General features: G+C 43.7%; 44 protein-coding genes and 1 pseudogene (2 of these 45 only partly in view). 32 read left to right on the forward strand and 13 right to left on the reverse strand.

From position 1 onward, the window contains the following. The 10 genes from R7H07_RS05205 to R7H07_RS05250 form a co-directional block, all read left to right on the forward strand. Positions 1–4,373, forward strand: the 3' end of a protein-coding gene (locus tag R7H07_RS05205) for an Ig-like domain-containing protein (RefSeq protein ID WP_318128760.1). The gene continues 7,768 nt to the left of window position 1, outside the view; 4,373 of the gene's 12,141 nt are visible here — the last part of the coding sequence; the start codon falls outside the window, past its left edge; its stop codon occupies positions 4,371–4,373. Beyond that, positions 4,370–6,541: a type I secretion system permease/ATPase gene (locus R7H07_RS05210; RefSeq protein WP_065274489.1), complete on the forward strand. Its 2,172-nt coding sequence runs from the start codon at positions 4,370–4,372 to the stop codon at positions 6,539–6,541. The genes R7H07_RS05205 and R7H07_RS05210 overlap by 4 nt, the downstream gene beginning before the upstream one ends. After that, positions 6,538–7,851: an HlyD family type I secretion periplasmic adaptor subunit gene (locus R7H07_RS05215; protein ID WP_047102180.1), complete on the forward strand. Its 1,314-nt coding sequence runs from the start codon at positions 6,538–6,540 to the stop codon at positions 7,849–7,851. Before R7H07_RS05210 ends, R7H07_RS05215 begins: the two co-directional genes overlap by 4 nt. 15 nt (positions 7,852–7,866) lie before the next feature. After that, positions 7,867–9,180 (forward strand): TolC family outer membrane protein, encoded by a 1,314-nt coding sequence (locus R7H07_RS05220; RefSeq protein WP_065274491.1) that lies wholly within the window; start codon positions 7,867–7,869, stop codon positions 9,178–9,180. Then, a complete protein-coding gene (locus R7H07_RS05225; RefSeq protein WP_053303115.1) occupies positions 9,173–9,793 on the forward strand; it encodes an OmpA family protein in 621 nt (206 codons plus the stop codon). The genes R7H07_RS05220 and R7H07_RS05225 overlap by 8 nt, the downstream gene beginning before the upstream one ends. Further along, positions 9,783–10,625 (forward strand): phosphate ABC transporter substrate-binding protein, encoded by an 843-nt coding sequence (locus R7H07_RS05230; protein WP_065274492.1) that lies wholly within the window; start codon positions 9,783–9,785, stop codon positions 10,623–10,625. The genes R7H07_RS05225 and R7H07_RS05230 overlap by 11 nt, the downstream gene beginning before the upstream one ends. Positions 10,626–10,803: 178 nt before the next feature. Further along, entirely contained in the window at positions 10,804–11,577 is a 774-nt protein-coding gene (locus R7H07_RS05235; RefSeq protein ID WP_065274493.1) for a DeoR/GlpR family DNA-binding transcription regulator, read from the forward strand. A gap of 11 nt (positions 11,578–11,588) precedes the next feature. Beyond that, positions 11,589–12,629: an oxidoreductase gene (locus R7H07_RS05240; RefSeq protein ID WP_054579456.1), complete on the forward strand. Its 1,041-nt coding sequence runs from the start codon at positions 11,589–11,591 to the stop codon at positions 12,627–12,629. Continuing rightward, positions 12,626–13,096: a heme-degrading domain-containing protein gene (locus tag R7H07_RS05245; RefSeq protein ID WP_053306491.1), complete on the forward strand. Its 471-nt coding sequence runs from the start codon at positions 12,626–12,628 to the stop codon at positions 13,094–13,096. Before R7H07_RS05240 ends, R7H07_RS05245 begins: the two co-directional genes overlap by 4 nt. Positions 13,097–13,280: 184 nt before the next feature. Beyond that, a complete protein-coding gene (locus R7H07_RS05250) occupies positions 13,281–14,858 on the forward strand; it encodes a sensor domain-containing diguanylate cyclase (RefSeq protein WP_005389121.1) in 1,578 nt (525 codons plus the stop codon). Positions 14,859–14,909: 51 nt separating this feature from the next. Here R7H07_RS05250 and R7H07_RS05255 read toward each other — a convergent pair whose 3' ends face one another. Next, positions 14,910–15,467, reverse strand: coding sequence for a DUF3750 domain-containing protein (locus tag R7H07_RS05255; protein ID WP_054579458.1), 558 nt, complete (start codon positions 15,465–15,467; stop codon positions 14,910–14,912). A gap of 479 nt (positions 15,468–15,946) precedes the next feature. Between R7H07_RS05255 and R7H07_RS05260 the strand changes: the two genes are divergently transcribed. From R7H07_RS05260 to R7H07_RS05280, 5 genes are all read left to right on the forward strand, one after another. Continuing rightward, a complete protein-coding gene (locus R7H07_RS05260; protein ID WP_005377748.1) occupies positions 15,947–16,309 on the forward strand; it encodes a hypothetical protein in 363 nt (120 codons plus the stop codon). A gap of 35 nt (positions 16,310–16,344) precedes the next feature. Beyond that, positions 16,345–16,809 carry a GNAT family N-acetyltransferase gene (locus tag R7H07_RS05265; RefSeq protein WP_005377747.1) on the forward strand — a complete coding sequence of 155 codons (465 nt, stop codon included), beginning with the start codon at positions 16,345–16,347 and terminating at the stop codon, positions 16,807–16,809. 248 nt (positions 16,810–17,057) lie between these two features. Beyond that, entirely contained in the window at positions 17,058–18,476 is a 1,419-nt protein-coding gene (locus R7H07_RS05270) for an SLC13 family permease (RefSeq protein WP_065274494.1), read from the forward strand. Between the two features lie 3 nt (positions 18,477–18,479). After that, on the forward strand, positions 18,480–19,817 hold the full coding sequence (locus R7H07_RS05275; protein WP_017820621.1) for a sensor histidine kinase: 1,338 nt from the start codon (positions 18,480–18,482) through the stop codon (positions 19,815–19,817). Continuing rightward, complete coding sequence (locus R7H07_RS05280) at positions 19,804–20,277, forward strand: response regulator (RefSeq protein ID WP_206959196.1); 474 nt, start codon at positions 19,804–19,806, stop codon at positions 20,275–20,277. The genes R7H07_RS05275 and R7H07_RS05280 overlap by 14 nt, the downstream gene beginning before the upstream one ends. 107 nt (positions 20,278–20,384) lie before the next feature. Here R7H07_RS05280 and R7H07_RS05285 read toward each other — a convergent pair whose 3' ends face one another. Next, entirely contained in the window at positions 20,385–22,088 is a 1,704-nt protein-coding gene (locus R7H07_RS05285) for a putative bifunctional diguanylate cyclase/phosphodiesterase (RefSeq protein WP_005377743.1), read from the reverse strand. A gap of 487 nt (positions 22,089–22,575) precedes the next feature. Between R7H07_RS05285 and R7H07_RS05290 the strand changes: the two are divergent. The 4 genes and pseudogenes from R7H07_RS05290 to R7H07_RS05305 all read left to right on the forward strand — a co-directional run bounded on the left by R7H07_RS05290 (position 22,576) and on the right by R7H07_RS05305 (position 27,277). Further along, positions 22,576–23,793 (forward strand): annotated as a pseudogene (locus R7H07_RS05290) (HD-GYP domain-containing protein). A 202-nt stretch (positions 23,794–23,995) separates the two neighbouring features. Beyond that, positions 23,996–24,619: a LysE family translocator gene (locus R7H07_RS05295; protein ID WP_005377741.1), complete on the forward strand. Its 624-nt coding sequence runs from the start codon at positions 23,996–23,998 to the stop codon at positions 24,617–24,619. A gap of 212 nt (positions 24,620–24,831) precedes the next feature. After that, complete coding sequence (locus tag R7H07_RS05300) at positions 24,832–26,373, forward strand: YjjI family glycine radical enzyme (RefSeq protein ID WP_206959197.1); 1,542 nt, start codon at positions 24,832–24,834, stop codon at positions 26,371–26,373. A gap of 22 nt (positions 26,374–26,395) precedes the next feature. Continuing rightward, positions 26,396–27,277 carry a YjjW family glycine radical enzyme activase gene (locus R7H07_RS05305; RefSeq protein WP_025998565.1) on the forward strand — a complete coding sequence of 294 codons (882 nt, stop codon included), beginning with the start codon at positions 26,396–26,398 and terminating at the stop codon, positions 27,275–27,277. A gap of 19 nt (positions 27,278–27,296) precedes the next feature. Here R7H07_RS05305 and R7H07_RS05310 read toward each other — a convergent pair whose 3' ends face one another. After that, positions 27,297–28,235, reverse strand: a complete 939-nt coding sequence (locus R7H07_RS05310) for a LysR family transcriptional regulator (RefSeq protein WP_206959199.1) — start codon at positions 28,233–28,235, stop codon at positions 27,297–27,299. Between the two features lie 411 nt (positions 28,236–28,646). On the opposite strand from R7H07_RS05310, the gene R7H07_RS05315 reads away from it, so the two are divergent. Together R7H07_RS05315 and R7H07_RS05320 are read left to right on the forward strand one after the other, a co-directional pair. Further along, positions 28,647–29,417 carry a TerC family protein gene (locus R7H07_RS05315; RefSeq protein WP_042522881.1) on the forward strand — a complete coding sequence of 257 codons (771 nt, stop codon included), beginning with the start codon at positions 28,647–28,649 and terminating at the stop codon, positions 29,415–29,417. 160 nt (positions 29,418–29,577) lie between these two features. Next, the gene (locus R7H07_RS05320; RefSeq protein ID WP_005377733.1) at positions 29,578–30,180 is read left to right on the forward strand and encodes a 2OG-Fe(II) oxygenase; all 603 of its coding nucleotides are present in this window, start codon (positions 29,578–29,580) and stop codon (positions 30,178–30,180) included. Positions 30,181–30,234: 54 nt separating this feature from the next. Here the strand turns inward: R7H07_RS05320 and R7H07_RS05325 are convergent, their stop codons facing one another. Next, on the reverse strand, positions 30,235–31,500 hold the full coding sequence (locus R7H07_RS05325; RefSeq protein WP_025766702.1) for an HD domain-containing phosphohydrolase: 1,266 nt from the start codon (positions 31,498–31,500) through the stop codon (positions 30,235–30,237). 629 nt (positions 31,501–32,129) lie between these two features. Between R7H07_RS05325 and R7H07_RS05330 the strand changes: the two genes are divergently transcribed. The 8 genes from R7H07_RS05330 (at position 32,130) to R7H07_RS05365 (ending at position 42,775) form a co-directional block, all read left to right on the forward strand. Then, positions 32,130–33,323, forward strand: a complete 1,194-nt coding sequence (locus R7H07_RS05330; RefSeq protein WP_206959201.1) for an iron-containing alcohol dehydrogenase — start codon at positions 32,130–32,132, stop codon at positions 33,321–33,323. A 161-nt stretch (positions 33,324–33,484) separates the two neighbouring features. Next, positions 33,485–34,690 carry an aromatic amino acid transport family protein gene (locus R7H07_RS05335; protein ID WP_033905238.1) on the forward strand — a complete coding sequence of 402 codons (1,206 nt, stop codon included), beginning with the start codon at positions 33,485–33,487 and terminating at the stop codon, positions 34,688–34,690. 274 nt (positions 34,691–34,964) lie between these two features. Further along, on the forward strand, positions 34,965–36,089 hold the full coding sequence (locus tag R7H07_RS05340; RefSeq protein ID WP_206959203.1) for an HD-GYP domain-containing protein: 1,125 nt from the start codon (positions 34,965–34,967) through the stop codon (positions 36,087–36,089). A gap of 87 nt (positions 36,090–36,176) precedes the next feature. Continuing rightward, positions 36,177–36,395, forward strand: a complete 219-nt coding sequence (locus tag R7H07_RS05345; protein WP_005377723.1) for a hypothetical protein — start codon at positions 36,177–36,179, stop codon at positions 36,393–36,395. 324 nt (positions 36,396–36,719) lie between these two features. Beyond that, positions 36,720–37,484, forward strand: coding sequence for an ABC transporter ATP-binding protein (locus R7H07_RS05350; protein WP_005377721.1), 765 nt, complete (start codon positions 36,720–36,722; stop codon positions 37,482–37,484). A gap of 11 nt (positions 37,485–37,495) precedes the next feature. Beyond that, the gene (locus R7H07_RS05355) at positions 37,496–38,380 is read left to right on the forward strand and encodes an iron-siderophore ABC transporter substrate-binding protein (RefSeq protein WP_005377718.1); all 885 of its coding nucleotides are present in this window, start codon (positions 37,496–37,498) and stop codon (positions 38,378–38,380) included. Continuing rightward, positions 38,377–40,353 carry a Fe(3+)-hydroxamate ABC transporter permease FhuB gene (fhuB, locus tag R7H07_RS05360; protein ID WP_065274502.1) on the forward strand — a complete coding sequence of 659 codons (1,977 nt, stop codon included), beginning with the start codon at positions 38,377–38,379 and terminating at the stop codon, positions 40,351–40,353. Before R7H07_RS05355 ends, fhuB begins: the two co-directional genes overlap by 4 nt. Positions 40,354–40,552: 199 nt before the next feature. Then, on the forward strand, positions 40,553–42,775 hold the full coding sequence (locus R7H07_RS05365; RefSeq protein ID WP_206959205.1) for a TonB-dependent siderophore receptor: 2,223 nt from the start codon (positions 40,553–40,555) through the stop codon (positions 42,773–42,775). 42 nt (positions 42,776–42,817) lie between these two features. On the opposite strand, the gene R7H07_RS05370 is transcribed toward R7H07_RS05365, so the two are convergent. The 6 genes from R7H07_RS05370 to R7H07_RS05395 all read right to left on the reverse strand — a co-directional run bounded on the left by R7H07_RS05370 (position 42,818) and on the right by R7H07_RS05395 (position 50,752). Continuing rightward, positions 42,818–43,366, reverse strand: a complete 549-nt coding sequence (locus R7H07_RS05370; protein ID WP_005377712.1) for a hypothetical protein — start codon at positions 43,364–43,366, stop codon at positions 42,818–42,820. 251 nt (positions 43,367–43,617) lie between these two features. Further along, on the reverse strand, positions 43,618–45,393 hold the full coding sequence (locus R7H07_RS05375; RefSeq protein WP_065274504.1) for an ABC transporter transmembrane domain-containing protein: 1,776 nt from the start codon (positions 45,391–45,393) through the stop codon (positions 43,618–43,620). Positions 45,394–45,396: 3 nt separating this feature from the next. Further along, positions 45,397–47,136, reverse strand: coding sequence for an ABC transporter transmembrane domain-containing protein (locus R7H07_RS05380; protein ID WP_065274505.1), 1,740 nt, complete (start codon positions 47,134–47,136; stop codon positions 45,397–45,399). Between the two features lie 271 nt (positions 47,137–47,407). Further along, positions 47,408–47,899 carry a prepilin-type N-terminal cleavage/methylation domain-containing protein gene (locus R7H07_RS05385; protein ID WP_065274506.1) on the reverse strand — a complete coding sequence of 164 codons (492 nt, stop codon included), beginning with the start codon at positions 47,897–47,899 and terminating at the stop codon, positions 47,408–47,410. A gap of 204 nt (positions 47,900–48,103) precedes the next feature. Continuing rightward, the gene (locus R7H07_RS05390) at positions 48,104–49,447 is read right to left on the reverse strand and encodes a sodium/glutamate symporter (RefSeq protein ID WP_065274507.1); all 1,344 of its coding nucleotides are present in this window, start codon (positions 49,445–49,447) and stop codon (positions 48,104–48,106) included. A 426-nt stretch (positions 49,448–49,873) separates the two neighbouring features. Further along, complete coding sequence (locus R7H07_RS05395) at positions 49,874–50,752, reverse strand: LysR family transcriptional regulator (RefSeq protein ID WP_053350570.1); 879 nt, start codon at positions 50,750–50,752, stop codon at positions 49,874–49,876. Positions 50,753–50,855: 103 nt separating this feature from the next. Here R7H07_RS05395 and R7H07_RS05400 point away from each other — a divergent pair, with 103 nt between their 5' ends. Beyond that, positions 50,856–51,143: a putative quinol monooxygenase gene (locus tag R7H07_RS05400; RefSeq protein WP_005389066.1), complete on the forward strand. Its 288-nt coding sequence runs from the start codon at positions 50,856–50,858 to the stop codon at positions 51,141–51,143. Positions 51,144–51,154: 11 nt separating this feature from the next. Continuing rightward, a complete protein-coding gene (locus tag R7H07_RS05405) occupies positions 51,155–52,132 on the forward strand; it encodes a Gfo/Idh/MocA family protein (protein ID WP_053350569.1) in 978 nt (325 codons plus the stop codon). A gap of 84 nt (positions 52,133–52,216) precedes the next feature. Here the strand turns inward: R7H07_RS05405 and R7H07_RS05410 are convergent, their stop codons facing one another. After that, positions 52,217–52,903, reverse strand: a complete 687-nt coding sequence (locus R7H07_RS05410) for a DNA-3-methyladenine glycosylase I (protein ID WP_005377694.1) — start codon at positions 52,901–52,903, stop codon at positions 52,217–52,219. 86 nt (positions 52,904–52,989) lie between these two features. Here R7H07_RS05410 and R7H07_RS05415 point away from each other — a divergent pair, with 86 nt between their 5' ends. After that, positions 52,990–53,184 (forward strand): hypothetical protein, encoded by a 195-nt coding sequence (locus R7H07_RS05415; protein ID WP_005377692.1) that lies wholly within the window; start codon positions 52,990–52,992, stop codon positions 53,182–53,184. 85 nt (positions 53,185–53,269) lie between these two features. Here R7H07_RS05415 and R7H07_RS05420 read toward each other — a convergent pair whose 3' ends face one another. Together R7H07_RS05420 and R7H07_RS05425 are read right to left on the reverse strand one after the other, a co-directional pair. Beyond that, positions 53,270–56,080: an Hsp70 family protein gene (locus R7H07_RS05420; protein WP_206959208.1), complete on the reverse strand. Its 2,811-nt coding sequence runs from the start codon at positions 56,078–56,080 to the stop codon at positions 53,270–53,272. A 61-nt stretch (positions 56,081–56,141) separates the two neighbouring features. Further along, on the reverse strand, positions 56,142–57,671 hold the 3' portion of the coding sequence (locus R7H07_RS05425) for an Hsp70 family protein (protein WP_172563276.1). The gene runs 435 nt beyond the window's last position; the window shows 1,530 of its 1,965 coding nt (coding positions 436–1,965); its start codon lies beyond the right edge, outside the window — the gene reads right to left on this strand; its stop codon occupies positions 56,142–56,144.

The raw sequence follows: 57,671 nt of genomic DNA on the forward strand, positions 1-57,671 counted from the left end.
CGTTAAATGTTAACGTTTTACCGGTTGCAGATTTGCCAGAGTGGTCTAATGATTCGGACTTTTCTTATCAAAGTGTTGAAGATTCCGCTGAATCACTTTCACTCAATATTGTTGCTGAAAAGTTTGACCAAGACGGTTCTGAAACGCTCCACTACCAAATTTCGAATATTCCAGATGGACTTATATTAACACTTAACGGAAGTGCTATTGAGGAAGGGAAAGCGTATAGCCAATCCGAGTTAGATCAAATTGAAATCACATCTAACGAAAACTTAGCCGGAAGATTTACTTTTGATGTGACGGCAGTAACGACTGAGTCGGGTAGTGTGTTTGCCGATGAGCAAGATAAAACAGCGGAGATCACTGAGCAAGTTGTTATCGATATATCTCCAGATGCCGATGTGCCTACGCTGACCGTTAAAAACATTCAGGGGCTTGAAGACCAAGCGATTGACTTAAAAGAGTACATCCTAGGGCGGCTCACTGACACAGATGGCTCGGAGTCTCTGTCTTATCGCATAGAAGTTCAAGATGGTTGGACATTGCCTGTCGGAGCTGGGATTACGCTTATCGGTATTAATACCTACCTAGTGACCTCCAATGCTCTAGCCAATTCAGAGGCGTTACTTCAACCAAAATCGGATATCAGCTCATTTACTGAATCTCTATCCCTTCAAGTAACCGCCATTTCAACAGAGTCGACTATTGATGGCTTAGCACCTCTTAATGAAACCGCCGAGAGCCAATCTGCAACCATTGACATTAAGCTAAAAGGCGTGGTCGATGAACCAATGGTCCTAGATGGTGGACAGGGGAATTGGCAATATGATCAAGCGACTAAAGTAATTAGTAATCTCTCTACGTTAGACGAAGATAACCTGATACAACTGGATTTTATCATCCAGACATCAGACGACGATCTATCAGAAGAAATTAATATTTTGCTTCAGAACATCCCTTTGGGAACACAACTGACAGATGTAAATGGTGACCCTATTGTTCTTCCAATTGCTTACGTGGACCCAATAACTGGGCCAGTTTATCAGGTCTCGAATGCTGTTCTTGAAAACACTTACCTCAAAACAGAGCAAGATTTTAGTGGAACACTGAGCATGGATGTTATCGTCGTTTCAACTGAGCCGGATGGTGATTCTGCTGAAACCCCTCTTAAAGTGGAAATGGAAATCTCACCTATTGTTGATCAAACTGACGGTCAAGAATTACAAAGCAATGGTATTGAGGACAATTTCATCACACTAAATCTTGAGCCTGTCGTTAATCAAGATATAGATTCTAGTGAGTCCTTGACAGGATACACCATTGTATCCATTCCAGATGGCTTAACACTTTACTTTGATGGTAATGCAGTAGAGGAAAGTAATTTACCGTTAGAACTCAATGAACTACTCGATGGTAGCTCGGCAACATTATCTGAGTTGTTAAACAGTGGACGAATCACTGTAAAAGCTAATGAAGACCTAAGTGGGACGTTTAGCCTGGAAGTTCAGTACGAAGTGACAGACACGTCTCCTACGATGGAGACTGATGTAAAGGCAATCAATGGCTCTTTGAGCGTCTTGGTTTCTGGAAAAGTGGATATTGGTAATGAAGATATTGACAAAACACGTTTAGAAGGCGCGACTGAAGTATTCACAAGTACGGATGGGTCTGCTGTTGACGTGAGTGGAGGCATTACATTTACAGAAGCGGATATTGATGGTTCAGAGTATCTCGATTACATCGTTTTACAGATACCGCAGGGTCAAGACCTCATTGTTACTCATCCGAATGGTGCTTCTCAAGATGCCGATGGGAACTGGCTGATTCCAATGGAAGGAATCACAAGTGATAGCATGTTGGAAACCGCTCAAGATTTGCTTGCTGGCGCATCGATTTATAGCCCATCTAACACAGAGATACTTGATGTGAATGTGTTAGCGTATGTTCGAGATGGAACGGATGCTCAATACATCACAGGTCAGTTCCAAATTCAAATTACTGGCCATGAAGGAGATGGAGACCAGTGTGCTGATCCTGGTGAACCGGGAAGCGTTCAAAGTGGGGATATTGTAGGTAAAGAAGGTGAAGATGTCTCAATTGGGGCGTTTTTAAACCCTGATGTGGCGAGTAGTGATGGTAACTTAGTTTCCTTCTTTGTCGCCGCAGATTCTTTACCTGAAGGAGTCGAGCTTACTGGCGAAGGTGTGATACCTGCTTATGATAATGCGGGCAATCTGTTGGGTTATTCAATTTCTAGCGCTGGATTGTCTTCCTTGACGCTTACTGGCGTGGATGAGGACTTTGCTGGTTGCATTACTTTCAATTTAGAAGTGACAGAAACGGCCCCATGCGATGGTGACTCGAAAACAACCGCTCAGACCATTACGGTACAAATCTCTCCTGTTGTCGATGATATCGCGATAGCACCAAGCCAAGTTACGGTTCAAGAAGATACTATAACCAACCTGAATCTTGCTCTTGTATTGGGCGATAGTGAAGGGCCAATGCAGTCCATTACTGGAGAAGGTGACGCAGCGACTGGCCTTGAAAGTGTCAATTGGGTTTCTTTATCGGTGTCTGACGAGAATGCGCGGTTTACTGCCGTGGACCCGAGCCTACTCATTGACAACGGTGATGGAACATGGGTAGTGACAGATGTTACGCGTCTAAACGAAATTCAGTTAATCCCACCTGAAAACTACAGTGGAGAGCTTGTTATTTCCGTTGACGCAAACATTACTGATGAAGTCACGGGAAGTTGTTTAAGTACTGACAGTGCGAAAGATACTCAAACTAAATCAACAGAAGTTACCGTTACCATTGCCCCAGTGGTTGATAAAGCGGTTCTGGAAACAGAAGACGTAGTTGGTAATGAAGATAATTATATTTATTTAGGAAACTTATCTGCATCATTAATCGATCAAGATGGTTCTGAGTCGATGTCTTTGGTCATGACAGGAGTGCCAGTCGGAGCCGTGTTGGTTTGGGACAATAATGGGACGTTCGAATTACTCCCTGATAACGGTTCAACGGATGGTGAGAGCAAGGAGTGGCAGCTAACTCAAGCACAACTTGATAAGGTTTACTTTCTACCGCCACTAGATTTTAGTGGGGATATTTCATTAACACTGCAAGCTATTACCCAAGAGTCTGGATCAAACGACTATAACTATACCACTTCTCAGTTCAACGTCGGCGTAAAACCGATTGGCGATGATGTATCGTTGAATACAACCTCTAACACGTTCACTGGAGATGAAGGTGATTCCATTTCGATTGACTTTTTAGCGAGCGGTTTTGAAACAAATAGCAACGAATATATAGAAGTGTCGATGTTGATCAAAGCAAGCTCTGAACCCTCTGCATTGGAAGGCTTAGGTAGGATTCGTATTGGAACTCAATTCTCATCCTTTACCTTCGATGACGCGGGCAATGCCGTGGCGACGGTATTAGTGCGAGCAAATGAAGTGTCAGGTTTGGAGTTCGTTCCGAAGGATGCATTTGGAACGATGGATGTTGCTCTCAATGTTAGAACGTTTGATCAAGCGATAGTGTCAGAGACACTCGAAACCGATTTTGGAGATGTGCAAACCACCGATCTAACCATTGTTGTTACCCCTGAAGCTGATGAGCCAACACTAACGGCCGATTATCAGTCTATTGTGTCTGAAGCGTCTGGGAGTATTCCTTTAGGGTTGAGCATGAATTTAGTCAACCCTGCACCCGAAGAGTTTGGAAGTGTGGAGATTCGCGGATTACCAACAGATCTAGAGTTGAGTCATGGTGAAAGATTGAACGGCATTTATGCTGTTGATCAAGAGGATGTCGCTGATCTTTCCATCGTTGGCGGGTTTAGCGGTGCAAGTGATTTTACGTTGTCGATAAAACCGATTGCAACACTGGGCGCCACTGTCGCAGAAGGTTCTGCTCAGGTAGTCAATGTTACCTTAGTGGAAGAAGGGGGACAAACATTACTTGCGACAGATGCTAATGATTTGCTTATTGGAGGAAGTGGCAGCGATGTATTCCAGTTTGACAGTTCAGGGCTCGGTAACGAGTTAAAGCCCTCGTACGATGTGATCAACGATTTCCAAATATCCGTTATTGGTGATGATAATGACACAATTGACATCGCCTCGATAATCACCGCTACCTCGATAACAGAAGTCGATAATAAGCTCGATTTAACAGAGAATGATGATGGCGTAACGCTTCACATAAAACCAGAAGAGACGGGGACAAAACAACAGATTCTTATGCAGGGCGTCACTCTCGATCAGCTTTACAAAGGTGACTCGACTGGCGTAGCCGAAGAAAATGTCTTACAGAAGATGATTGATGACAACAACTTGCTAGTAGGTGGTATGTCATGAAGCATCACTCATCCTCATCAAGTGAGCTGACTAACGATCCTTGGGGGCAATCGTTAACTTGGTTGATGCGTTATTTTGAGGTTAGACACCATACAAAAAAGGTGCTTTCTGGATTACCTCTTGTTGAGGGTAGATTGGATAGTGACTTATTCATCAGAGCCGCTGAGCGAGCCGATCTTGAACTCACATTAATCGATTTAAAATCCACCGCAATGTTGAGCTTTCCATTGGTGGTAATCAATAGGAAGACGTTACAACCCGCTATTATATCTGAGCGACATAACAGCGATTATCAAGTCACGTTATTTAGTGAAGATCAAGGTGAAACGCAATACGTCACGAGCAAGGAACTGCATAATCAATTCCAGCCTCAAGCATGGCAAGTTTCTATGCGTCCAGAGCTGGACAAACGGATAAGTTCTATTCAAGCGGATTATAATGAACATTGGCTTTTCGCCGTAGTGAAAGAAATGTCTCCGTGGTATCGAGATCTTTTGATTGCCTCTTTCCTTATCAATACGCTAGCGCTAGTTATTCCGCTTTTCACTATGAACGTTTACGATCGTGTAGTGCCTAATCAAGCTTTCAGTACATTATGGGTTTTGGTCGCTGGTGTCTCCGTCATCATTATTTTTGATTGGCTATTGCGTAAAGCAAGGGGAGTTGTCACTGATACCGCGGGTAAGTACATCGATAACAAGCTTTCTTCGATACTTTTTTCTAAAGTTATGGGGATGAAACTTGAACACCGTCCTGCATCAGTCGGTGCATTCGCTCGACAACTACAAGATTTTGATAGTGTTCGCGATTTTTTTACTTCTGCATCTCTTGTGACCTTAGTTGATCTCCCATTTACGTTGTTATTTTTAGTCTTAATCGGTTGGCTAGGTGGGGCAATGATGTTCATACCTATTGCCGTCATGTTTATCCTGCTGATCCTTGGCTTTGCGGTAAAAGCAAAAATAGAACAATCACATACGGAAAGTGCTGCACTATCCATGAAGCGACAAGCTCACTTGTTTGATTCATTGTCCTCTTTAAAAGAGATTAAGCAAAATAACGCTACGGGAGAAGCACAAAAGCGTTGGGAGCAAACGGTATCCATGCTTTCTGATTGGCAAAATCAATCGCGAAACTATTCGAATATCGTTGCTTACTCCATTCAATCTAGCCAGCAGATAATTACCGTAATGTTACTTGTAACAGGCGTGTACAGAATTTCTGAGGGATTGCTAAGCATGGGGGGGCTCATTGCTATTGTCATGCTTAGCGGTCGTGCTGCAGGGGCGATTAACCAGTTAGCTATGCTGTTACTTCGCTATCAACAGACAAAAACAGCGGTTGAAGGCTTAAATTCTATCATGTCTTTACCTCAGGAGGTGCAACGCAGTCAGGTCATTACGTCTGCCGAATTTGCAGGGAATATACGTTTAGAAAACGTGAGCTTCCAATACCCAGATGTTGATATGCCATGTTTGAGAGATATTAATCTTACTATCAAGCAAGGCGAACGCGTTGGCGTTATTGGTAGTGCAGGAGCAGGAAAGTCTACACTCCTTTCTATTATTACCAATCAACTCAGTACCTTACAGGGTAGCGTTTATTTTGATGACATTGACAGTCAGCTTTGGCCCGCCGAATTGATAAGAGAGAAAACGGGTTGGGTTGGCCAAGATTCGCATCTTATATACGGCAGCATTATGGAAAACATAGTATTAGGACATCATGTTATTGATCAAGAACGATTACGCCGTGCGATAGAATTATCGGGTTTGAACCAGTACATGAGCCGCCTTCCTCATGGTCTAGAAACGCAAGTCGGAGAAGGAGGGCGTTATTTGTCGGGGGGGCAAAGGCAAGCTGTAGCGATTTCAAGAGCGTTTTATCGAAACCCTGCAGCATTAATTTTAGACGAGCCAACCAGTTCCTTAGACCAGCCAGCTGAGAATGCGTTGTTTAATGCTCTTAAATCGTTGCCGCACTCGACGACGATGATTATTAGCTCTCATAAACATTCCTTATTATCGCTTTGTGATCGAATTGTTGTGTTTGATAAAGGCACAATTTTGAGGGAAGGAGCGCCCCAAGAAATTTTTGCTAAACAACAGTCTAACGCGAAAACGAACAGAGTACGCGCAGTATCAATTGTACGCGAAGGAGGTCAATGATGAGCACAGTTCGTTGGAGTAATGCTCATTTAGCAAACCGTTCGAGAACGTTGATTTGGTTGTCTGCCGCGTTAGTGCTAAGTGTGATTATTTGGGCCTCGTGGGCGAGGTTAGACGAAGTGGTTGTCGGCGAAGGAAAGGTTGTTCCTACTTTGTCTGTTCAGACGATTCAGAGCTTAGAGGGAGGCATTCTAAAGGAGTTACTTGTCATGCCTGGTGAAAGCGTCACTAAGGGGCAAACCATCGCTATTCTGGATGATACAAGGTTTAAGTCGACCTATTCGGAGACCTCTGAACAAGTTGAATCTTTGCTCGCCAGAAAGCAGAGGCTTCAAATTGAATTAGAAACGGTAAAAGTGAATAGCCTCCAACTGGATTGGAAACAACAAGTGAGTATCGAGCCTCAGACATTTGATATTTCGATGACCGGCCACTCTGCCTATCTGAATGCCAAAGCAAACTATCTTGAGCGGTTGAGCCAACTGGAGTCTGAGCTGGAGGAGGCTAAATTGCGAATTGAGCAACAATCGCAAGCTTATCTAGATACCTTGAATACCATTCAAACACTAAAAAGCAGTCTGGTTATTGTCTCGAAAGAGCGAGATATGCTGAGAGAGGTGGTTTCTAGTGGCGCGGTAGCTGAAGTGGAATTATTAAAACTGAATAGAGACGTTATAAAGCTCAAAGGAGACATCGCGAGTTCACAAGCTGCTGCCCAAAAACAAAGGGCTGTGTATTCTGAATCCATCGCAGATTATCGTGGTACTGCGCTTGCTTTTAGGGCAGAGGCACAAGGGCAGCTCAATGAAGTTGTGACGCAACTAGCGCAGCTCAATGAAAGTCGTCAGGCGATTGCGGATCAGTTGAATCGAACGCAGTTACTTTCTCCGGTCGATGGAACCATCAAAGATGTTTTTGTCAGAACCATCGGAGGTGTGGTTAAGCCGGGTGAGCCTATTTTAGAAATAGTCCCTCGTAATAGCACGTTAATCGTTGAAGCGAGAATTTCTCCTCAGAATATCGCCTTCATAAGGCCTGGCCTGCCGGCAACGGTAAAGTTGTCTGCCTATGACTTTGTCATTTACGGAGGCCTAGAAGGAGAAGTGACCTACGTAAGCGCCGATGCACTTCAAAATGAAGAGGGCAATGCCTACTACCGTGCCAACGTTACTTTCAAGGTTGATGATAAGTTTACGATCATCCCGGGAATGCAGGTTGTGGTAGACATTCTTACAGGAGAAAAAACAGTACTGAATTATTGGTTAAAACCTATATTACGTGCGAAAGAGAATTCGCTCAGAGAAAGATAGACATAAGGATATAAGATGCGGCTTAAATCAACGTTATTGGTCTTGTTTGCAGTATCATCGTCGCCAAACGCTTTGACTTTAGAAGAGTCAGTTACGTTATCTCTCGATAGCTCCCCCAGTTTGCTTGCTCGCTATTCTCGCTATGAGTCGATGGTACGAGACCGAAATGCCATAAATGGTTCATTTCTTCCTCAGGTTAATTTGTATGCAGCAGCAGGGTACGAAGGTACTCGATATAACAACGGAAACTACATCGACAGTGAAGATAGAACATTAGAAAGAACGGAGATGGGCGTAAGAATCTCCCAACTGTTATTTGATGGATTTAAAACAAGTGCTGATGTTGATCGCCTATCTTACGAGGCTGAAGCTGAACGCTTGGACTTATTGGCATCTGCGGAAAATGTTGCATTAGATACTGTCAGAGCGTATGTGGATGTTTTACATGCCCGAGAGTTGATGAAACTGACAGAAAGAAACCTAAATGAACACCAAGAGATCTACCGTTTCATTCTAGATAAAAAAGAAAAAGGTTTAACCAGCAACTCCGACTTAGCGCAGGTTTCTTCGCGTGTCGCGACAACACAGTCCTCATTGATTGCCGCCCAAAACAATCTTTCCGATGCTAGAACAAGATTTGTACGTTTGGTTGGTCGAGCGCCGCAAAACTTAGTTGAGCCTGTTTACCCGCAGGAATTGCTTCCGAATAAGCTTGACGAAGCACTCAAACAAGCGGTTAGGTTGCACCCATCCATACAGTCGGCGATGAAAGATTTAGAGGCGGCTCGACATGAAGTAAAAAGAGAAAAGGGGGATTACTACCCAGAGCTCAAGCTTGAGCTGTCAGCCAACAAAACAGACAACGTGGATAATATTGAAGGCATTAACGAAGATGCAAAGGTTATGCTGACGGTCAACTACGATCTTTTTAAAGGCTTTTCTACAGACTCCCGAGTGGAGTCATCTGCCTGGCGAGTAGAGGAGGCGAGGGCTATTCGAGCAAATGCAGAACTAGATGCGAATGAAGGTGTAAGGCTGGCATGGGACGCACATACATTGCTTCAACAGCAAATGGAGTTTTTAAAAGTCAACGTTGATGCGGCGAAAGTAACTGAATTAGGGTACATCCAGCAGTTCAATGTAGGGCGACGCAGTTTGTTAGATGTATTAGATGCCAAAGTTGAAACGTTTGTTGCGAGACGGAACTACACCCGAACAAAGTACGATTATTTGGTTGCCACTTACCGTTTATTCAACTCGATGGGGATTCTGACTTATGCGTTGCGAGTTGAGTATCCAGAGAACTGGAAGGAGAACAATAATGGATAAATTCGCAGTGACGAGTCTTCTAGTTTTCATGTTAGCAGGCTGTGCTGAATCACCGAATACGACGTTGACCACTTACCAGTACAACGACCTTAAAGACAATGATAGTGATGGCGTGATAAACCAACGAGATAACTGCGCAGATACGCCAAAAGGTGTGGTTGTTGACAGTGAAGGCTGTGCGAATTGGGTCAACGACTCGCAGACACACCTGATCAGCTTTTTCTTTGCGATGGATGAGCATCAGGTAACGCCATCTCATGATATGCCGCTAAGCGAGTTGAAAGCACTGCTTCAGAGTAACCCAAATGCGCAAGTCATACTGATAGGAGACACAAGCCCTGAAGCGTCACTCGAATACAACAAAGCGTTGGCAAAGAAAAGGACGGCAGCTATACGAGAATTGCTAGTGAGAAACGGCATTCAAGACAATCGAATTGAAGAGCAAGAGTTTTATCAGAATACGGCATTGACGGTACAACTAAAAAAACGGGAAAGGCGCACAATTGCTGTTGTAAACACGAAAGCTGAAAGTACTGAACAAGCGTGGACTATATTTAGTTCGGACAGCGAGTTGACACCTAATTCGAAGTTGGAGTTGAATTATGAAAATTAAAGTATTGCCTTTCTTTGCTCTAGCGTCATGTTTGATTTCACCGCTGGCATTTGCTGACTCTGAGGCTCGAACATCGATTTTTGTCGAACCAGAAATATTAGAAACGATAGAAACATTGATAGATGAGCCAAGTGTAAATGTAGCGCTTGCATCTCAGTCTGGTGGTTTTAACGACATGCTAAATGACGGAGCCTCTATTGCAATCACATCTAAGAAATGGTCAGATGAAAACATCTCCCGATTTCAACGAGAAAGAGGCCACAGGCCTACACGTTTGTTTTTAATGGCAAACGCTATTGTCGTAATCAATAGTCAAAAGAGTACGGTAGATAGTGTTTCCGTTAGTGAATTGAAACGCTGTGATGCAAATACGTATGCTTTCGGGGAGATGCGTTTAAGTAACCCAGATGTGAGCTCTAATGGTTGTCAATCATCGATTCAAATGCTTGATGAAGACCGATTGAAACGGGCTTTAAGCGACGACTTTTCAGCCAAAGCTTATATGCGATACTCCGATTTTAAATACTCAGAACAGTGGTCGAGCTACAAGGCTCTCTCTGTTCATCATAACGATGACTCATGCTCTTTGAGCACAGATTGCATCTATTCTCTTCGCTATCCATTTTCCGTGGTCTATTACGTTTATATAAATAAACAATTCGACACCAATCAGAAAATCACAAAATCAAAACTATTTGAACTCCTTACAACCGACAACAATACACAACAGGTACGAAATGCTGGGTTTATTCCACTACCAAAAGCGCTTATTAAAATAAATAGAGTGAAGTTAGGCCTAGATGAGCCAGTTGTTTTAAACGGGTATAAATAAACTTCATACGCCTAACTATGTGGGCTTGAGTGAACGTACCGTCCTAGGAAGTTTTGCCTTGCTGCTCATTTATCTTTGGTTAACTTTTGGTCAATTGAGTTGGTTGTAAGTGGTTTTGTTGGTAATTTTTCTATCATTGTGGCAAGTTTACTTAAAATCACTTAAGTGAATTTAAGTTATGACACAAGAAGAAAGACTCGTAGCGCTCAGAGCGAAGCTGGATCAGCAAAATAAAGTAACGTTGTCTGAAGTTTGTGAGTACTTTGCTATCTCGCGAGATTCAGCTCGTCGAGACTTAGTTAAGTTGAGTCAGCAACCTGGGTTACAAAGAATACGAGGTGGTGTCATGCTTGCGCCGATCTCTTCCCATACCGAGGCATACGCGAGTCGACCCGTGAGTGACGTTAAACATCGACTAGCTCAAGCTGCCGCAGCGTTGTTGGATGAGCGCGACCATCTTGTTATTGATACCAGCACCATTTTGTCTCTGCTCCCACTCTATGCAGGAAAAGCGCGTTATGGAGAAAACAAGCTCAACGTCGTTACTAACAGCATTGATGTGCTGACTGCTGCTGAGACAAACGACACAATGGACGTTCATTTCTTAGGCGGACACTTTGACCCTTATGCCAGAGCAGTTTTAGGGGCGCAAGCAGAGCAGCAAATGCAGCATTATCACGTGAACAAAGCGTTCATTGGCGTGTGTGCATTGTCATCCCGAGGGCTGACAACAAATAGTTTGTTAGAAGCAACAATGAAACAAGCGATGATTGCTCAAGCTCAGCAGGTCATCGTCGTTTGTGAATCCCGAAAAATTGGTAGCGACAATTTCCACCACGTATGTGATTTGTCAAAGATCGACATCATTATTACAGACCATCCCCCTCAATCAGATTTTCAACAACTCCTCGATCACAATGATATTGAATGTATTGTTGTATCACCGAAATAAGGAATCTTACAATGGCTTACGATCCCGTAAAAACCGCTGTGATTGGTTACGGATATTCAGCAAAAACGTTTCATTTACCCTTCATTAAATCGCTACCAAATTTAACGCTGAGCGCGATAAGCTCTCGTCAACAGGAGGCGGTTCAAAATGATTGGCCAGATGCTAAGTGGTTTTCTGATGCGAATACTTTACTCGATGATAGTGATGCAGAGCTCGTAATCATTACTGCGCCAAATGACGTACATTACGAACTTGCAAAGCGTGCGTTGAACAATGGGAAACACGTCATCGTCGAGAAACCGTTTGTTACTCGGATAGAAGACGGTAATGAACTTATCGCATTAGCCGAAGAGAAAGGTCTGGTGCTGAGCGTTTTTCACAATAGACGTTGGGATGGAGACTTTCTCACGGTTAAATCTCTTATCGAACAAGGTAAGTTAGGTGATATAAAGCTGTTTGAGTCGCACTTTGATCGCTACCGCCCTGAAGTTCGTCAACGCTGGCGAGAGCAGGCTCAAGATGGCGGTGGTATTTTATTCGACCTTGCTCCTCATCTTCTCGATCAAGCATTGGTGTTGTTTGGCTTGCCAGATGCGATAGACGCACAATGTCGAATGATGCGCCCGGGTGCGACAACGATTGATTATTATAACTTGATACTTCATTACCCTGAGCATATTGTGCACTTGCATTCAAACTTGTATAGCCCAGAGCCGAATCTCCGCTACAAAGTATTGGGTACGGAAGCTAAATATGAAAAGTTCGGATTAGATCCTCAAGAGGGCTACTTAAAAGAAGGCCGTTTGCCGGAAAACGATGCTTGGTCGGAAGAAGATGAGGCGTTATACGGCGTCCGTTACGACGAAGACGGTGCGCAAACTATCAAAACGGAGAGAGGCGCGTACCAAGCTTACTTTGTTGGTGTGGCAGATGCCATTCGTTTGGGCACTGATAACCCAGTTCCTGCCGCTCAGGCAGTACAGAATATCGCTCTGATTGAGATGGCATTGGAAAGCAGTAAAACGGGTAAAACGATTCAGGTGAAACCATGAGTTTGACGCTTGAACTCGTGGCCCTGCAAGAGCATGAACTTCAGTTGGCGGAATTTAATCACCATATTGCGTGGTCTATCGGCCTCGCTCTAAAAGAAGAGGCTGAAGCTCGCGGCGCGGCTGTTGCTATTGAGGTTTACGGCTTTGGACAAACGCTATTTCAATACGCGATGGCAGGAACCTGCGCTGATCATGTAGATTGGGTCCGTAGGAAGCGAAACTCAGTATTAAGGTATGGCCACAGCTCTTACTATCTTTCTCTGTACAACAAGCAAAAGCAACGTGATTTCGAAAATCAGCCTCATCTCGATGCTCGTGAGTACTGTGCTCATGGTGGCGCGTTCCCAATTCGGCTTTCTGGGTCTGGTTTGGTTGGGGTTGTGACGGTATCGGGTTTACCGCAGTTAGATGATCATCAGCTAGTTGTGGATATATTAAAAACGATGACAGAGACAAAACCCTCTTAAACGCCAAATATGAAAGTAGCACGGTTCTTTATCGTGCTACTGAATTCTCTTTTTAGCTCATAAAGTGTTCTTTAATGTGAGCAAATATTAACATTGATCCCAACTTACTACCTGAAAATCAAATCAATTTCATATAACCTATACGCTCATTTATACAGAAAGCCTTCAAAGTTGGCCATTGGCAATGTCTTTTAGAAGAAAAGAAAAACTCAATCTTAGAAATCTTATTGTCACCCTATGTGTGTTCAGTGTGCTTGTCACTTTGATCAACGCATTCTACTCGATTTATCGTGTTCAAAGGGATCTCATCATCAATAACACGTTAGAATCAAACCGTGTTTACGCCCAAAAAATGTCTGAAATGACAGACTCTTTCATAGAAAGCTCAATGTCGCAGCTAAAATACAGTGCGAACGTGCTAAAAGACAAGATGCATGACGCTCAGCTTCTTGATAAAGAGGCTGAGAGATTAAGAACGCAAACCAAATCATTTAACTCTGTGGTTGTCGTTAATGCAAAAGGGGTTATTATTTCTGTATCCCCTGAAACACTTCAGGTGAAAGGTGTAAGGTTAGTGGGTGAAAGAAAACGCCAGTCTTTAAACGCTCAAGCACCGGTTGTTACTGAACCATTTATATCGCCAGCTGGAAATTACTTGTTAACCATCTCATACCCTATATTTTCTCAATCTAATGAATATTTAGGTTATATCGGCGGCACTATTTATCTAGAAAAAGAAAATATTCTCGCAGAGTTACTCAGCCAGCACGCATACAAAGATGGTTCTTTCCTTTACGTTGTCGATGAGAGTAACACTCTGATTTATCACCCAGATCAATCGAGGGTTGGTGAAGTAATCGACGATAATGAAGCAATCAAAGCGGTGACGATGGGGCAGAGCGGCAACAAAGAAATTGTTAACTCTCGCGGCGTCGAAATGCTTGCTGGTTATGCGCCAGTAAAGTCATCAGGATGGGGAATTGTTGCTCAGCGCCCGAAATCGATGACGTTATCTGTGCTAGATGAACAGATGTGGAATGTTTTCCTTAAGTCGATTCCAATTGGTTTATTAACTTTGTTGCTAATTTGGTTCTTGTCCCTTCTTATTTCTAGACCACTTTGGCAGTTAGCGGGTGCTGTGCGAGGTGTCGAAGAACATTCATCATCTATCGATGATCTCAAACTGGTTAAGTCTTGGTATTTTGAGGTCTCACATTTGAAGCTTAGCTTTCTTAAAGCATTTGGTATCGTGTCAAAAACCATTGATAAGCTGCAACTGGATACATTAACAGATTCGATGACTGGATTATTGAATCGACGTGGATTAGATAAAGTGCTTGGTTTGTTTAAGCAGGAAAATACCGCGTTCTCTGTTTTGGCGCTAGATATTGACCACTTTAAGAGCGTAAACGATAACTATGGCCATGACGTGGGTGACAACTTACTTAGAGAGTTTGCGCAGTTAATGAAAGACCAAGCTCGCTCTAATGATCACCTGTGTCGTTCTGGCGGTGAAGAGTTTATGATGTTTTTGGAAAAAACAGACGTAAACCACGCTATGGATGTTGCAGAGCGTATTAGACACAACGTGGAACAACATGACTTTCAGGTGGTTGGTAAGGTCACGGTTTCGTTGGGCGTTTCTCACTGGAAAGGCAATGACACACCAATTGAAGCGGTAATGAAAGACGCCGATAATGCACTGTATAAAGCGAAACATAATGGAAGAAATAGAACGGAGTTGGGTGACGACGCACAATAGATATTGCGCTTTATGCTGAACATAAAACGAGCCAGTGACTAATTTTTGCTGTTAATCGCTGGCGTAACCGCTACCAATTGCGCGAAACGGCAAGTTCAGCTCTAATTCTGGAATTTGTTTACCCACCCAAGCCGGGAATGTATTGCTATTTGGCCCTGGAAACAGCGTATATTCTTCAGCCCAAGGGTATTGGCTAATAACACTTTGTATTTTAGGGATAAGCTGGCGGGCCTTTTCACCTTGTATGGAGAGGATCTTTTCTGGTTTTGCACCATACCAATATCGATCTGGTGTCCCAGTTTGGTACTGATATAGAGCGGGTTGTCCGCGATTCACTCTCCAGCCGACTACTTCATACACTGTATATTCGTTCGCATTTTCAGGCTTTATTGCAAACCATGTATGAACGGCAAACCAGCCTCGCCAACCAAACGCGTCTGCGGCGTAAAACTCAATCACAGCATGCTTAACATTGGAAGGATCGGGTGCGATACCCGCAGGTTCTCTGCTAGCGGTACGCCAATCTCCTTGAGTGCATCCACCCAGCATAACCGCGATTGACATGAGCCAAATTTTTACATGGTGAGTAAAGTTGAGAGGGTCTTTCATTTATTGCTCCTAGACCAACCGATGCTGGTAACGCTCTATTGATTTTAGCTATAAAAACGTGGCAAGTCTGATTGTTGAAATCCTCTCCTTATTAAAAGAGAGAGGGAAGTTAGTGCCATAATTCAAGTTCATACGTAATAATAAGGTAAGCCGATTTGTAACATGTGGCATAGACGATGCCGTATTTCTCTAACTATTCGTCTAGTTGCGTATGAAAAAGTAAGAGGTTGTATGTATTCCTTACACGGCTAAATAAATTTAAAGCATTAAAAAACAGAGGTTTACAGTGGATTTTGACTGGTTGAGTGAGTTTGGGGCCCTCACATTGTCTCACATTTGCTTGTTTTGGGCGGAATTTTCATCGCTCATCTTTTTGCGCGTTTAGAGTCAGCGTTCAGCTATGGCACAATAGGCGCTCACAGAACAAGTGCTGTTTGGTCATGCAAATAGCAGAAAAATAACTAGAAATAGAATAATTAATGTTTAAATCAAAAAGTATACTCGCATTAAGCATGTTCGCATTTGGCTGTTTTGCCAATCAAGATAGCGAACCAACGTCCGTTGTGCTGAGCTATGGCGACTCCTCCATCAGTACTGATATTCAAGCCAATCGAAAATTTCATGTTGTCCGAGACAATGAAAGTGAGCACGTAGAATTTTCCGGCGGAATCACAAAGGAGTATTCCGATTATATTGTGAATATTCATATCATAAGAAAAAGCAATATACGCAGATCAAGCCGTGAGCTGAATACTACCGTATTGATGAACAGTGATCAGATTGGGAAGCCTTTAGTGATTGGCATTGAAAATGATGAGTTCACTAGTATCACTTTGCGTTAATGCTTAGTATTTATTGAATAGGAATGAGGAAATTGATGCTCTCAATACGCTGCTATCGCACCGAGGATGCCCCAACACTGTGGGCACTCTTTTACCATACTGTGCGAATCATTAATCGTCGTGATTATACGGAATCACAAGTTTCCGCTTGGGCACCATCAGATTTTGACCTCGATGTGTGGCAACGCAAAATGGACGATATTCAACCCTACGTCGCGGAGATAGAAGGGCAGGTCGTTGGCTATTGTGATTTGCAAGGTGACGGCTTGATTGATCATTTCTTTTGCCATCATGAATACCAAGGACAAGGTGTTGGTCGTGATTTGATGTCTTTTCTTTGTTCACAGGCGAAAGTACAGGGGATAAAACGACTGTATTCTGAAGTGAGTATTACCGCCCGACCTTTTTACGAGAAAATGGGTTTCACAGTTAAGTCTCGACAACATGTTGAGGTTAGGGGAGAAACCTTAACTAACTTTATGATGGAAAAGTATATTTAACTTAAATAGTGAGCATTTAGTGAGCTTGAACACAGATATAAAATGTTTTCCAATGTGAAAACGAGTTCATTGATCTCGCACCAACGTTTTGTTTGAAAACAGTGTACATAATCTTCTCTGGAACGCCATTACCGCATTTCGTCTCTGAAGGCTTAAAAACAGTCTGAAAGTTTTGGTTTTGCGGCGGGTAATAGCGTTCCAAACGCCAAATGTGTCTGGCTAACCATCTCAGGAAGAGAAGTAGTACTATGCGCCCTTATCTCAAATACGTTGTTCCAACATTGATACCATTGCTTGTTTGGTTGATGCCTCTCTCTGCGTTCCCATTTGATAGCATTACTATCGTCCAGCAAAGAGTGATTGCAATCTTCTTGCTTGCCGCACTTTGCTGGGTATTCGAGCCAATTCCAATCTACGCCACTTCGGTTGTGATCATTGTCCTAGAGCTATTGCTTGTATCAAATAAAGGTATTGTGCTCTTTCGTTTGCAAGAAGGGCAGCCACATTTTGGTGAGCCATTACAATACAACGAGATAATGGCGACCTTCGCTAGTCCGATTATCATGCTCTTCCTCGGCGGTTTCTTTTTGGCTATGGCGGCGACAAAGTACAGGTTAGATGTCAACTTAGCCCGAGTGTTACTCAAACCATTTGGACAAAAACCAAAGTTCGTTATGCTGGGGTTGATGCTGATCACCGCTGTTTTTTCCATGTTTATGTCAAACACCGCAACAACAGCGATGATGTTGTCCATTTTAACCCCTGTGATAGCGGTTTTCGGGCCTAAAGACCCAGGTCGAATTGCATTCGCCTTGTGTATTCCTGTTGCAGCCAACATTGGTGGCATTGGTACTCCAATCGGCACGCCACCGAATGCCATCGCCCTAAAATATTTGGTTGGTGACAACTTAATTACGTTTGGTGAATGGATGGTATTTGGTGTGCCATTCGTTATTGTGATGATGGCGTTAGCCTGGTTTCTGATTGGCTTTTTGTATAAGGCCGAACAAACCACCATCGATCTGAACATTAAAAGCAAGTTTTTGAAAACACCCAAAGCAATAATGGTTTACGTCACCTTTGCCGGCACGATTATTCTTTGGTTGATGGGTTCTGCACATGGAATGAATTCTTACACAGTAGCATTAATTCCGGTGGCAGTGTTCTCATTGACGGGCATCATCAACAAAGAAGACTTGAAGAAAATCTCTTGGGATGTGCTTTGGTTGGTGTCAGGCGGTATTGCTCTGGGCCTTGCTCTAGATAAAACCGGGCTTGCGAAGCTGGTGGTACACAGCATTCCGTTTGATCAGTTCTCGCCATATGTTGTCTTGTTTGGTGCGGCTTTCTTGTGCTTGTTAATGGCAAACTTTATGTCGCATACAGCCACCGCAAACTTGCTGATGCCGATTATGGCTGCGTTAGGTACCTCTATGGCTTCGTTAACGCCTCTCGGCGGTGAAGTTACTCTGATCTTGGTCGTGACATTTGCTGCTTCACTCGGTATGTCGTTACCAATCAGTACGCCACCAAACGCGTTAGCTCATGCAACAGGGTATGTCGAGAGCGGCCAAATGGCTCGTATCGGTGCCGTGCTAGGCGTGATTGGCGTATTACTCAGCTTTGTGATGGTGTGGATTTTACATACTGTTGGGCATATTGGATAACCCATGTACGAAACGAAGTTAGACGCGTTAGTACAACGCTACTTTAATCACCTTGAACGCCGATTAACGGTTTTATCCGGGTCGGTGCTTATTGAGCAAGCTGGCTACAACGATCGCTTGTACTATGTGCTGTCGGGAGAACTGGCGGGCTATTACGCGGAAGATGACAAGAAACCGATTCAGGTATTTTCTGCGTCTCAAGGTGCGTTTATTGGCGTACATAGTTTCTTTTCTGGTACGTGGACTGCCTCTTCGACAGTGATTGCTCAAACCGATGTTGAATTGGCTTGGATACAGCGCGATACGCCCGCCGTGGAAGAGGCGATATACGGACCATTGACGACACAATTTATGCCTGTGATGGTTAACGAATTATCTCGTCGTCAACGGCGCGCAATGCAAGAGGCATTAGCTAAAGAAAAAGCGCTACAAAAGCTTCATACCGCAGAGCAAATGACAACGTTGGGGCAGCTTGCAGCGGGTATTGCTCATGAGTTGAACAATGCGATAGGCGTTGTAAGCAGTAAATCAGAACGGCTAGAGACAGTTATCATGGAACTGCTTGAAGAAGTTCATCCGGAAGCGAGTCAATTTTTTGATTTTGGTTTAATGCAAGGGCAGAAAGTCTCTTCTAGCGAAGCGAGAAAGCGGGGGCGCCACTTCGAAAAATACTACGGTTTAACCAAGGAGGTTGCTCGTGATCTTGCACGTGCCGTTCCAAACAACTTCCTTTCAGAACATTGGCTAAAAAGACCAGAAGAAGCGATACGTTTCTGGCAAATGGGACGAGATCTCCATGACTTACGCATCGCCTCTAAACATACCGTTGGCATTGTGCGATCCGTAAAACAATTGGGGCGCACGGATATCGACTTGGATGAAGCGATTAACATCAATGATTCAATCAATCGCGCCTTGGCTCTATTGCAAAGTGACTTAAGACGAGTGAGTGTTCGTTTTAGCCCTGCGGATTTACCTGCTTTTATTGGTTCTCAAACCGAACTCGTCCAAGTTTGGGTAAATATATTAAAGAATGCGTGCGATGCACTTGGTGAAACGGAGAAACCCGGTATCGAAATACATACTCGGGAGAGTAAGGGTAAAATTTTGGTCACGATTGCTAACAACGGACCAGAAATTGATGAAGCGACACGTAGAAAAATTTTCCGGCCAAACTTCACCACTAAAAAGGGGGGATTGTCGTTTGGTTTAGGGTTAGGTCTGTCGATTGTGAAGCGCATTATCGCCGGATATAACGGCTCTATTGTGGTAAAGAGCGACAGTGAAAAAACGATTTTTAGAATCAAGTTACCAGTAGAGGGTGAACATGGAGAAGCTTAATGTAATTTGCGTTGATGACCAACGAGAGGTACTAAGCGCGGTTCTACAAGATTTAGAGCCGTTAAATCAATGGTTGAATATCGAAGACTGCGAATCAGCAGGTGAGGCTCTAGAACTGATGGATGAATTTGATGCAGAAGGCGAGATGATCGCATTGATTATTTCCGATCATGTGATGCCAGGTAAAACGGGAGTAGAGCTGCTGACCGATGTATCAAAAGACGGTCGTTTTGGCTTTACGAGAAAAGTGCTTCTTACCGGGCAAGCGACGCACACCGATATGATTAATGCGATCAACTCCGCAGGCATTGACCGCTACTTTGAAAAACCATGGCAAGCAAGCCAATTAATAGAGTGCGTTAGAAACCTGGTGACCCAATATATCTTTGATGTGGGCTTAGATTACACTCAGTATCACGAACATTTAGATCAGAGTGTGGTGTTTGAACGCCTACGTTAATAGGGGGCATTAAGCTTTGTTTTCGTCACGGCCAGTTAGTGTCTGAAATCTATAGTGAATAGTTCAGCATGTTTAACGTGGCCGTGCGGAATATTGCTCTAGTATGCTTAACTCAACGAATAGCGGCTTGCACTGGCAACAGAAAGTGGCTTAGAGAACCAATAACCTTGCAGATAATCGACGCCCATTTCGGTAAAAAATTCACACATTTTGGCGTCTTCAATTCCCTCAATCACTACTTCAATATTATTTTCCTGGCACATAGTGATAAGAAACTTCAGATATTCTTGTGAAGAGCGGTTGGTTAGTGTTTTCCACGCCATCGACCTATCAATTTTGATTTGTGTCATCGGGAGGTCGAAGAAGCTATTTAATGAACTGTAACCCGATCCAAAGTCATCCAGAGAGAGTGCAAATCCTAGTTCCCTGAGGGTATTCAGAGGGGCAATGGCTGTCTGATTATTATCCAAAATAAACGTTTCTGTTAGTTCCAAAACAATAGACTCAGGATCGACACCAACCTCATCCGCCATGGCTTTAATTCGCGCAGGGAATTCACTGTTCATTAACTGAAGTACAGAAACATTCACGTTGACGCGAACTTGGTTTTGGTAACGCTCACGGTAGTTTTTGATAAATTCACACGCTTTGGCAAAGACTTGATATCCGAGCTCGACAATCAAACCTTTGTTCTCTGCGACGGGGATGAATTCGTCTGGGTAAATTTCGCCAAACTCTTTGCTACGCCAGCGAACCAGAGATTCGAAGCTCACCACTTTTGAGCTTTTGGCGTCAATAATTGGCTGAAACTTAACGCTTAATGTCTGTTTTTCTAGTGCACTTTTTAGACCTTGTTCAATAAAGAAATAACGGTCTACGGCATGCTGAGTTTTCTCACTGTAAACCGCAACACGGTCTTTATTCTGCTCGCTTGCGTACTGACAAGTTCGTGCTGCTTTACGTAATATTTCCTCTGCTGAGTGACTTGGATCTATGCAAGGATACAAACCAATACTAATGTTACTTCCTAAGTATTGGCCCTCTTCAATCACTGCCTCGTGGTAGGTTTCCTTTAAACTTTCGGCGTAACTTTGCAGCGTTTCTACCGAGCATTCATCGTGAATCAAAATCGCAAAGTCATCATCATGTACGCGATATACAGAACTATTTGGAGAAGGTAGGTGACTGAGAGTTTGTAGCAATTTTTCCACTAACCCATCGACCAACTCGCTGCCATATTGATTTAAGTAAGATTTAATCTCTTCTATCTGAATGTAACAGATAGATGCACAAGAATCAGTGGCTCGCACACTATCTTCAATATCCAGCAAGAGATGGGCGCGATTAGCCATACCTGACGCATTGTCATGAAATGCGACTTGATGAATGTAGCTTTCCATCAGCTTGCGTTCAGAAATATCACGGTGGCTACCAACCATATAATGACCATGTTCTGTTTCTTTGGTCATGGCTACGCCTTCAATCCAGACGTACTGTCCATTGGGTTTACGCACGCGGTAGGTCGTTGTGACCCTCGTGTTGTTGGTAATGATGTGAGCATCGACCCGAGTGGAGAGTCTTTCTCGATCGAGAGGGTGAACAAGGTCTAACCATTGCTCTAAGCTGATTCGACCAGCGTTGATACCAAGCTGCTCATAAAAGCCCTTGTTATAAAATACCATGGTGCCAAACTCATCCATGTAAAAGAGGCCTTCGTTAAATACATCGAAGATATGAATGAATCGTTCTTCGACGATTTTTAGGAACTCTCGGTCACTATCTGAGACTTGTTGGTCAAATATGGTGGTCAAGATATTTCCTCCTCGAGCCTTTTAGCATCAGAGATGAGTGTTGGGGTTGATAACATAGAGTTGATCTGCTGGCGTACATTACAATCACAAAAGTGTCAGTTCAAATTGTTTGGCTATCATTTTATGCGCTACTAGGTTAATAACATACTAAGATTAGGCGGCTAATCATCGACATTTATAAAAAATAGTCAACAGTAAAAATCATTTATAAAATACAGTTATTGATGCCGTCCGCAATCTATAAATATTTATGAATAATTATCCTAAAGTTATTTTCAGTTGTGTCGGTATCAATGTGTTGTTTTCTAACGTCATTTGTATATATGTTATCTTGGATAAAACCATAATAACAAAAAGGACTTAATGAGCGCGACCGATTATTAATTGACAGGATGCTCATTAATTGTAATCAATTCAAATTTATTATCACGCCAAGTAATCAAATCTCTTATAATGCGGACGTTAATATCGAGTAAGCCTTCTTTATATGCAGTACGATCCGAAAAACTCAATCAAAATTGCGCTCGCTGATATCGGCGTTGGTATGTTTGTTACCGCGATAGAGCACAACAAGCGCGTCAATTTAGCCAATGCAGGGCGGATATCTAGCCCTGAAGGCATTAAGAAGCTTGCTACAAGTGGCGTAAAGTATGTTTGGGTAGATCAAACATTATCTTCGTAGCAGTGTGTCTTCAAGCCTGTAGATGAATCAACTGATGCCACTAAAGAGACGCGAGAGCAGAAACACTCAGATTTTAAGAGGGGTCAACGAGCTTATCGTTCGAGAGACATCCAACACAAGCGAGCCAAAAAGTTGATCGCCGAAGCAAAAGATTTGGCGCAAAAACTATTGAATCAAACTTTTGAAGGAAAAATCATTGAAGTTGATGAAGTAGAAGCTTGGGCTGACGATGTCATTGAAAGTGTTTTGATTGACTCAGATGCGTTGCAGTGTGTCTCTGCACTCCGAAAAAAAGACTCTTACTTATTGGAACACTCCGTCAATGTCGCTTGTCTTTTAGTGTCATTCGGTAAGTACTTGGGCTTGGATAAGCCAACGCTAAAACAGCTTGCTGTAGGTGGCATTATTCATGATGTAGGTAAAATTAAAGTCGATGATAAGATCTTGCACAAGCCAGCGAAGCTAACGCCTGAAGAATTTGAACATATGAAGCTACATCAAGTGTTCGCAGGTGAGATAATCCTTCACGTAAAAGGACTTAGTGACGTAAGCCGTGATGTTTGTTTGATGCACCACGAGAAGTTAGATGGCAATGGTTATCCTAGAGGCTTGAAGGGGGAGGAGATTCCAATTCACGGCCGTATGAGCTGTATTGTAGATATCTACGATGCGCTAACGGCTGATCGCTGTTACAAAAAAGGCATGAGTTCTGCGGAAGCGTTTAAAATCTTGTTGAGTCTAACGCCATTTCATTTAGACGCCGACTTAGTTTACAAATTCATTAATTGCATTGGGATGTATCCCGTAGGCTCCATTGTCGAGTTGAACGATGGGCGTGTTGGTATTGTTTGGTCTTCAAATGAATCTCAAGCATTAAAGCCAGAAGTGAAATGTTTCTACTCCCGCAAGTATAAACGATACATTGATGTCACGATGGTGGATTTAAAAACGAGTGCGTACAAAATTGAAAGAGCGATCGCGCCTTCATCGTTAGAGATCGATCCTAAGCCTTTTTATGATTAAGAGAAATAGATAAGCTTATACAACAGGCTTTACATCCTTGCATGTAGATCGTATTTTATTTGCATAACTATCTATTAATTTTTTCTAAGTTATTTAGATGCAAGATGGTTATTAAGACCTCGGCTTCATGGATAGAAACCGGGCGATAAAATAGTTCTATACACAATGGGCTATAAACCTCATTTTTCTGGAAGGGATGCCAATGCAAATAGATACATGGATTTTTTACACTCTTGCCATTCTCGTGCTCACTGCTTCACCAGGACCAAGCTCACTGTTGTGTTTGAGTAAAGGAGTGAGTAGTGGGTTTCGTATTGCTTTCATGACTGCACTTGGCAGTTTGTCTGCGATTACGATCATCCTTACGCTCTCATTTACCGGGCTGGGAGTTGTCATTGCTTCATCTGAGTTAGTTTTTAATATTATCAAATGGTGTGGTGCCGCTTATTTAATCTGGTTAGGTATTCAAGCGTTGCGCTCATCTCAGACAGATTTTAATAAAACGGCAACGACTCAAAGTTCCGCGACAGCGTTCAGCGCGTTCACTAGTGGTTTCATTGTTGGCGCTAGTAACCCCAAAGCGATAGTCTTTTTCACCGCTTTGTTTCCTCAATTCATTGAACCTTCCGCACCGCTACTGGCTCAATACGCGATTTTCGCGTCTACATTTGTGGTTTTTGAGCTTAGCTGGCTAACATTTTATGCATTGTTAGGGGTAAAAGCCTCTGATTGGTTGTTTGTCGCTGGAAGAGCGAAGTTGTTCAATCGTTTGACTGGTGGAGTATTTATTGGTGCTGGCGTGATGTTGTCGACGGCAAACCGATAAATAAGACAGACTTCGGTACGCAGTTAGGTTTTCCCATATAGTAAGTTGGAATGCGCTAATTTAGCTTTGTCTTATTTCCAGAATGGAAATAGACGTTTTGTTTATTTTCATTAGTGGCAACAGCCAAGCAGGAGTAAAATCACGTTACTCTTTAGGGGTAGAGCTCGTATTTTGTCTTGTGGGCTTGTGGTTACTTTGTAGGAATATCTTAGATGACAAGCCTTTCTAAACTACAACAACGTTTTCTAGAGATCGCGACCGACGTCCGTCTTTCTCCAAAACAGAAGTCGAGTTTTTTAGCTTTAGAGGCGGAAGCGTGCATTCCTTACATGACCGTATCTCCATCACTGAGACAAGCAATGGATGAAGGCATCATCTGCGATATGTTTGAAGGTCATGCACCGTTTAAACCTCGCTATGTGTTGCCTGATTACGCTAAATTTCTATCGCAAGGCTCAGACTATTTAGAGTTGTCTCCGGCTGATGATTTCGATGATGCGTTGAACATGCTGACCATCATTTACCATCATGTTCCTTCGGTAACGAACATTCCGGTTTACTTAGGCCAGTTAGATGATGTCTTGTTGCCTTACATAGGCGACCTAACAGAGAGCCAGATTTACAAAAAGTTAAAACATTTTTGGATCATGCTGGATCGCACATTGCCAGATGCGTTTATGCATGTGAATGTCGGACCGACAGACAACATTATTTGTCGCACTGTTTTAAAAGTAGATGCGGAGCTCAAGCAGATCGCACCGAATCTCACCTTTATGTACGACGAGACAGTTACACCTGATGATTTACTTCGTCAAGCGACACAGAACATTTGTGAATGCAGTAAACCGCATATCGCCAATTACCCAATGCACGCGAAAGCCTACAACGGCTCACGCTTTGGTATTGTAAGTTGCTACAACTCGCTTCCATTAGCAGGTGGCTCGAACACATTGGTGCGAATGAATTTAAAAGAAGTTGCAAAACGAGCATCAGACTGTAACGACTTCTTAAATGCGTTGCCTTCTTACCATCGATTAATGGTCGAGCTCATAAACGCAAGAAGCACGCACTTGCATGAAAAATCGAACTTCTTTCAAGGCTTTTTGACGCAAGAAGGGTTGATAAAAGAGTCCTATTTCGCGCCAATGTATGGCGTTTACGGCATGGCCGAAGCGGTAAACCTTCTATTTGAAAAAGAAGGGCAAATAGGGCGATACGGAAAAAATGATCGAGCAAATACTTTTGCTCATGATGTTTCAGCAACACTGGCTAAACTGGTGGACTCAACCCCGGTGAAATATGGTTTAGATGGCAAAGCGCTCTTACATGCACAAGGCGGCATTAGCTTAGATCATGATGTTACGCCAGGTGTACGTCTGCCTTATGGTGCAGAGCTAGACCCTGTCACTTATGTACAAGCAACGGCGAAGCATCATCAGCATTATCGTGCGGGTATCAGCGATATTTTGACGATTGATGAAACGGTGAAATCTAACCCAGAAGCGATGTTCAATTTATGTAAAGGGGCACTAAATGCTGGTTATCGTGAGTTTACCGCGAATGTCACTTCAAATGACTTAATTCGCGTGACAGGCTACATGATCAAACTTTCAGACGTCGCGAAATATGATGAAGAAGGTTCGAGAACCAACACGACGTTTCTAGGTGCAGAAGCAGCAAAAAATACCAAAATTTTAGAACGCTCACCACGTGTGGTGAGTCATGAAGTAACACCGACTTACACGCAGGCATAAGTTCGGTTTAGGAAAGAACAAGATGTCTAGACGAAGTGGAAGCCTTTTGGCAAAAGTCACTCGTATCCTTCCTTTTTCTTGTGTTGATGGGCCAGGAAATCGTCTAGTCATCTTTCTACAGGGTTGTAACTATCAGTGTTTGAACTGCCACAATCCTCACACGATAAACCATTGTAATCATTGTGGTGAGTGTGTGAGTGAATGTTCAGCAGGCGCATTGAAGTTCGACGAAAACAACAACGTTGTTTGGCTTAAAGAGGAGTGCACCCACTGCGATCATTGTATAGAGATATGTCAGAACCAATCTAATCCAAAAATTACTGACTACTCTGTAGTAACAATGCTCGATTTGATACGCAAGCATCGCTTTTTCATCAGTGGTGTTACAGTATCCGGTGGGGAATCTACCTTACAACTTCCTTTCATTATTGAGCTGTTTAAAGGGATAAAACAAGATCCTGAATTACGGCACCTCTCTTGTTTCATCGACAGTAACGGTTCTTTAGCGGTTGCTGGTTGGCAGCGTATTCTACCTTTTCTGGATGGCGCAATGATCGATTTGAAAGCGTGGCAGACGGAGACGCATCAGTGGCTAACTGGGCGTGATAATCATCGTGTATTTAAAACCCTTCAATACCTAGTTGAACACGAAAAATTGTACGAGGTCCGCTTACTGCATATCCCCCAAAAAAGTGATTTAGATATAGAAATCGTAGCAATTGGGCGTTACTTGAGTACTCTTCCTGAATCGGTGCTTATCCGTTTAAATGCCTTTCAACATCACGGAGTTGTGGGGGAGGCGTTAACTTGGGATATGTGCTCTCATCATGATATCAAACGCTTAAAATCAGAGCTCCGACGCTACGTGAGTAACCCTATCACCGTGCCGACAGTACTCACGTAGTACCGTTGTTTATCTATGCTTAAGCATCACAGGCATCTAACATGGCGCAGGCGTCGAGTAATTGTTGCTGTAACCATTTTAAAGCGGGATCGTTTAAGCTCGCTTTGTTCCAAACGAGGCTGTAGGCTACCTGTCCGTAATCGAATGGAAGAGCTTGCTCAACCAAACCTTTTGCTTGCATTGCCGCTCTTGCCCAAAGCTTGGAGCATGTGAACAAGTAATCCGAGTGCTGACACATCACCGCAGCTGAACCAAAGTCGGCTACACGCATGGCCAAGTTTCGCTTTGAATGCCTTTGGGTGAGATTTTGCTCAAAATAAGGTTGTGACAGATCTTTATCATGAATACCGATGTGTCTTGCACAAAGGTAACTTTCAACAGATAAGGGTTGCTCAGCGAGTGGGTTCGATGCTCTCATTAAGCAAACCATTTCGTCTTTCAAAATGGTTTTCCATACCAAGTCTTTATTTTGTGTGGGTGGTTGGCTGAGATCGTGAGGAAGCAACAAAAAATCCACTTGACCTCTTGCTAATGCATCGAAGCTCATTTCCTCTTTCGCATGGACATTCAAGTGCGCGTGGTTACTCAGTTGTTGGGACAGATGCTGTAGAACTGGCGCAAAGAGCTCAAACGAACTTTCACGCATTGCTAATGAAAAACTACCTTGATAGTAAGCCGGATTAAAAGAGCCTTGATGTAATAACCCATTCATACTGGAGAGTATGCCATGGATTGACGGGCCTATATGCAGCGCAAATGCTGTCGGCACTAAGCTAGTGCCATCACGGTAAAAAAGGTCATCCTTTAGCGTTTCGCGCAACTGTCCGAGCGTTTTACTGACGCTCGATGGTGTTACACACAAGCGTTCTGCCGCAAGTGTGACGCTGTGAGTGGTTAACAACATATGTAAAACAGTTAGATGTTTAAGGCTTATACGCGAAAGAGCAATGTAGTCCATAAATAGCATGGTTTCTTATGATTTTTAGCAGTATATCAGCATGAAACAAATTTTTACTATTGTTTATCTCGGAAATACGCCTGTTTCTCTTTGAGCTCAATGCGTTTAATGGGTTGCATAAGGATTGATGGTGCTTATAAGTCTAGAAATTTATCTTAGTTTTGTTGGACTTTAATGCTTTCATTTATTCAATTCTAAAGCTTCTATGTAATTTTAATCAATTTGGAGGAGTTGATTGATTTGTACACGAATTAAACTTGTTCCTTGTTAATTAAAATAGATATTGTTTTGTTGATTGTTTGGTGATTTACTCATGATCCCTCAGTAACAAAGGTATAAATAATTAATGGACGACCCCTTTAGTCGACAAAACCCTTCACCATATGTCTTCTTATTATTGGAGACATGCTCATGCTAGAACTTTTTATGCAACCAGAAGCTTGGGCTATTTTCGCCACTTTGTTTGCGCTTGAAGTTGTCTTAGGCGTTGATAACGTCGTTTTTATCTCTGTCTTATGTGAAAGACTGCCGCTGCACCAACGTAAGCTGGCAAGAAACCTTGGTATTGGTCTTGCTGTTATTGCTCGTATTGGTTTAGTGTTTTCAATCTCTTGGATCATGCAACTGACTCAACCACTATTTTCTTTGGCGAAACAATCGTTTACCGGAAGAGACATCATCATGATTGCGGGTGGTGCATTCCTCTTGGCTAAAAGCCTGAAAGAGTTGTGGAGTTGGTTAAATCACAACGAGTCTGCTCACTCAACTCACGCCCGTACTGGTTTAGCGGTAGTTCTGTTGCAGATTGTTGCCGTGGATGCTGTATTCTCGATGGACTCGGTGATAACCGCCGTTGGTTTGACAAGTGATGTCCCACTTATGGTCGCAGCGATTGTTTCGTCAGCTATCGTGATGGTCATGACAGCCGAAAAAATAAATAACCTGGTGTCGTGTTACCCTGGTTTTAAGACACTTGCTTTGTTATTCCTCGTTTTGTTAGGTGGTTTATTGATGGCAGAAGGCTTCGAAATTCATATCAACAAAGGTTATGTGTACTTTGCGATGGCATTCGGCTTAATTCTGGAACTTTGTCATATCCAGTTAAAAAACAAACAACGCCCGACTATTAAACGTCTTAGTCCGTTGCGAGTTCATCCAACGAGATTAGAAGCTCGTCAATAATAAAAGATATTGCCGCTCATATGAGCGGCATTTTTATATTCGTCATCACCTATTTTTGCTCCCTTTTTATTTTGTTGTCGTTTCGACAAAAAATCGCATTTGTTGTGAGGTTGAAGATTTTTTATATAGACCGCCCAACTAATATGAGTGAACGACAATAATGGATAAAATGATCGATGCGTTAGCAACCCATGGCTACTACATCTGGGATGATTTTCTTTCTGAACAAGAAGTGGCTCAATTACGAGACTGCATTCCAAGTAACTGGAAAAAAGCGCGTATTGGTCGTAATGACGATGTGACTCGTATTGAGTCAATTCGAAGTGACAAAATTCAATGGTTATCGCCCAATATGGGGCACGCGGTTACTTCTTACTTAGATAAGATGGAAGAAATACGCCAAGAAGTGAACCGTCACTTGTTTCTGGGGCTTTTTGAGTATGAAGCTCACTTTGCCAAGTACGAGGAAGGGGATTTCTACCAAAAGCATCTAGATTGTTTTAAGGGCAATGAAAACCGTCGATTGACAACCGTTTTTTACATGAACGAATCTTGGACGGAAAAGGATGCAGGTGAATTGGTGGTTTACGATCTAAATGATAATAAGATAGCAACCATCCCTCCTCAATCGGGACGCTTACTTTTATTCTTATCTGAGCAATTCCCGCATGAGGTTTTACCGACCAATGCTGAGCGTTTCAGCATTGCAGGTTGGTTCAGAATCAATGGTGTGCGAGACAATGTACTTGATATTGCAAAATGATTGGTTTGCAACCAGCATAAAATCAGCAAAGGGCGTAGATACGCCCTTTATCGATTAAACATTAGTTGATAGCTCGTAACACTCGGTCATGTTTCGCTCTAGCACTGCATAGACGTCAGAACAAAGTTCTTGTTTAGCGACTTGCTCACCCATAATCGCGGCGATTTGTGCTTGAGCCATTCGTCCGCGGTAGGGACGGTCCTGAGACAGAGCTTGAAAAACATCGGCAACCGCGACAATACGCGATGGTACATCGAGTTCGTCTCCTGTTTTATGATAAGGATAGCCAGAACCGTCCAAACGCTCGTGATGATTAGAGGCCCACTCCGCTATTTTAGCGTTGGGAAACACTTTGTGTAATGCGAGCTGAGTATCAATTGTATGGCGTTTAATACGCGTATACTCTTGTTTATTAAGAGAGCCTTCTTTATGAAGAATCTCATCTGGTGTTTTTAACTTTCCGATATCATGCACCAACCCAGCAATAAATAACATCTCTTGGTCGTGCTCACAGAACCCAAGCTTGATGGCTAGATACCGAGATAACTCCGCCACTTTTTGCGAATGTTGATAAGTAAATGGGCTTTTTGCGTCAACAATTCGAGCGATAAACATGCCCAAACTATTCATATCTTGGATGGTGAGCTGTTTTTGAAGCCAATCAATGCTTTTAAAGTTTAATCCGATGGTTTCTATATTTTCAGACTCCATCGCGAACCAAAATGCGTCGGTCATAACGAGCTTAACCATTGCCTTAGCCATGTCTGGATTAAACAAAGTTCCAGCGTTTGCCATGATGCATTCTGCAATTAGTTCTTCATGAAGTGTGACAATGTCACAGTGGCAGTTCATGACGTATTTGGAACGCATAAAATCGAGACGGTCGGCTAAATAGAGTAGGGCAGCGACCTCTTTTTCAAAAGGCGGTAAATCAAGATATTTTAGTTCACTCCAATGTGTATGGTGGTAAAGAACAGGTGTAGCAAACTGACGCAACAAACGACACTGCTTGAGGCTTCGGTATCCTCTTAAGCAATGTGTTTTTACATCTTGTGGCACCAACTCCTCAAGTAACATTTTATGTTCTTGTGTTTCGGAGACTCCACAATCGTGGATCATCCCTGCGAAGTAGCAAAACTCCGCTTTTTCTGGTTCCCAGTTCATGACCCGAGCACATTGGTAAGCGATGTAAGCGACACGATGGCTATGGTGCGTATCATCAACACCTACATAGTCGAGTGCTCGAGCAACCCAGATAAGTGCTTGTTTCAGATCGACTTCAAAGCCCATGTCCGTATGGGAATGGCAAGAATGATTCATGGTTTATACCGACATTGCTAATTAGCCCACGCTAAACCCAAATCAGAAGGTGATAGGAAAAATTGGGTACGACAGCGAATAGACCCCAAAAAGGTGGGCGTTTAGACATAGTTTTGATTATGGGCGGGATAATAATCCTAGTTGCATAATAATATCACCTGAAGCTCATGGTTAAGAGTCAGATATTTGAACTAAGTATAAGTTTTGAAAGATTATTGTTGCTCTTGTTGACTTATTTGAAAACGACAATAAATCATGATGTAACGCATTCTTATTTTTATTTTTGTAAATCGTGTTCGGGCTCAACCAGAGACACACGGTATTGATGTGTGATTAACAGAATTTATATTGTTGTTCTTGAAGGCAAAAAATAAGAAGACTTCTTCGAGGCTTGCTCTGTAACTAACAGAGTATTAGGTAAAGCAGCTTGTTAACAACATGACAATAGAGCGTCGTTGAAAATATTTTCTCTGTAGCTCATGTTGTTGAGGAAAGATAATAAAATGGTACGGCTTCCCAGCGATGTTAGCCTTTTTGGTGAGATAAGTTTATTGAAAATGTGTGATTGCAAAGTAAGCATAGGTGGTAAAAGTAGCTAGAATGATAGCTCTAAATGAAAAGGATTTCGTATGTTGAAGCATCGTTTATATCGGACTTACACCGCAGGGTTAAAAATAGCAGCCCTTATCCTTCCTATGCCGAGACCAACCTTGTTTTCCGGCCCTGGTTCGATGAATGAGCTATTAGAATCGATGACCGAGCTGGGATTTAAACGCGTTTTGTTAGTTACCGACGAAGGGTTAGTCCAAGTCGGTATTGTAGATAAGGTGCTTGAGGCTGCAGCAAAACTCGATTTACAGTTAGATGTTTTCTCGCAAGTTAAGCCCGATCCTACCTATGATCAGGTAGAGAGCGGTCTAGAGGCTTATCATCGTTTTCATTGTGAGGGCATATTAGCTTTGGGTGGCGGCTCTGCAATGGATTGTGCAAAAGTCATCGCTGCGAAAGTTACCAATAAACGGCCAATAAAAAAATTAGCTGGACTATTGAAGGTATGGCGAATGCCAGCGCCGCTTTTTGCTATTCCAACAACGGCTGGAACCGGAAGTGAAGTTACTATCGCTGCGGTCGTGTCAGATCCCTCCTCACACATTAAAACCCCTTTAATGGATCCAAAGTTGGTGCCACTAATGGCAGCTTTAGATGCGAATTTAATGATTGGTTTACCTCCTAAGATCACGGCTGATACTGGCGTTGATGCATTAACCCATGCTATTGAGGCCTATGTATCGAAAAACGCTACTCAAGAAACGATGGCTTATTCGGTTGCCGCTATTAAACTCATTTTTAAATATCTTCCTAGGGCTGTGATGCAAGGGGATGATGTCGAAGCTCGTCATAAAATGGCTATGGCATCCTATTACGCGGGTTTAGCATTTACCAAAGCGAGTTTGGGTTATGTTCATGCCTTTGCTCACACATTCGGTGCGAGATATGGAATACCTCATGGTATGGCAAACGGATTAGCCTTGTTGCCTGTGCTGCGCTTTTCATTATCAGAGATTGAGCCTCAACTAAGAAAGCTCGATGAGTTGACGGCCGAGGGGCAGTTAGGTAACGCAAGTGCTCAGCATTTTTTGGCGAATCTGGAGTCCTTGTTTTCAACTATTGATATTGAGCAAACCAGTGCGCTCATTCAACGTGAAGATGCTGATGCGCTTGTTGATTTAATTCTGAAAGAGGCGCACTGGAATTACCCTGTTCCCAAGTTCATGAACAGGGAAGAATGCACACAGTTATTGTTAAATATCAGTAAGGTGTAAATTATAGTTTACATGTGTGGTTTTTTATCCTTACACTTTGCTTGATCTTCTGCTAAAGATCCTACAATATCGACGGCAATACAAATATGGTGTTGGTTTCGGTCCGCCGTTGCCCGATCTAATACTGATAATTTCTAATAAAGTGTAAAGATTAATATACAATGAGTCGTTCTAAAGTATTCGGTAGTACGCTAATTATTGCGGGCACTACAATAGGCGCTGGTATGCTAGCGCTTCCACTTGCCTCTGCCGGCATTGGTTTTTCAACTTCTATTATCATCATGCTAGGCTTATGGGCTCTGATGGCTTTCACTGCCTTGCTTATGCTTGAGCTTCATCAACATGCGGAGAGTAGTGCTACACTTCATACTTTGGCGAAACAGATCCTAGGTCAAAAAGGCAAGTGGGTGGCAAGTTTTGCGATGTTGTTTCTTTTCTACTCATTATGTGCAGCGTATATCGCTGGCGGTGGTGCTCAGTTCGGAGACCGCCTTGCACAATGGTTTGACCTCGATATTTCAGGGCCTACATCAACGATAATCTTTACCTTGATTGTGACTTTAGTTGTGACAGTGGGTACCGGTACGGTCGATAAAGTAAACCGAGTTCTGTTCGCGATGAAGCTCATTGCGATGGTTGCGGTGCTTTCTTTTCTTGCTCCAAACGTTACGGAATCTTACTTGTTAAGTATGCCAATCGAACAAGGCCTTGTTGTAGCGGCGATTCCGGTGATCTTTACTTCGTTTGGTTTCCACGGAAGTATACCTGCAATTGTGAATTACTTAGACGGTGACACTTCTTCTTTACGCAAAGCCGTTATTATTGGTTCGACGATTCCACTCGTTATTTATATCTTTTGGCAAATCGTGACGTTGGGTGTGGTTAGCCAAAGTACGCTTGTTGAGAACGGAGGGTTGAGCGCACTGATTGGTCAACTATCTCAGACAGTACACCAATCAAATTTGGGTAGCATTGTTGGTGTGTTTGCTGACTTGGCATTGTTGACATCGTTCCTTGGCGTGAGTTTGGGTCTATTCGAATTTTTGGGTGATACCATCAAAGGAAGTAACGATAAGCCTAATCGTTTGATTGCGGCACTAGTGACGTTTACTCCACCGCTAGGCTTCGCACTTTTCTATCCTCAAGGCTTTATTATGGCTTTGGGCTATGCAGCGATTGCCTTAGCGATTTTAGCCATCTTTTTGCCTTTGGTTATGGTGATCAAGGTTCGTAAATCGGATGATTTTACTGGGGAGTACCGCGTCGCAGGTGGTCAAGGTGCGTTAGTGATAACGGGCATCGCTGGCACTGGCATCGTATTCGCTCAGGTGTTAATTACGCTGGGTGTTCTTCCTGCTCTAGGCTAGTTGTTTAGAACGTTCTTTGAATAACTTCTAGTTACTGAATCCATCGTAATCAATCAGTATTGTTAGGCCAACGAGTTTCGCTCGTTGGCTTTTTTAATCTGGATCAAATTACCGTAAGATATCCGGTGAAAAAATTGGTAGAAATGTGCTTTTATTTCGTACACTTAAGTTGTGGTATATCGATAATTTAAGTGGAGAAAACCGCTCAAAATACCATTGAATTTGCAACACAATGAGCTTTTCTTGTTTCTCTGCTTTGGTGTGGAGGTGAAGCATGGCGCACCGGAGTTTTTACCCGTTTGCAAAACCGCTTAACGAGCAACTGCAAACGCTAAAAGGCAGGATGCAGGCGCACTTGCCATGTATTGATAGGGTGTCATTTGCAAAATATCACCCAGACCAAGATGTGCTCAAATCATTTGCAGAAAGTGAGTTCGACACTTGGTGTTTAGCCCATCACGAATCAGCATTCCGTAAACTCCACCACCTCAATATTGCCTCTAAAAACGCGGTTCCTCGTATCGTCGAAGACCTTCATGATATTAAGCACTGTCCTCGGGTTCAAATTTTACTCAAACACGGATATCAGTCGTCGGCTGCTATTCCTTGTTATGACAATAAAGCTTTTACTGGTTTTGTATTTTTGAACTCCACTCAACGTGATGCGTTTAGTTTAGAAGCGCTGAATGGTCTTAAACCTTATTTCGAAATGATTCGATTTGCGGTTGAATCAGAAACTCAAGTAGTCAATGCGATAGAAACGCTAGCGAACCGAATGCAATGTGTGATGCCAGGATATTCACCTGAGTATTACGCGCATACCAAACGCATGAAGTACTACAGTCAAATTATCGCAACGCAGTTAGCGGATCGTTATCACCTGAATGACGAAATGGTCGAAGATATTGGTATTTTTGCTCAGTTCCATGCGCTCGGTGATAGTCAGCTGCCAGTTGAAATTGCTAGCCGCCGAACAAATTACTCTCAAGAACAAGAGGCGATATTGATTCAACATATTGAGCGTTGTATCGATTCAGCGGATGACATAGTTGCCCGTATCGGAAATCCGGTTCACCCGAGTGTGACTTTGTTTTTGCAGATGGTTACTTATCAGTACGAAAACTTAAATGGCACTGGTTATCCTTATGGTTTAACCAATGATGATATACCAATCGCCGCGCAAATTACGGCTGTCGCGAATGCCTTTGATTTTATGACGACGCACCATCCGTACAGACAAGCGTGGTCCATCCCATACGCATTGTTAGAACTTGAAAAATGGGTATATCAGGGATGGTTATCTCGAGAATGTGTTGATGCTCTGCGAGAGCATCAAGGTTATATAAAGCAAATCATCCACAAATATCCCGAGCACTATACAGGCTTGGGGTTAATGTGAAGAGCAGTAACAAAGTTGAAATGTTGACGAGGAGGAATATTTAAACAATACTGTTTTTATATACAGTAATAAGTTTGGAGGTGAAGTATGTTGTGGGAAACCCTTGAAAGAGTAAACCGCTTACGCCAACAAGCACTTGCAAATCCTGAGTTTGTTGAGTCAGCAAAAGAGCACGAACAAGCACTTCAGGAGCAAGAATACCATTATCAAACTAAGAAAAAGCGTTCAGCCAAAGACAAACAAGGTAAAAAGTCGCTGGCCGATATCTATAAAGAAGTAGAGTTTGGCGCTGACGCTCGTCATTAATGTATTCACTGCGGCATTTTTCATTTCTTCATACGCTGCAGTATTCGTTCAAATTTATGCGAGAGCAGTGGGAGACCGCTGCTCTCGTTGACCTGCCTATAATTTACTAATGAAGTTCAGCAGAGCAAATTATCACTAACACTTAGCAATTCTCTCAATGATCTTGTTGATGTAATGATAATGACAACGGTTTGCATTTGTATCTTTGTTGTTATATAAAACCTCCCTTATTAATCGTTCTGTTGAATAAGAACGGCAAACGTGATCAACGAATGAGAGCTCTGAATAACTGTTATTCGTAAATGGCTATTAGGTGAAGTAGGGATGTTGGAAGCTAAAGCACTCCAGTTTGAGATTGAAGGCAAGTCATTGCTAAAAGCGTTTGATGTGACATTTGAACCCGGAAAAACATACGCTCTTGTTGGACACAATGGTTCAGGAAAATCCACATTGTTAAAGTTGCTGGCACAGCAACAGCCATACACCGCTGGTGACGTGGTTCTGCATGGAACGAGCATTAACGATCTCTCAGCGAAAAAGTTTGCCCAACACATTGCCTACTTGCCTCAGCATCTTCCAGTGACCGACAGTATTTTAGGTCGAGATTTAGTCGGTTTTGGTCGTTATCCATGGCATGGTTTACTTGGACGTTTGAGTAAGAAAGATCACGACATTGTTGAAGAAGCAATGGCGATGACAGGCACACTAAAATACGCAGATCGCTTAGTGGACACGTTATCTGGAGGAGAGCGTCAACGTGTGTGGCTAGCTATGCTGTTAGCCCAAAAAACCGAGTATTTGCTTCTTGATGAGCCTTTGTCTGCGCTAGATATCAGCCATCAAGTCGATATGTTGAAGCTTATCTCTAAACTCAGTCAAGAACTGGGTTTGGGCGTTATTATCGTATTACACGACATCAACTTGGCTGCACGATTTTGCGACTACATCGTTGCATTACATCAAGGTGATTTGATTGCACAAGGCAATGTTGAACAGGTGTTTACTGAACCTAAGTTGAGGGACATATATGGGATAGAGATGATGATCTCTGACCACCCCGCGGGTTATCCGGTGGCGATGCCAAGCTAAAGGTTGGAATAATGAGCAGTACAAACACTCGACTTAAACATTTCTCTTTCGCTCTCTCACTTAGTGCGCTTTTGGTCAGTTCTTTTCAAGCACTAGCTGACGCATCACCTCGGGTGATGTCGGTTGATTGGACACAAACTGAAACGATGTTGGCTTTAGGGGTCGTACCTGTAGGCGTTGCTCAAGGGCAAGATTACGATGCTTGGGTAAAATCGCCACCGTTACCACCTCAAACTAAGGATGTAGGGTTAAGAACTCAACCCAATATAGAGCGTATTTACGAGCTCAGACCTGACCGTATTTTTATTGCCCCGTACTTCTCCTCAATGAAGCATCGCTTAGTCGATATTGCCCCCGTTACCACGATTGACTTATATGAAAGCGGGATTACGGATTGGTCGGTACTTACCAGTTTCACTCGGAGGTTTGGTGAAGAGCTGGGAAGAGAGGCGGAAGCAGAGGCGCTTATCCAACAATATGAAAAACGTTTGTCTTTATTAAAACAGCGTATAAATAAAGGCCAGCCGCCACTTCTAATGATTCAGTTTATGGATACAAAGCACGTACGTGTTTTTGGTCAAAATAGTCTTTACTCCCAGGCTATCGAAAAGATTGGGCTGAGTAATGCATGGAATGAAAAGACGAATAGCTGGGGCTTCAGCCTAGTTGGCATCGACAAGTTAGCTGGCATAAAAGCTCAAATCGTTATCGTAGAGCCATTACCTTATGGTGGAGCGGAGCAGCTCTCTCAAGACCCATTTTGGCAATATGTTGTTCAACAATCTGGTGAAAAGGTCATGCAAGTCGCGCCCGTTTGGAGTTTTGGTTCTATGCCTTCAGCCCTCCGTTTCGCAGAGTTAGTTACGGCGAGTAAGGTCGAGGAGTTAACACAATGAAAACGATGCCTTTAAGCTTTGTGGTGTTACTTTCGGCATTTACCTTTTCTATTGGTGCTTTCCAATTGTACCAAGTAAGCTCATTTTCGTTGGCTCTAAGCAGTTTATGGGAGCCTAACTTTCAATCTATCGATTCTGTTTTACTTCACTTTAGCTGGTGGCCTCGAGTCTTCACCACGATTATATCTGGTGCTGGATTAGCGGTTGCTGGGGTATTGATGCAGCAAGTGCTGCGTAACCCTCTCGCTTCACCCACGACACTTGGTGTGGCGAGCGGTTCAAGTTTTGCTTTGATGTTAGCTACGCTATTCGCACCTTGGATGTTGGATATCGCGCCTAATTTGGTTGCTCTCATCGGCGGTGTGATATCGATGGGGTTGGTGATGCTGTTGTCATGGCGACGAGCGTTATCTCCAACGGTTGTCGTCGTTTCTGGGTTAGTGATAAACCTGTACTTTGCATCATTAAGTACGGTTATTCTGATGATGAATACCGAAAAGCTGAATGGGTTAATGATATGGGGAGCCGGTTCGCTTGTTCAGAGTGGATGGGGAGATTTCTCGTATCTTGCCCCTCGAATCGCACTTGCTACGGTCGTTGCATTTGTGATTGCAAAGCCGTTAAGTCTGTTGGAACTCTCCGAGCAAGGTGCCAAGAGTTTAGGTGTCTCGCTAGCTAAGTTGCGTTTTGTCTGTCTTGGGCTTGCGGTGTTAATCACTTCTTGGGTGGTTTCTGCCGTAGGAATCATCGGTTTCATCGGGTTAGCGGCGCCAGCGATTACTCGATTGATAGGTATCAATAAAATCCAGCATAAGCTTTGGGTATCAATGCTGATTGGTGCCATGTTATTGACTTTAACCGATTTGGTTATTCAGCAACTGCCGGGGCTAATGGCGAGTTTTATACCAACGGGAGCAGCAACCGCTGCACTGGGCGCTCCGCTACTGTTATGGCTGTTACCTCGCTTATCACAAAAGACGCAGAGCCATACTCAAACAGTGTTAACTCGACACCGTCAACATGTTTACAGGCTAAACCCTAAAGCGATCTCATTGGCGTTGATCGGCACGTTAATTTCTGTTGTTCTTTTTGCCACGGTTGCTGTGCAAAATGAAGGGTGGACAAATTTATTTGCTAGCCAAAATTGGATTTTTTTGGAATGGCGCGCACCTAGATTATTTGCAGCAGCAATTGCGGGGGCAATGTTAGCGATTGCTGGAACCATGATTCAACGCCTAAGTGGAAACCCAATGGCAAGTCCTGAAGTGATCGGTATCAGTTCAGGGACAGCGATGGGATTGATCATCGCGATGTTTACTGGGTTTGGTTCGTCAATTTTCACTCTTTCTCTAGGCGGGCTCGTAGGCGCATTAGCGACGGTATTAGTCATTGTGCTGCTAAACCGTAAGTCAGGCTTTCAGCCGGAGCGTATTTTGTTGACTGGTATTGCAATAACCGCACTGATGAATGCAATACAGAGCTTTATTCTAGCCACTGGTGACCCAAGAAGTTATCAAGCATTGGCTTGGTTGTCTGGGTCTACCTACTATGTTTCGGTTGAAACGTTACTCCCATTGTCTTTATCTGCGCTTGTCTTTATAGGGTTGAGTTTTCTCTGCGTAAGATGGCTAGATATTCTTCCTGTCGGTGCCGCTTCCTCTAAAGCACTTGGAATTCGAGTTGATCGTTCACGCGCAATACTGCTTCTTTTAGTTGCTTGTCTCACGGTCAGTGCGACATTGGTTGTTGGCCCGATTAGCTTTGTTGGGTTGTTGGCTCCGCATTTAGCTCGCTTATTTGGTTTTAACAAAGCGTCACAACACATGTTATGCGCCGCGATACTGGGGGCAGGGGTGATGTTGTTGGCTGATTGGTTGGGACGACAGATCCTTTACCCGCAAGAAATACCAACAGGGCTTATGGCGTCTCTCATTGGCGGTTTGTATTTAATGTGGGGTTTACGCCGCTTATAGAAATGAGCTAAGCCTCAACCAAGAAAGTACTTATACAAATAAGCACTCGTAGTGGCATTCGTAACCTATGCGAGTGCTTTATGCAAAACCTCTGGTTTGTCTTTTACGGAAACAACTGGCGATGCCGTAACTCGCTTTTCTTTCAGCGGTCGCTGAAGTCATGAAGGGTTGGTTTGGCTGCCGACAAAAAGGAGAGAATATGACTCGGCAGTTTATGCTGACACCAACGTCGATGGCGGTTGTATTAGCTGTATCAACGCCAAATGTCTTGGCTCAGGAAGATGAAAATATAGTTGTGATTGGACAGCAGCAAGACAGTGCAGTTGGTCCAGATTTTAGTTATCTCGGAGCGAAGAGTCGGGCAGCGACGAAAACTGATATTGCTATCAATGAGACTCCAAGAGCGGTGTCTGTTGTTACGCGAGAGCAAATGGATGATCGTGCCTCTATTAGCATTTCTGACGCACTACAGTACACACCAAGCATTCAAACTAATTATTTCGGCGAAGATAACAAGCAAGATTGGTTTATTATTCGTGGTTTTAAACAGGCGAACAGTGGGTTGTATCAAGATGGTACCCGTTTATATTCTTCTGGCTTCTATAGTTGGCAAATAGATCCGTTTGCGTTAGAGAGGGTTGAAGTTTTACGTGGTGCAGCGTCTGTTCTTTATGGGCAAAACCCTCCTGGTGGGGTCATCAATGTTGTCAGTAAGCGACCTCAATTTGATGGGGGGTCAGGACTTGTATCTTTGGAGTACGGTTCTGAAGACCGTAAACAACTTTCTCTTGACGTAAACTCTGAGGTGAGTGAGCAGCTAGCTTTCCGCTTTCAAGGGTTAGCGAGAAAAAATGGGACGAGAATTAGTGGGGTAGAAGCAGAGCGCATTCTTCTCTCTCCATCGATGACGTACAAATTTAATGAGGCGTCTGAAATTACCTTTCTAACGAGCTATCAAAAAGACGACTCAGATCCTTATCTGCAATTTTTGCCAGTTGAAGGAACGTTAACGCCAAACAAAAATGGAAAGATCAGTGATAGTTTAGCGATAGGCAATCCTAACTGGGAGACGTTTGAGCGTGAGCAGGTGTCTTTAGGCTATGAGTTTTCTCATGCATTTAATGATACCACTTCATTTGTTCAAGCAGCTCGTTACAGCGAAATGGATGTTAAGCTAAGACAAATGTATTCGTACGTTTACTCGGCTGACGTGCCTGCGTTGGGGCCGGCTTTGGACCCATCAAATGAACGCAAAACCATACTTCGGGGTGCTTCAACAGAAGATGGGTCATCTGATGCTTTTAATATCGATAATCGTTTGATGCACCAAGTAAATTGGGGAAGTGTTGAGCATAACTTGATGTTGGGCATAGATTTTCAAATGATCAGTATCGATGGTAAAGATTTTGCCAATGACCCTATAGTTGCTAATGGTAATGCATTATTAAACACACCAATGGGAGCTTTGCCCGATCCTAGGTTTAATGTATTTAATCCTACTTATTCGGATAACATAATGTTACTCGATCCGAATACGCTACAACCATTGAGCGAAACCGATAAGCAAAGAACGAAAATCGATAATCAGCAGCTCGGCGTCTACTTTCAAGATCATATGCTGATCAACGATAAATGGGCGATGTTATTGGGCGCACGTTACGACGATACAAGTAATGAAGTACATAATGTTACCACGGGTGCTCGCACGAAAGTCGATAATGGAGAGTGGACGTTTAGCGTGGGAACGGCTTATATTTCTGATTCTGGCTTCACGCCATACTTTAGTTACTCTCAGTACTTTGATCCAATTATTCAAGAAGACAGCAATGGTAAGCCAGCGAAGCCTGAAAGCGGTGATCAATTTGAAATCGGTATGAAATACCAACCGGATTCATTTGATGGTTATTTCAATATTGCAACGTATCGGGCAACAAAAGAAAACTTGGCTCGTATCTACTTGAGTGAATTAACGCAAATAGGAAAAATAGAAAATAACGGCGTTGAGTTTGAAGCTGTAGCTAATGTGACACCATCCTTAACATTGATCGGGAACATTGCGTACGTTGATGCAGAGATAAAAGAAGACATCAATAAGGCATGGGTTGGCAAAACACCTTCCCAAGTGGCTAATACCGTATCATCAGCTTGGGCACATTATCGTTTCTTTGATGGACCTCTTGATGGCTTTGCTGTTGGCTTAGGCGCGCGCTATACAGGTGAGTCATACGGAGACAATGAAGAGAGACTAAAAGTACCAAGTTATTTCTTAATGGATGCGACGGTCAGTTATCGAATCGGCGACTACAAGTTACAAGTCGCAGCTAAAAACATCGCGGATAAAAAGTACATAGCGACATGTGATGGCTTTTGTTGGTATGGCGACCGACAAAATGTTATTGCAAGTTTAACTTACGACTGGTGAGTTAACGTATAAATAAACACCCCTAACTTTAGGGGTGTTTATTTAGAAATCGGCTTTACGGACAAAGTGCGGGTTTTTGTACTTTTTCTGCGGGCCAAACGATGATACGACAAGTTTGTTCCATAATGTTTTGTCAAACTCACCCTTTGGAATCGAAGGGTAGAGGGTTTCCTCTTCTTCTCTTGCAAAGTTCATATATTGTTTCTTTTTAATTTGATTGTACTTTTTGGCGATCTGGTTATGTTTTCTTACCCACTCCAGCTTGTAATTGTGGAGCACTTTTTCACCATCTTCGAGACTCATCCGAGATAGGAACAGTCGCTTGTATGAGACCTTTCTGTCCAGCATTGTGCGCATAACGGTTTGGATATATTTACCGTGATGCGTAATGGTAATGTCGTTTTCATCAATAGGAGTGACACACCAGCCTTTAGGTAAAAAGTCTGGCTTCTTAAATTGCTTATTACGCTCCATTAGCGCCTGATGTAAAACTAAATCAGAGGTGCCGCGGAACGTCTTTTGCCATTTACCGATACGAATTTGAATCGAACCAGGCAAGCGATAGATGTTAGTAAACTTATCTTTGTCCATGGACTTGTGTCATGAGATTAATGTGCATAATTAGAAAGCGGAATTCAGCCCAATGCCACAGGCAGTAGACTTAAGTACCGTACGATTTTACAACGACCTTGCGTGATATAGCGAGGGGTTATGTCAATAATAGGTAAGAAATAGAAAATTAGTTCACATTATGAAGAAATTGGAAGCTAACAAGGTTAAATTTTGAAGTTACACGAATTATGCCCAGGCCGACTAAATAAAAAGAAGGCACGGGCATAAAATCACACCGCTTCTTCGAGTTGCTTGGTGTCTTCTTCAATCTGTTGTAGATGTCGGTTTGCTTGCTGTAACTGATACATTTGAGCATAACGACCATTTTGCGTTAAGAGTGCTTTGTGTGTGCCTTTTTCGACTAACTCCCCATGATGAAGAACAATGATTTGGTCTGCATCTAGGATAGTTGAAAGCCGATGAGCAATAACAACGAGCGTCATGTCTTGTCTGAGTACCGCCAAGCTCTTTTGGATTAAAGCCTCTGTTCCTGAGTCAATATTTGCGGTTGCTTCATCTAATATCAATATCTTAGGTTTTACCACAAGCACACGTGCTAACGCCAAAAGCTGTTTCTGACCCGCAGATAAATTAGTTTCGCCTTGACCTAACTGCGTGTCTAGTCCGTTAGGGTAACGATGAATTTGTTCTGCCAAACCTATCTTGTCTAACGCATCCCATATTTGATTGTCATCAACCGCCCGACTGAGAGAGATGTTTTCTCTGACTGAAGCAGGGAGAATATGTGGATCTTGTTGGACCATTGCCACATCTTTGCGAAGTACGTCTTTCCCTAATGTTTTAAGTGGACGACCATCTATGAGCAGTTCACCACATTGCGTTGGATAAAAGCCCATTAACAGTGACGCTAATGTGCTTTTACCGCTTCCTGTATGCCCGACAAGCGCGATAAAGTCTTGGTGGTTGGCCTTCAACGAAATGTCTTTTAATACGTCCTGTTTACCATCGTAGCTAAATGTGAGGTCTTTAAGTTCGATAGCACCTGACCTTAATGGTTGATGATCGTCCCCGTAAGTTTGTTCTTTCGCATCAATCAATTCAAAAACACGTTCGCTTGATACTAACGCCTGCTGAAGTAGAGCAAGTTGCTGAGTCATCTCAATTAGTGGTTCAGTAACTCGCGCAAGATAACTGATAAATGCATACAGTACCCCCACACCAATCAACTCAATACCATTAAAACCAAAGATCGCAACCAAGCAAAGCAACGCAAGACCAGCGAGCAAGTCCATTAATGGTCTTAGCAGATAGCCGTTTAGCCGAATCACTCGTTTAGATGCCACCAGATGCTCTGCGGTTAGCTCGTTGAACTGTTTATTAAAACGCTCTTCTTGTTGCATTAATTGAATGACACTCATCCCTTGAATGGATTCACTTAGATTCGCATTTATATCGGTCAATAGGTCACGCATCTTTCGGTAGCTTTCTGTACTTAGTTGCTTAAACAAGTACATAAAGCCGATGACGATCGGCAGCAATGCAAGCACAACGAGTGTGAGCTTCCAACTCATGAAAAACATAACGCCAAGCATTACGACAATCATGACCACGTTTTTCACCACGGTCGCGATCAAAAGCTCATAAAATTGCTGTAAAGATTCCGTATCGTTGGTGATTCGCGACACCAATTTTCCAGCAGGAGTGTAATCAAACGCAGATAACGGCTGCTTAATCACGCCAGAAAATACTTGCTTACGAATCGCTTTGATCGTGTTAGCCGCGACAATGCTAAATTGCAATGACTGAAAATACTGGAATGTTGCCGATACGATCTGAAGAGCGATATAACCTACTGCTAGCGAAATCAGAACATTTTGTGAATAGTCACCTTTAGCGATGTGCTCATCAATGAAATATTGAATCAACCAAGGGCCGCCGGCGCTAGCTAACGCTGCAATAAACAGCAAGGCGAGTCCTTTAGTCATTGGCTTTGGTTGAGATAATGGGTAAGACATTAACCGTTTAAACGTGCTGGTCTGGTTCATTCATTATTCCTCCATCGCCTGTTCTAGTTTTTGGTACTCGAACATTTCGGCGTACCATCCCTGATGCGCTAATAAAGCGCTATGTTGCCCACGTTCAGTAATGTGGCCGTGATTCAAGACAATGATCTCGTCTGCTGCTTCCAATGCGGTGAGGCGGTGTGCAATAACGATTAGGGCTTGATCACGGTAGTGTGTTTCCAAATTCTTAAGGATTTGATGTTCGGTCCGTCCATCAACAGCGGAAAGTGCATCGTCCAAAACCAACACTTGGGCATTCAGCAGCATAGCGCGTGCTATCGCAATACGTTGTTTTTGCCCGCCGGAGAGTGTAATGCCTTTTTCACCAACTTCTGTTTGGTAGCCTTCAGGAAACTTCTCAATATCGTCATGTATACAGGCTAACTTTGCTGCTCTATAGACTTCTTCTTTCTCTGCATTAGGGTTGCCTAAGGCAATATTGTCGAAGATAGATTTGGAGAATAGAAACGGACTTTGGTTAACGACAGCAAAGCGGTTTCGCCACTGTGGAAGTAGGGCATCCTTGATCTCGACATCACCGAATTTAATTGAGCCGTTTTCTAAATCATGTTGACGCAAAAGTAGTGTTAACAGGGTCGATTTTCCGCTTCCTACCGGCCCTGCAACTCCCAACATTTTTCCGGGTTCCAGTTCGATGTTTACTTCCGTCAAAGCGGGCGGTAAATCACTAGACCAATGGAAATCGTCGATATCAATTTTTAACGGAAGTGGTTTATTTTCTATTGGCTTATTGCCACTGATAATTTCTGGCTTTTCATCAAAGATCTCTTGTAATCGGTTCCATGCAGCAGAGCCTCTTTCTAAAATGTTAAATAGGAATGCGAATGCCAGCATCGGCCATATCATCAACCCTAAATACATCGTAAATGCGGTCAGATCACCAAGCGTGATCTCACCTTTATCAACAAGGTAAGCACCAGCAGCGACACTAAGAAGGAAAGAAAGACCGATGGTTAACTGAATTGCCGGGTCAAATCTAGCATCGACTCTTGCGACAGCGATGTTCTTTTCGCCAGTATCATCCACAACCTCTTCAAAACGTTGCTGCTCTTGGTTTTCTAATCCGAAAGCACGCAGCATTCGCACGCCATTAAGTGACTCTTGTGTCATGTCTGACATGGTAGAAAAGGCTTCCTGAGCGACACGAAAGCGTTGATGTAGGATACGCACAATAAAGAAGATGATGATGGCAAGAAATGGCATTGGAAGAAGCGCCATTACGGTGAGCTTCCAGCTTACTTGCGTTACCATAATGATTAAAACCGCAATACCAGTGATCAAAGAGTCTGCGGCGGTTAAAACCCCTTCGCCGGCTGTCATAACGATATTACGCACATCATTAGTGCCACGAGCCATCAGATCCCCCGTCTTGTAACGTTCAAAAAAACGAGGTGGCTGTGTCGATAAATGCCTATATAGACGGTTACGTAGAATGGTCCCGAGCTCCCAGCTTGCGCCGAAAAGCCAAATTCGCCATAAGATGCGACACCCATAAATGGTAAAGATCAGTACAGTTAACCCTGAGAGCCATAGAATCAGCGTATTTGTATCTAAAGTGTTGTCTACGACGCCATCAACGATGATGCCAACTGCTTTGGGCGGAACAAGCTGTAGTGCTGATATCACAGCGAAAAGCAGAATGGATCCGACATAGTGCCTCCACTTTTGTTGGAAATACCAACGTAGCTGCCAGAATATTCTCATTACGCCTCCCGCTTTAAATTATTGAATTTGTTATAGAACTATTATTGAGCGAAATGATGAGTTTACAAGCACAAGTTATAGGCGGGTTTAAAAACGATAGATTGTTTCAATTATAGCCATGTGTCGGCGCAAATTACTGGTTTTATCTCTATGAGCTAACTGTGCGACGACATTATGTGAAATAGTTGTTAATGGTGGTTTTGGAGCCATGACCTTGCAATAACGATGAAGACACCAAAAGTAAAAGTGTTACTGCCACTCTATATGGGAATTAGCAATCGTCAGTTTGTATTTTGTATTTCACTTGGCCACCAGGAGTTTCTGGGTAGTAAACTTCGACATAACACATATGTTCTGGACCAACAGGCTTGTTTGCAAAACCAATAAGGAAGTAGGGCTCGTCTGGGCTATCTACCCCATACCAAGTGTTAATAGTGAGTTGCGGATCAAAGCCTGCTAGCTCTTTTGCTGGAATAACATTTTTGATAAATCCAAAGTAACCAATTAGGTCGTTATGGCCGTCATTATCTAGATCAATGTTATATTGTATGCCGCCATCTACTGTCTCTTGAGATTGAATCACTGCTTTGGTGTAGACAAAGTTGTTGGCGGTCATGAGTGCTTCTCTGGCTCCATATAGAACCGCCACTCTGGCATCTTTTTGTAAGCCAAGAAATTTAGGAAATGCAACGACGCTTATAATACCAAGAATGATGATGCACACAATGAGTTCAATAAGAGTAAATCCTTGAGAGCGACGCACAGCCTTTCTCCATGTTTTAGAAACGAATAGGCGACTATTCTGATATAGAAACTTTCAGGTCAAGTATTAAAAAAGAATGATAGTAAGAGATCGGGATTGCAAATCTCAAATATAAAACAAGTTGCTTATTTTCGAGATGAGGAGTGATTTTGATAAAAACCAAGGAGTGAACTCGAGAGGATAAAATCCTCCCGAGTAAAGCGACTAAGATTCGTGTGTCAGAGCACTGCGGTTACGTTTAAAAATGAATCGCCAAATAAATAAGACAATTGCGATGTAACCTAATCCTACACCAAGCGCTTGCCAGTGCATGCCGTTATACATCGCGATTGGCATCAAAGAGATGATGAAGATGTCAGTGATTGAGCCAGGGACATAAGCGATGGCGTAATCATCAAGTACTTTGCTACGCATTTTGGGATCAACAATACGAAGTAACGCAATACCCATGGCAACCGTACCGGTTAACCAACCCCAAGAGAAAATGCCTTTCTCGAACCAATCTTCGCCCATGATACGTGGGGCAACCCAGAAGATTAGCCATAGTGTGAAGGCGATACCGCCGATTGCAAGCACTACCATCGGCATTAAATACTGGGCTAAGACGGTAATCTTGATGGCTGAGATACCAAAGATAATCAAATAATCGGTACTGATGCCCGCAGCGTGTTTGAATGCACCGTCACAAAGATAGCGTGAAGCTTTGGTTTGTTTCGCGATGATTCGCACAAGCATGCCGCCAAGGAAGCCAGTTACGAACGTAGGGATTTGTACCTTATCGTGGAAAGAAGACAAATAGTTGGCGGCGACATAAGAGAAAGCCGTTACCACTACAACCAACGCCGCGTGAATCGCAAAAGAATCAACCGACAGGGAAGACATGGTGTCTTTCATTACCGGCTCTTGATCATCAGGCTTAACGAGCCCCTTGCGTTCGTGTTCATCCATGCTATCGAATGTCGTAAAGCTACGAATCCAACCCATCTTCAATGCGAATTGCAGCATGAGCATGCCGACAGAAATTGAAATGAAAATACCCACGGTTGCGAACGTTAAGCCAAGTGTGAAGCCATCTTCCCAGCCAAGCCCCGTGAAGATTTCACCAACAACAGATGCAGAGCCATGTCCGCCCATAAAACCCGCAGACATTGTCACACCAAAGCCGGGATTAATCTCTGGCCAGAAGAAGGTTGTGAGAACTAGACCAAACATTGCCGCAAACAACCACTGAGAAACAGAAGCGATTTGGTTAAACGCCCACAATGAGCCAGCACGCTGTGCGACGGCTTTAGGTGATGGAACATCCGTTGCCAGACCTAACGCAGAAAAAAGTGCAGCAGTTAATAGGCTTGCGTTAGCGGTAAACGTATCGGTCCAAGGCAGTACGTCTAACAGGGCTGGTCCAAAAATTAGACCGAATAATCCTGCGAGAACCGCCGATGGAATGTACATACGCTGTAGTAATGGCGCGTGAACGCGAATGACTTTTGCCAAAATCAATAGTAAGCCAGCGATGGCTAAGTCAGTCAGCATTAGACCTTTAGGCATCTTATCCTCCAGTAAATGCAGTCAAGGGGTAGCGTCCTTGTGACCTACCTTGAATAAAAATCTCTCTCAAGCCAAAAAGTCACATACGTGACTAAAAGCGTTGAGAAATCAATGTCGTTTTCATAAGCAAAGGAATGTGCTTATGCAATTTGAAATGAGTGTAAATGTTGTGATTGCACACGAACAGGAAGAGAAATTAGATTAAATTTCTCGATATTTTTTTGATAGTTCACTCAGGAAAGGCGGCAATCCTAGTCACTTTGTCAGAGCAATGCAATTGGTGTGAATCAATAAATTATGCCTAGTTAATGGGTGTCTCTGACTAACAACATGAAAAATAAAGACAATTAACAAGCAATAATATTTGTCATATCGACAATAAAAGTTAATTAAATGGTTAAATTGTCGCCGCTTTATGGGGTGACGTCATGGATTCACATGAGAAAGAATAAAATCGACCAAGGTACGGTTTTTAAGGGAAAGCTGTTTTGAACGGTAAAGCAGGTGGATCGGTTTTGGCTTGGGAGCATGTTGCTGGAGAATTTCTACCAAGGCACCAGATTGGATTTCCTGCTCAACTAAGATCTTTGGTTGCAGAAGAACACCAGAGCCTTTTAACGCAGCAAACTTAAGCACATCACCATTGTTAGACGTTAATCGGGTGTTACTGTTTCCAAAGGTATTAGATGGCATGTTCACCACTTGTTGGCTTTCTCCTTGGTGATACTGAAACCCCAAACAATGATGATGTTCAAGGTCATCAAGCGATTGGATAGGGGCATGTTGTTCAAGGTAAGAGGGTGAGGCGCAGTAAGTCATGTGGTATTCACCCAATTTTCTCGCGACTAACGACGAATCGACCAACTCACCGATTCGAATAATCACGTCTGCTTCGCTTCGATATGGGTCAATCAAATTGTTGTCCAACATCAGCTCAACGTTCAAATCGGGAAATTCAGCTAAGAAGTCAGCCACGATAGGAGCAATGACCTTTTTGCCATACGTGACAGGGCAGTTAACTTTTACTGTTCCGGTTGGACGGTTGATCAGCGTCTGGATCAGGTTCTCTGCGTTGGTGATGTCTTCAATAATGCGGTGGCACTCTTGGTAGTAGAGTCTACCGGCTTCGGTCAGGGACTGTTTGCGCGTGGTGCGATGAATCAGCTGTGTACCTAAGCTTTGCTCAAGAAAGCTCACGTGCTTGCCAACCATGGTCGGTGAAATATCAAAGTGGTGTGCTGCATTACGAAAGCTGCCGTGTTCGACCACGTAAGCGAAAACTTTCATGCTTGTTAATTTATCCATTGCACACCCAGAGTTGATAAAGAAATAACTAAAGCAGAGTTTATCAATCAAATGAGGTTAATTACAGTGGGCGTATGATTAAGAATGGAGAAAGAGATCCATCATGAGCGAGACGATTTTTGTTACCGCCGAACTGAAAATGAATGCCGATAAGCCAAGACAACAAGTGGTTGAAGCCATTGAACAATTTTGCCTTGATATGCAAAGCGAAGCGGGGTGCTTGCAAGCGAATGCGACCTACGATTCTAAAGATCCACAACGTGTGATTCTTTGGGAGCGATATGAAAACCGCGCCGCGATTGAAGCGCATTTTGCTATGCCGCATACACAAGCGTTTATTGCGGCTGAAATGGCAGAGTTAGTTCAAGCATTCGAAACCCAAGCTCAATAGGAGACGTGAACATGAAATGGGGCATTTTAGGCACAAGCTTTATCTCAGGAGTCATGGCTGAGGCAATCCAAGGCGATGACAAGAGTGAACTGTACGCGGTTGCTGGGCGTTCGGAGCAGAACTTACAGGCATTCGCTGAGCAATATGGCATCGAGAATACGTTCAACGATTACGATGCGTTGATTGCTGATGAGCAAGTCGACATTATTTATATCGCATTGCCAAATCACCTTCATCATGACTTTATCGTCAAAGCGGCTGAGCAGGGCAAAGCGATCCTGTGTGAAAAGTCACTTTCGGTAGATATGGAAAAAACCGAGCTGGCACTTCAAGCCGTAGAAGCGCACAAGGTATTCTTTGCTGAAGGCTTAATGTACTTGCATCACCCATTGATCAGTGAGTTGGTTTCGGTGCTTAAATCGGGAGAGATTGGTGAACTTCGCTCCATCCATACGTCTTATATTGCGTCGATTGCGCAGTTTGTTAATCCAGACAGTAAAGGTGCTTTGTATAACTTAGGTTGCTATCCAATGTCATTAGTGCATTTGGTGGTTAAAACCATGTTGGGTGAACAAACCTTTGAGAACCGTTCAATGAAAGCGATTGGCCGACGAGGTAATGATGGGAATATCTGCGAGTCGAGCTTGATGATGCAATTTGGTGAGCAACAAACGGTGAGCGTACATACTGCCGAAGATCATGGATTGAAACACCAGTTCACCATTCTGGGTAGCAAAGGCTGTATTACCTTAGATTCAAATCCATGGCTACCAACGCAAGATAACCAGTTTAGTGTGGAAATTTACGAGACGTCGAAGCGGGAAGTGTCTGTACCGGAAACTGGGGACGCTTTCTTCTATCAAGTGCGCAATATTCGCCAAGCGGTTGAAGAGGGGCGTACCTCGTTAGAAAACCCTTGTGCAACATGGGAAGACTCTCACCGTATTATGCAGCTACTGACTGAGTGGGAATCACTGGCTTCAAAGTAAGTGTGTACTTGAACCAATGAACATAAAAACGGCGCACTAAATCCAATGATCAGTGCACCGTTTGTATTTTGGGTTCAGTCTGGATTAAATGCGATTATCGCCGGTACTGAACGCAATGATTTGGCTGATCTCAGACAGGCTTCTACCACTTTCTTGCTGCCATTGAACAAACGCTTTGTTGGTTGCATCGAGCGATTTTTTCGTATCTTTGCCACCTTCAATGATCTTGCAATTACGCAGGTAAGCTTCCACGTCGCTAGACAAGATAAAGGTATCAACGCCCATTTGACGAAGTGTGTAAGGGCCAGTATTTCCGCCTAGGCGATTGCCGCGTTTCTTCAAATACGCCCATAGGTCGGTGATTTTCTCTTGCGGCCAATCAGCAACCATTTTGCCAAACGAGCCATATTCGATTTTTGCTTCGTGGATCATACGAGCGTTGGCAGGAATCGACATGACTTTAGTGAGGTGGCGAATGATGCGTTTGTCGGTTGCTTTGGTTTCCCATTGCTCATCTGACAGCATCAATAGCGGCTCAATCTTAAACCCAAAGAACACTTCTTCGAAGTTCGGCCACTTGTTGCGAACCACGCTCCACGAAATCCCACTTTGGAATACCTTCATCGAAAAAGCGGCTAGCCAACGGTCGTCGGGAATCGCTGCCAATTCTTCTTTGCTTAGTGGATGAGACAAAAGCGCTTCAAGTTGATCTTCACCACCTTTACGCTCGGCAGCGCGCTGATAAATCGCGTCAAATTTTTCGATACTCATAAAAGAAGTTAGTCCTAGTTTATGTCGATATTTGTGAAACATACTACGCTTAAGTGGCTGAATCGTAAATTGATGGAGTGTCACAAATGAAGAAGGTCACATTAACGTTTGTCGGAGAAGGTTCGGATCGTATTGCAGAAAAATTCTATGCGTGGATGACGGATGGTGGGTTAGAAGACAGCATGATTGAGAATTTATCTGACCGTGAAATCTCAGTGGTCGGCATCAGTGATATGGATAATGAAACGCGTGATGTGGTGATCAATACGGAAATGAACTAACGAGTCGTTTTTCGTCAGCTATTAGAATCAGATAAAACAAAGCCCTTCACGAGAAGGGCTTTGTTGCGTTTATAAGCGTGAGAGCCTAGTTATTTACCAGCGTCAGACCGCTTGGCAGTGCATCACCGAAGATACGTTTTGATTCGCTCTCAGATAACTCTTTGACTTCTTCAACCAATGATACCCAAGATTCAGGTACCTTGCTTTGCTTCAACTTAGCCAATACCTGTTCACGGTAGTCGTCTGAGATATCAAATAGGCGGTCACCCGTCTTACGACAAATCATTACGGCTGCAAACGCGATCATTGGCTCTTTCTGCCAGTTCTGCTCTAACAGCTTAGGCAACCACTGTTCCGCTTGTTCACGAGGAACGACGTTATGCTGACTGCCATATAAAGGCGTACGTGATGCCAAGCGACCCATTGCCCACCAGTGTGCTTGTTCGAACTGGTTATGGTTGATGGCTTTGCTCAAGAACCACGTTGCCAATAGAACCTTGTCTTCGACTTCTAGATGCTCCAGAGAGGCTGACAAACGTACCATTGATTCGTAACCTATATCTTGTGCCGCTTTAGCGGATTGTGGGTTTTTCATCGCACCAGGGTGGAGATATTTCGCGATGTCCGCCAAGATGGTTTCTTGTTGCTCTTGGCTTAAACCACCTGCGATACGACGCCAGAATACCCACCAGTCAGTCCAACCTTGATGGTTCTTAAACTGAATGTTTTGCTGGTAGAAACCCCAAACTTGCTCAATGCGCCATGAGTCGGTTGGATCGCCAAAGCCCGGACGCAGTGCAAAGCCCGCCAAACGAAGCCAGTTTTTCTCGTGTTGTTCAGAACGACGGCGACGCTTACGACCTTGTGCAAAGGTATCAAACAGTTGACGTAGGGTAGTGAAATCCCACTCGTCCCGTTTGCCAAGTTTCTTCTCAAGATCTTTGGCTAAGGTTTTGATCTCTTTGCTTTCCGCGCTTTTCTTATTACCGCTGTAAAGGCGAGCGATCAGCTCCTTACATTCGTTCAGTTTAGGGTGAAGCTTAACTTGCTCGCTGTCGTCGGTTTGCTTGTTACGAACTTCGAACTCCAGTTCCCAACGTTTGCTGTCATCTTCTGCGCTGACACATTCCATCTTAAGTGTGCCGACTTCAGTCAACTGACATGCCAGTTGTACTTCTACGCGCTCTTTTTGGTTGGCTTGCAGTTCGGCACCTTCACCTTCAAGGGTGGTGATATAAGGCGGAAGAGGGGCAAATAAGTCAGGATCAACGTCCACCATCACACCGTTTTGAATAGCGATGTTATTGGTTAAGGTGTCGTGGGTAGACGTCAGCAGGTTAAAGCGAACGGGTTCACCTAGGGTAAGCGAGAAACGACGACCACTTAAGCGGATCTCATGACCTTCTTCTGTACCTTTTGCAAGCAAACAGAGCGCTTTGCCCATCTTGTTCTTCTCTTGAAGGTGCAAGAAGTAAGAACGCGCTGCACCACCACCAATTTTTAGCTGTGCACCACGACGTGCTTTACCAAACGCAACAGCACCTAGTGCAACAGACCAATCTGGATGTGGGTTATCTAATACCGTAACCGGAGCGCCGCGCCAATCGGAAAGGAGGGTAGTGACTCGCTCAGTCACAAGTTCACTGTTGAACACACCACCGTTAAGAAGCAAACCGACTGGAATTGCATTTTGTTTGTCGTCTTCAATGCCGAGAGCGGCACGAGCAACTTGTTGGTGCTGAGTTAAGAACTCAGCAACGTGTTTGCTCACTGCTGGGTCAGCAACGTATGGAAGACCAAACTCGACAACGGCGCTGCGGCGCTTGTCTGGTACTTCACTGAAATCAGAAAGCGGGAAGAAGCCATCCAAAGCGATTTGGTGCACTTCTTGTTTGCTCAGCCCAATACTCTTTGTTCCGCCAAGAAGTTTCGAGCCGCTGCCTAGCATGGTGATTTTTACTTCTTCAGGTGCACTCGCTGAAAGTAGGTTCTCTTTCGCCTTGCGAGTTTGCTGAATCAGCTTAGTTAGGCTTGCTGCAGTGAGCTTCTTACTTTGGTTGAAGCGGCTCTCTGCAAGATGTGCTAATGCTAAGTCGAGGTTGTCACCACCAAGCATCAAGTGCTCGCCAACACCAATACGATCAAGGGCTAGTTCATCTTGAGAAGAGAAACTTGCTTCAATCAAGCTCAAGTCGGTGGTACCACCACCCACATCGCAAACAAGGATTAGTGGCAGATCTTTTAATTCGTTAGCCGCGGTTTGCTGGTGGCGTGCGTACCAGTCGTAACACACCGCCTGTGGCTCTTCAAGCAAGACGATTTTTTTCAAGCCAGCAAGCTCGGCGGCTTCAAGTGTCAGTTTACGTGCGGTTTCATCAAATGATGCCGGAACGGTGACAACTACGTCTTGGTCTTCGAGTTTGTTACTTGGATGACGGTAGTTCCATGCTTGACGAATATGATTGAGGTAACTTGCGCTGGCAATAACTGGCGAGACTTTATCCACGTCTTGCGCACCAGCCCAAGGAAGAATATCTGAGTTACGATCAACCGCTTGGTGTGAGAGCCAGCTTTTCGCGCTGGATACCTGACGACCTTCTACTTTCGCGCCTAATTCGCGAGCCCATTCACCAACGATGACATTGTTAATGTCGCCAGCAACAGGTTCGTTGTCCCAAGGAAGAGTGAGGTCAGAAGGGGAGATTTGACCTACAGCTGGATGATAGCGGAAAGAGGGCAGAAGTGGTTTACGAACGACTTCGCCCGGACCAATCAGTTGGTCAATGTCAAATAGGGATACTTCGGATTGTTCAAGGTTGTCGGTTATTTCACAGTAGGCCACCACAGTGTTTGTGGTGCCAAGGTCAATACCAACAAGAAAACGAGGAGATGCCATACAAAACCAAACCTTCGTGTATTTAAAAACGGCACCCGATTGGATGCCGTTTGACTTCTAATTATTGTTCTTCGTTTGAGTCACTTTTCGCGTCTTCGCGCACATCGAACTCAACATGCCATTTTTGCCCGTTATCTGCGGCGATGGCTTCTAAGTAAAGCGTGCCAAGCTCTGTGACGCGAGAAGCAAGAGTTACTGGAACCACTTCACCTTCACGACGACCTTCAGATACAGGCAGCGTTACTTGGATTTCTGGTAGCTCTTCAAGCTCTTCTGGTGCCCAGTAGTCTAGGTGAGTACCTGCTAGGTCATCACGACGAACCGTTGAGCCGAAGAATTGGAAGTTAACTGGCTGGCCGATGATCAAACCAAACTCTTGGCTTGGTACGTCAACGCTTGAGCCTTCTTCCATACCAAATGGTGCAACACAAAGTGCTTCCATTGGCGGCGCCATGCCCGGAATAGCTGGCATCGCACTTTCGATACCCACGTAGTACGCCGAAGCAATACCACCACGGATACGAACGCCCTGACCACGACGCACAGAGCCGTAGTAAGCCGCACCGCTAGCAACTGCAAGGTCTAGATCCACACCTGTTAGGCGTTTTGCCATTTCTGCATCTGCTTCTAGTAGCCATTCGTTGATCGTGTCTTCTAGACGAGTTGCTAGAAGTTTCGATTTCAGAACACCACCGTTGAATAGGATTGCGGTTGGCTTGATGAAGTCAGCTGACTGCGCTGCATCCGAACCTGGCATACCAGGCATGTTAGCGAATGGGTTGAAATCTTGAGCTGCTGCTTCTGCGCCATTTCCTGAAGTAGAAAGAGCATTGGCTTGCTTAGACAAGAACGCTGCAATGTGACGAGTAATGCCTGCATCTTGTGCGTAAGGCAGACCCATTTGCGTTAGTGCTCCACGGTTACGTTGAACAGGGTGGTCAGTAATTGCAACTTGAGGGAAGAAGCCATCAACCAGTGTTTGTTGTACTTCTTCTTGAGTCAGTTCTGTTTTCAGCGTTGCGCCAAGCAGTTTAGAACCACGGCTTGGTACTACGATTGGCACTGACTGAAGTTCGCTGTCGTTCAATAACGCTTCTTTCGCGTCACGACATGCGTGTGTCATTGCCTGAACTTGCCATGGCTGTAGCTCTTTGCCTTCTTGCGCTAGCTTCATCTTCAAGCGGTACGCAAGTGCAAGATCCATGTTGTCACCGCCAAGTAGGATGTGTTCGCCTACCGCGATACGGTTCAGAGTTAGGTTGCCGTCGTCTTCAGTTACTTCAACCAAAGAAAGGTCGGTTGTACCACCACCGATATCGACCACAAGCACGATGTCGCCAACTTCAACTTCGTCGCGCCATTTGTCGTTGCTGTTATCGATCCAGTTGTAAAGTGCAGCTTGTGGCTCTTCTAGAAGTGTTAGGTGCACAAAACCAACGTTGCGTGCTGCTTCTGCAGTTAGATCGCGAGCAGCAGGATCAAAAGAAGCAGGAACCGTAATGGTTACGTCTTGATCGGCAAGGTTGTGATTTGGGTTCGCGTGATTCCAAGCGTCTTTTAGGTGCTCTAGGTAAAGCTCTGTCGCACGAAG

It is taken from the genome of Vibrio sp. Vb1127, from assembly GCF_033338735.1.
Taxonomy (GTDB): domain Bacteria; phylum Pseudomonadota; class Gammaproteobacteria; order Enterobacterales; family Vibrionaceae; genus Vibrio; species Vibrio alginolyticus.

Bases quoted from the DNA above. Each gene is read 5' to 3' on its own strand.
- R7H07_RS05210 (WP_065274489.1), top strand. From the start codon at position 4,370: ATGAAGCATCACTCATCCTCATCAAGTGAGCTGACTAACGATCCTTGG.
- R7H07_RS05215 (WP_047102180.1), top strand. From the start codon at position 6,538: ATGATGAGCACAGTTCGTTGGAGTAATGCTCATTTAGCAAACCGTTCG.
- R7H07_RS05220 (WP_065274491.1), top strand. From the start codon at position 7,867: ATGCGGCTTAAATCAACGTTATTGGTCTTGTTTGCAGTATCATCGTCG.
- R7H07_RS05225 (WP_053303115.1), top strand. From the start codon at position 9,173: ATGGATAAATTCGCAGTGACGAGTCTTCTAGTTTTCATGTTAGCAGGC.
- R7H07_RS05230 (WP_065274492.1), top strand. From the start codon at position 9,783: ATGAAAATTAAAGTATTGCCTTTCTTTGCTCTAGCGTCATGTTTGATT.
- R7H07_RS05235 (WP_065274493.1), top strand. From the start codon at position 10,804: ATGACACAAGAAGAAAGACTCGTAGCGCTCAGAGCGAAGCTGGATCAG.
- R7H07_RS05240 (WP_054579456.1), top strand. From the start codon at position 11,589: ATGGCTTACGATCCCGTAAAAACCGCTGTGATTGGTTACGGATATTCA.
- R7H07_RS05245 (WP_053306491.1), top strand. From the start codon at position 12,626: ATGAGTTTGACGCTTGAACTCGTGGCCCTGCAAGAGCATGAACTTCAG.
- R7H07_RS05250 (WP_005389121.1), top strand. From the start codon at position 13,281: ATGTCTTTTAGAAGAAAAGAAAAACTCAATCTTAGAAATCTTATTGTC.
- R7H07_RS05255 (WP_054579458.1), bottom strand. From the start codon at position 15,467: ATGAAAGACCCTCTCAACTTTACTCACCATGTAAAAATTTGGCTCATG.
- R7H07_RS05260 (WP_005377748.1), top strand. From the start codon at position 15,947: ATGTTTAAATCAAAAAGTATACTCGCATTAAGCATGTTCGCATTTGGC.
- R7H07_RS05265 (WP_005377747.1), top strand. From the start codon at position 16,345: ATGCTCTCAATACGCTGCTATCGCACCGAGGATGCCCCAACACTGTGG.
- R7H07_RS05270 (WP_065274494.1), top strand. From the start codon at position 17,058: ATGCGCCCTTATCTCAAATACGTTGTTCCAACATTGATACCATTGCTT.
- R7H07_RS05275 (WP_017820621.1), top strand. From the start codon at position 18,480: ATGTACGAAACGAAGTTAGACGCGTTAGTACAACGCTACTTTAATCAC.
- R7H07_RS05280 (WP_206959196.1), top strand. From the start codon at position 19,804: ATGGAGAAGCTTAATGTAATTTGCGTTGATGACCAACGAGAGGTACTA.
- R7H07_RS05295 (WP_005377741.1), top strand. From the start codon at position 23,996: ATGCAAATAGATACATGGATTTTTTACACTCTTGCCATTCTCGTGCTC.
- R7H07_RS05300 (WP_206959197.1), top strand. From the start codon at position 24,832: ATGACAAGCCTTTCTAAACTACAACAACGTTTTCTAGAGATCGCGACC.
- R7H07_RS05305 (WP_025998565.1), top strand. From the start codon at position 26,396: ATGTCTAGACGAAGTGGAAGCCTTTTGGCAAAAGTCACTCGTATCCTT.
- R7H07_RS05310 (WP_206959199.1), bottom strand. From the start codon at position 28,235: ATGGACTACATTGCTCTTTCGCGTATAAGCCTTAAACATCTAACTGTT.
- R7H07_RS05315 (WP_042522881.1), top strand. From the start codon at position 28,647: ATGCTAGAACTTTTTATGCAACCAGAAGCTTGGGCTATTTTCGCCACT.
- R7H07_RS05320 (WP_005377733.1), top strand. From the start codon at position 29,578: ATGGATAAAATGATCGATGCGTTAGCAACCCATGGCTACTACATCTGG.
- R7H07_RS05325 (WP_025766702.1), bottom strand. From the start codon at position 31,500: ATGAATCATTCTTGCCATTCCCATACGGACATGGGCTTTGAAGTCGAT.
- R7H07_RS05330 (WP_206959201.1), top strand. From the start codon at position 32,130: ATGTTGAAGCATCGTTTATATCGGACTTACACCGCAGGGTTAAAAATA.
- R7H07_RS05335 (WP_033905238.1), top strand. From the start codon at position 33,485: ATGAGTCGTTCTAAAGTATTCGGTAGTACGCTAATTATTGCGGGCACT.
- R7H07_RS05340 (WP_206959203.1), top strand. From the start codon at position 34,965: ATGGCGCACCGGAGTTTTTACCCGTTTGCAAAACCGCTTAACGAGCAA.
- R7H07_RS05345 (WP_005377723.1), top strand. From the start codon at position 36,177: ATGTTGTGGGAAACCCTTGAAAGAGTAAACCGCTTACGCCAACAAGCA.
- R7H07_RS05350 (WP_005377721.1), top strand. From the start codon at position 36,720: ATGTTGGAAGCTAAAGCACTCCAGTTTGAGATTGAAGGCAAGTCATTG.
- R7H07_RS05355 (WP_005377718.1), top strand. From the start codon at position 37,496: ATGAGCAGTACAAACACTCGACTTAAACATTTCTCTTTCGCTCTCTCA.
- fhuB (WP_065274502.1), top strand. From the start codon at position 38,377: ATGAAAACGATGCCTTTAAGCTTTGTGGTGTTACTTTCGGCATTTACC.
- R7H07_RS05365 (WP_206959205.1), top strand. From the start codon at position 40,553: ATGACTCGGCAGTTTATGCTGACACCAACGTCGATGGCGGTTGTATTA.
- R7H07_RS05370 (WP_005377712.1), bottom strand. From the start codon at position 43,366: ATGGACAAAGATAAGTTTACTAACATCTATCGCTTGCCTGGTTCGATT.
- R7H07_RS05375 (WP_065274504.1), bottom strand. From the start codon at position 45,393: ATGAACCAGACCAGCACGTTTAAACGGTTAATGTCTTACCCATTATCT.
- R7H07_RS05380 (WP_065274505.1), bottom strand. From the start codon at position 47,136: ATGAGAATATTCTGGCAGCTACGTTGGTATTTCCAACAAAAGTGGAGG.
- R7H07_RS05390 (WP_065274507.1), bottom strand. From the start codon at position 49,447: ATGCCTAAAGGTCTAATGCTGACTGACTTAGCCATCGCTGGCTTACTA.
- R7H07_RS05395 (WP_053350570.1), bottom strand. From the start codon at position 50,752: ATGGATAAATTAACAAGCATGAAAGTTTTCGCTTACGTGGTCGAACAC.
- R7H07_RS05400 (WP_005389066.1), top strand. From the start codon at position 50,856: ATGAGCGAGACGATTTTTGTTACCGCCGAACTGAAAATGAATGCCGAT.
- R7H07_RS05405 (WP_053350569.1), top strand. From the start codon at position 51,155: ATGAAATGGGGCATTTTAGGCACAAGCTTTATCTCAGGAGTCATGGCT.
- R7H07_RS05410 (WP_005377694.1), bottom strand. From the start codon at position 52,903: ATGAGTATCGAAAAATTTGACGCGATTTATCAGCGCGCTGCCGAGCGT.
- R7H07_RS05415 (WP_005377692.1), top strand. From the start codon at position 52,990: ATGAAGAAGGTCACATTAACGTTTGTCGGAGAAGGTTCGGATCGTATT.
- R7H07_RS05420 (WP_206959208.1), bottom strand. From the start codon at position 56,080: ATGGCATCTCCTCGTTTTCTTGTTGGTATTGACCTTGGCACCACAAAC.